Origin of the sequence: Butyricicoccus sp. AM05-1, assembly GCF_003474415.1 — a bacterium.
Taxonomy (GTDB): Bacteria; Bacillota; Clostridia; order Oscillospirales; family Butyricicoccaceae; genus Agathobaculum; species Agathobaculum butyriciproducens.
This window is the reverse complement of the sequence record NZ_QUDG01000010.1, coordinates 56,018-113,688: the sequence shown is the minus strand read 5'-3', so window position 1 is coordinate 113,688 and position 57,671 is coordinate 56,018. Positions and strand designations below refer to the sequence as shown.

Annotated in this window: 54 protein-coding genes, 5 tRNA genes and 2 pseudogenes (2 of these 61 running past the window's edge); 46 read left to right on the top strand and 15 right to left on the bottom strand. The window is 52.7% G+C overall.

Annotated elements, in window-relative coordinates; genetic code table 11:
- The 5 genes from DW088_RS12885 to DW088_RS12865 form a co-directional block, all read left to right on the top strand.
- Positions 1–536: the 3' end of a cation:proton antiporter gene (locus DW088_RS12885; RefSeq protein ID WP_118361131.1), read on the top strand. Its footprint begins 691 nt before the window's first position; the window shows 536 of its 1,227 coding nt (coding positions 692–1,227); its start codon lies off the left edge, out of view; the stop codon is at positions 534–536.
- Between the two features lie 242 nt (positions 537–778).
- Positions 779–1,618: a hypothetical protein gene (locus tag DW088_RS12880; RefSeq protein WP_118361129.1), complete on the top strand. Its 840-nt coding sequence runs from the start codon at positions 779–781 to the stop codon at positions 1,616–1,618.
- Positions 1,619–1,635: 17 nt separating this feature from the next.
- Positions 1,636–1,983 (top strand): arsenate reductase family protein, encoded by a 348-nt coding sequence (locus DW088_RS12875; RefSeq protein ID WP_117492355.1) that lies wholly within the window; start codon positions 1,636–1,638, stop codon positions 1,981–1,983.
- A gap of 79 nt (positions 1,984–2,062) precedes the next feature.
- Positions 2,063–2,151: transfer RNA gene (locus tag DW088_RS12870), tRNA-Ser, on the top strand.
- 66 nt (positions 2,152–2,217) lie between these two features.
- Positions 2,218–2,308: transfer RNA gene (locus DW088_RS12865), tRNA-Ser, on the top strand.
- A gap of 113 nt (positions 2,309–2,421) precedes the next feature.
- Here DW088_RS12865 and DW088_RS12860 read toward each other — a convergent pair.
- The 4 genes from DW088_RS12860 to DW088_RS12845 all read right to left on the bottom strand — a co-directional run bounded on the left by DW088_RS12860 (position 2,422) and on the right by DW088_RS12845 (position 5,873).
- Positions 2,422–3,600 (bottom strand): tyrosine-type recombinase/integrase, encoded by a 1,179-nt coding sequence (locus DW088_RS12860; RefSeq protein WP_158574693.1) that lies wholly within the window; start codon positions 3,598–3,600, stop codon positions 2,422–2,424.
- Positions 3,601–3,750: 150 nt separating this feature from the next.
- Positions 3,751–3,945, bottom strand: coding sequence for a helix-turn-helix domain-containing protein (locus tag DW088_RS12855; RefSeq protein WP_118361125.1), 195 nt, complete (start codon positions 3,943–3,945; stop codon positions 3,751–3,753).
- A 4-nt stretch (positions 3,946–3,949) separates the two neighbouring features.
- Positions 3,950–4,246, bottom strand: coding sequence for a hypothetical protein (locus tag DW088_RS12850; protein ID WP_118361123.1), 297 nt, complete (start codon positions 4,244–4,246; stop codon positions 3,950–3,952).
- Positions 4,247–4,259: 13 nt separating this feature from the next.
- The gene (locus DW088_RS12845) at positions 4,260–5,873 is read right to left on the bottom strand and encodes a DNA primase family protein (RefSeq protein WP_118361121.1); all 1,614 of its coding nucleotides are present in this window, start codon (positions 5,871–5,873) and stop codon (positions 4,260–4,262) included.
- A 171-nt stretch (positions 5,874–6,044) separates the two neighbouring features.
- On the opposite strand from DW088_RS12845, the gene DW088_RS12840 reads away from it, so the two are divergent.
- The 4 genes from DW088_RS12840 to DW088_RS12825 all read left to right on the top strand — a co-directional run bounded on the left by DW088_RS12840 (position 6,045) and on the right by DW088_RS12825 (position 9,644).
- Positions 6,045–6,542 carry a helix-turn-helix domain-containing protein gene (locus DW088_RS12840; RefSeq protein ID WP_118361119.1) on the top strand — a complete coding sequence of 166 codons (498 nt, stop codon included), beginning with the start codon at positions 6,045–6,047 and terminating at the stop codon, positions 6,540–6,542.
- Positions 6,543–6,822: 280 nt separating this feature from the next.
- Positions 6,823–7,914, top strand: a complete 1,092-nt coding sequence (locus DW088_RS12835; RefSeq protein WP_118361117.1) for an amidoligase family protein — start codon at positions 6,823–6,825, stop codon at positions 7,912–7,914.
- A gap of 2 nt (positions 7,915–7,916) precedes the next feature.
- Complete coding sequence (locus DW088_RS12830; protein ID WP_118361115.1) at positions 7,917–8,852, top strand: class II glutamine amidotransferase; 936 nt, start codon at positions 7,917–7,919, stop codon at positions 8,850–8,852.
- A gap of 234 nt (positions 8,853–9,086) precedes the next feature.
- Complete coding sequence (locus tag DW088_RS12825; protein WP_118361113.1) at positions 9,087–9,644, top strand: recombinase family protein; 558 nt, start codon at positions 9,087–9,089, stop codon at positions 9,642–9,644.
- Here DW088_RS12825 and DW088_RS12820 read toward each other — a convergent pair.
- The gene (locus DW088_RS12820; RefSeq protein WP_118361111.1) at positions 9,636–10,079 is read right to left on the bottom strand and encodes a helix-turn-helix transcriptional regulator; all 444 of its coding nucleotides are present in this window, start codon (positions 10,077–10,079) and stop codon (positions 9,636–9,638) included. The two genes, DW088_RS12825 and DW088_RS12820, sit on opposite strands and share 9 nt — an antisense overlap.
- A 97-nt stretch (positions 10,080–10,176) precedes the next feature.
- On the opposite strand from DW088_RS12820, the gene DW088_RS12815 reads away from it, so the two are divergent.
- Positions 10,177–11,397 carry a tyrosine-type recombinase/integrase gene (locus DW088_RS12815; RefSeq protein ID WP_118361109.1) on the top strand — a complete coding sequence of 407 codons (1,221 nt, stop codon included), beginning with the start codon at positions 10,177–10,179 and terminating at the stop codon, positions 11,395–11,397.
- Between the two features lie 51 nt (positions 11,398–11,448).
- On the opposite strand, the gene DW088_RS12810 is transcribed toward DW088_RS12815, so the two are convergent.
- On the bottom strand, positions 11,449–13,128 hold the full coding sequence (locus tag DW088_RS12810; protein ID WP_147356570.1) for a hypothetical protein: 1,680 nt from the start codon (positions 13,126–13,128) through the stop codon (positions 11,449–11,451).
- 83 nt (positions 13,129–13,211) lie between these two features.
- On the opposite strand from DW088_RS12810, the pseudogene DW088_RS12805 reads away from it, so the two are divergent.
- From DW088_RS12805 to DW088_RS16570, 6 genes and pseudogenes are all read left to right on the top strand, one after another.
- A pseudogene (locus DW088_RS12805) lies at positions 13,212–14,273 on the top strand (DinB/UmuC family translesion DNA polymerase); the annotation flags it as partial.
- 387 nt (positions 14,274–14,660) lie between these two features.
- Positions 14,661–16,064, top strand: coding sequence for a YfcC family protein (locus DW088_RS12800; RefSeq protein WP_118361104.1), 1,404 nt, complete (start codon positions 14,661–14,663; stop codon positions 16,062–16,064).
- 81 nt (positions 16,065–16,145) lie between these two features.
- A complete protein-coding gene (locus DW088_RS12795; RefSeq protein WP_158574692.1) occupies positions 16,146–17,342 on the top strand; it encodes an amidohydrolase in 1,197 nt (398 codons plus the stop codon).
- Positions 17,343–17,345: 3 nt separating this feature from the next.
- Positions 17,346–19,016: a M28 family peptidase gene (locus tag DW088_RS12790; protein ID WP_118361102.1), complete on the top strand. Its 1,671-nt coding sequence runs from the start codon at positions 17,346–17,348 to the stop codon at positions 19,014–19,016.
- A gap of 21 nt (positions 19,017–19,037) precedes the next feature.
- Positions 19,038–20,048 carry a succinylglutamate desuccinylase/aspartoacylase family protein gene (locus tag DW088_RS12785; protein ID WP_110435970.1) on the top strand — a complete coding sequence of 337 codons (1,011 nt, stop codon included), beginning with the start codon at positions 19,038–19,040 and terminating at the stop codon, positions 20,046–20,048.
- 704 nt (positions 20,049–20,752) lie between these two features.
- Positions 20,753–21,217: pseudogene (locus DW088_RS16570) on the top strand (N-terminal phage integrase SAM-like domain-containing protein); the annotation flags it as partial.
- Here DW088_RS16570 and cas9 read toward each other — a convergent pair.
- A complete protein-coding gene (gene cas9 / locus DW088_RS16400; RefSeq protein ID WP_118361100.1) occupies positions 21,217–23,139 on the bottom strand; it encodes a type II CRISPR RNA-guided endonuclease Cas9 in 1,923 nt (640 codons plus the stop codon). The pseudogene DW088_RS16570 and the gene cas9 sit on opposite strands and share 1 nt — an antisense overlap.
- A gap of 306 nt (positions 23,140–23,445) precedes the next feature.
- Positions 23,446–23,811 carry a helix-turn-helix domain-containing protein gene (locus DW088_RS12770; RefSeq protein ID WP_118361098.1) on the bottom strand — a complete coding sequence of 122 codons (366 nt, stop codon included), beginning with the start codon at positions 23,809–23,811 and terminating at the stop codon, positions 23,446–23,448.
- A 146-nt stretch (positions 23,812–23,957) separates the two neighbouring features.
- On the opposite strand from DW088_RS12770, the gene DW088_RS12765 reads away from it, so the two are divergent.
- The 8 genes from DW088_RS12765 to DW088_RS12730 all read left to right on the top strand — a co-directional run bounded on the left by DW088_RS12765 (position 23,958) and on the right by DW088_RS12730 (position 31,263).
- Complete coding sequence (locus DW088_RS12765; RefSeq protein ID WP_118361096.1) at positions 23,958–24,344, top strand: hypothetical protein; 387 nt, start codon at positions 23,958–23,960, stop codon at positions 24,342–24,344.
- Between the two features lie 48 nt (positions 24,345–24,392).
- Positions 24,393–24,647 (top strand): hypothetical protein, encoded by a 255-nt coding sequence (locus tag DW088_RS12760; RefSeq protein WP_118361094.1) that lies wholly within the window; start codon positions 24,393–24,395, stop codon positions 24,645–24,647.
- Positions 24,628–24,987, top strand: coding sequence for a DUF2085 domain-containing protein (locus tag DW088_RS16785; RefSeq protein WP_118361092.1), 360 nt, complete (start codon positions 24,628–24,630; stop codon positions 24,985–24,987). The genes DW088_RS12760 and DW088_RS16785 overlap by 20 nt, the downstream gene beginning before the upstream one ends.
- A gap of 3 nt (positions 24,988–24,990) precedes the next feature.
- Positions 24,991–26,364 carry a YARHG domain-containing protein gene (locus DW088_RS12750; RefSeq protein ID WP_118361090.1) on the top strand — a complete coding sequence of 458 codons (1,374 nt, stop codon included), beginning with the start codon at positions 24,991–24,993 and terminating at the stop codon, positions 26,362–26,364.
- Between the two features lie 501 nt (positions 26,365–26,865).
- Complete coding sequence (locus DW088_RS12745) at positions 26,866–27,900, top strand: LacI family DNA-binding transcriptional regulator (RefSeq protein WP_118361088.1); 1,035 nt, start codon at positions 26,866–26,868, stop codon at positions 27,898–27,900.
- Positions 27,901–28,118: 218 nt separating this feature from the next.
- On the top strand, positions 28,119–29,126 hold the full coding sequence (locus tag DW088_RS12740; protein WP_118361086.1) for a Gfo/Idh/MocA family protein: 1,008 nt from the start codon (positions 28,119–28,121) through the stop codon (positions 29,124–29,126).
- A 96-nt stretch (positions 29,127–29,222) separates the two neighbouring features.
- The gene (locus DW088_RS12735) at positions 29,223–30,167 is read left to right on the top strand and encodes a sugar phosphate isomerase/epimerase family protein (protein ID WP_118361084.1); all 945 of its coding nucleotides are present in this window, start codon (positions 29,223–29,225) and stop codon (positions 30,165–30,167) included.
- A 79-nt stretch (positions 30,168–30,246) separates the two neighbouring features.
- On the top strand, positions 30,247–31,263 hold the full coding sequence (locus DW088_RS12730) for a sugar ABC transporter substrate-binding protein (RefSeq protein WP_118361082.1): 1,017 nt from the start codon (positions 30,247–30,249) through the stop codon (positions 31,261–31,263).
- A gap of 280 nt (positions 31,264–31,543) precedes the next feature.
- Here the strand turns inward: DW088_RS12730 and DW088_RS12725 are convergent, their stop codons facing one another.
- Positions 31,544–32,074 (bottom strand): DUF5662 family protein, encoded by a 531-nt coding sequence (locus DW088_RS12725; protein WP_110435976.1) that lies wholly within the window; start codon positions 32,072–32,074, stop codon positions 31,544–31,546.
- A gap of 376 nt (positions 32,075–32,450) precedes the next feature.
- Here DW088_RS12725 and DW088_RS12720 point away from each other — a divergent pair, with 376 nt between their 5' ends.
- From DW088_RS12720 to trmD, 8 genes are all read left to right on the top strand, one after another.
- Positions 32,451–33,875, top strand: a complete 1,425-nt coding sequence (locus DW088_RS12720; RefSeq protein WP_118361080.1) for an extracellular solute-binding protein — start codon at positions 32,451–32,453, stop codon at positions 33,873–33,875.
- A gap of 42 nt (positions 33,876–33,917) precedes the next feature.
- Positions 33,918–36,911, top strand: coding sequence for an EAL domain-containing protein (locus DW088_RS12715; protein ID WP_118361078.1), 2,994 nt, complete (start codon positions 33,918–33,920; stop codon positions 36,909–36,911).
- Positions 36,912–37,076: 165 nt separating this feature from the next.
- The gene (gene ylxM / locus DW088_RS12710; RefSeq protein WP_110435979.1) at positions 37,077–37,448 is read left to right on the top strand and encodes a YlxM family DNA-binding protein; all 372 of its coding nucleotides are present in this window, start codon (positions 37,077–37,079) and stop codon (positions 37,446–37,448) included.
- 1 nt (position 37,449) lies between these two features.
- A complete protein-coding gene (ffh, locus tag DW088_RS12705; RefSeq protein WP_110435980.1) occupies positions 37,450–38,808 on the top strand; it encodes a signal recognition particle protein in 1,359 nt (452 codons plus the stop codon).
- A 64-nt stretch (positions 38,809–38,872) separates the two neighbouring features.
- Positions 38,873–39,115, top strand: coding sequence for a 30S ribosomal protein S16 (gene rpsP / locus DW088_RS12700; RefSeq protein ID WP_110435981.1), 243 nt, complete (start codon positions 38,873–38,875; stop codon positions 39,113–39,115).
- A 14-nt stretch (positions 39,116–39,129) separates the two neighbouring features.
- On the top strand, positions 39,130–39,360 hold the full coding sequence (locus DW088_RS12695; RefSeq protein ID WP_110435982.1) for a KH domain-containing protein: 231 nt from the start codon (positions 39,130–39,132) through the stop codon (positions 39,358–39,360).
- Positions 39,361–40,051: 691 nt separating this feature from the next.
- Positions 40,052–40,558, top strand: a complete 507-nt coding sequence (rimM, locus tag DW088_RS12690; protein ID WP_116705292.1) for a ribosome maturation factor RimM — start codon at positions 40,052–40,054, stop codon at positions 40,556–40,558.
- Positions 40,555–41,289, top strand: coding sequence for a tRNA (guanosine(37)-N1)-methyltransferase TrmD (trmD, locus tag DW088_RS12685; RefSeq protein WP_118361076.1), 735 nt, complete (start codon positions 40,555–40,557; stop codon positions 41,287–41,289). The genes rimM and trmD overlap by 4 nt, the downstream gene beginning before the upstream one ends.
- 340 nt (positions 41,290–41,629) lie before the next feature.
- Here trmD and DW088_RS12680 read toward each other — a convergent pair whose 3' ends face one another.
- The 5 genes from DW088_RS12680 to DW088_RS12660 are packed head-to-tail and all read right to left on the bottom strand — an operon-like array spanning position 41,630 to position 44,212.
- The gene (locus DW088_RS12680) at positions 41,630–42,079 is read right to left on the bottom strand and encodes a hypothetical protein (RefSeq protein WP_118361074.1); all 450 of its coding nucleotides are present in this window, start codon (positions 42,077–42,079) and stop codon (positions 41,630–41,632) included.
- 40 nt (positions 42,080–42,119) lie between these two features.
- Positions 42,120–42,329: a PspC domain-containing protein gene (locus tag DW088_RS12675; RefSeq protein ID WP_110435986.1), complete on the bottom strand. Its 210-nt coding sequence runs from the start codon at positions 42,327–42,329 to the stop codon at positions 42,120–42,122.
- A gap of 58 nt (positions 42,330–42,387) precedes the next feature.
- A complete protein-coding gene (locus DW088_RS12670) occupies positions 42,388–43,254 on the bottom strand; it encodes a hypothetical protein (protein ID WP_118361072.1) in 867 nt (288 codons plus the stop codon).
- Positions 43,251–43,898 (bottom strand): DUF1700 domain-containing protein, encoded by a 648-nt coding sequence (locus DW088_RS12665; protein ID WP_118361070.1) that lies wholly within the window; start codon positions 43,896–43,898, stop codon positions 43,251–43,253. Before DW088_RS12665 ends, DW088_RS12670 begins: the two co-directional genes overlap by 4 nt.
- Entirely contained in the window at positions 43,895–44,212 is a 318-nt protein-coding gene (locus DW088_RS12660; RefSeq protein WP_118361068.1) for a PadR family transcriptional regulator, read from the bottom strand. The genes DW088_RS12665 and DW088_RS12660 overlap by 4 nt, the downstream gene beginning before the upstream one ends.
- Positions 44,213–44,429: 217 nt before the next feature.
- Here DW088_RS12660 and DW088_RS12655 point away from each other — a divergent pair, with 217 nt between their 5' ends.
- The 13 genes from DW088_RS12655 (at position 44,430) to DW088_RS12595 (ending at position 55,473) form a co-directional block, all read left to right on the top strand.
- Positions 44,430–45,500: a D-alanine--D-alanine ligase family protein gene (locus DW088_RS12655; RefSeq protein WP_118361066.1), complete on the top strand. Its 1,071-nt coding sequence runs from the start codon at positions 44,430–44,432 to the stop codon at positions 45,498–45,500.
- A complete protein-coding gene (murI, locus tag DW088_RS12650; protein WP_118361064.1) occupies positions 45,493–46,290 on the top strand; it encodes a glutamate racemase in 798 nt (265 codons plus the stop codon). Before DW088_RS12655 ends, murI begins: the two co-directional genes overlap by 8 nt.
- Positions 46,291–46,320: 30 nt before the next feature.
- Positions 46,321–46,764, top strand: a complete 444-nt coding sequence (locus DW088_RS12645; RefSeq protein WP_118361062.1) for a DUF1934 domain-containing protein — start codon at positions 46,321–46,323, stop codon at positions 46,762–46,764.
- A 40-nt stretch (positions 46,765–46,804) separates the two neighbouring features.
- Positions 46,805–48,502, top strand: coding sequence for an arginine--tRNA ligase (argS, locus tag DW088_RS12640; protein WP_118361060.1), 1,698 nt, complete (start codon positions 46,805–46,807; stop codon positions 48,500–48,502).
- A gap of 291 nt (positions 48,503–48,793) precedes the next feature.
- Positions 48,794–50,278 carry a S41 family peptidase gene (locus tag DW088_RS12635; protein WP_118361058.1) on the top strand — a complete coding sequence of 495 codons (1,485 nt, stop codon included), beginning with the start codon at positions 48,794–48,796 and terminating at the stop codon, positions 50,276–50,278.
- Between the two features lie 54 nt (positions 50,279–50,332).
- Positions 50,333–51,364 (top strand): hypothetical protein, encoded by a 1,032-nt coding sequence (locus DW088_RS12630; RefSeq protein WP_118361056.1) that lies wholly within the window; start codon positions 50,333–50,335, stop codon positions 51,362–51,364.
- A 304-nt stretch (positions 51,365–51,668) separates the two neighbouring features.
- Entirely contained in the window at positions 51,669–52,631 is a 963-nt protein-coding gene (gene prmA, locus DW088_RS12625) for a 50S ribosomal protein L11 methyltransferase (RefSeq protein ID WP_118361054.1), read from the top strand.
- Positions 52,632–52,709: 78 nt separating this feature from the next.
- Positions 52,710–53,435 (top strand): 16S rRNA (uracil(1498)-N(3))-methyltransferase, encoded by a 726-nt coding sequence (locus tag DW088_RS12620; protein WP_118361147.1) that lies wholly within the window; start codon positions 52,710–52,712, stop codon positions 53,433–53,435.
- Positions 53,436–53,460: 25 nt separating this feature from the next.
- Entirely contained in the window at positions 53,461–54,243 is a 783-nt protein-coding gene (locus DW088_RS12615) for a hypothetical protein (protein WP_118361052.1), read from the top strand.
- A gap of 92 nt (positions 54,244–54,335) precedes the next feature.
- Positions 54,336–55,112, top strand: coding sequence for a transglutaminase domain-containing protein (locus DW088_RS12610; RefSeq protein WP_118361050.1), 777 nt, complete (start codon positions 54,336–54,338; stop codon positions 55,110–55,112).
- A gap of 121 nt (positions 55,113–55,233) precedes the next feature.
- Positions 55,234–55,310: transfer RNA gene (locus tag DW088_RS12605), tRNA-Met, on the top strand.
- 9 nt (positions 55,311–55,319) lie between these two features.
- A tRNA-Glu gene (locus DW088_RS12600) sits at positions 55,320–55,394 on the top strand.
- A 3-nt stretch (positions 55,395–55,397) separates the two neighbouring features.
- Positions 55,398–55,473, top strand: a tRNA-Val gene (locus tag DW088_RS12595).
- Between the two features lie 857 nt (positions 55,474–56,330).
- Here the strand turns inward: DW088_RS12595 and DW088_RS15930 are convergent.
- Positions 56,331–56,483 (bottom strand): hypothetical protein, encoded by a 153-nt coding sequence (locus DW088_RS15930; protein ID WP_158574691.1) that lies wholly within the window; start codon positions 56,481–56,483, stop codon positions 56,331–56,333.
- An 80-nt stretch (positions 56,484–56,563) separates the two neighbouring features.
- Between DW088_RS15930 and yfmF the strand changes: the two genes are divergently transcribed.
- Positions 56,564–57,671, top strand: the 5' portion of a protein-coding gene (gene yfmF, locus DW088_RS12590; RefSeq protein WP_118361048.1) for an EF-P 5-aminopentanol modification-associated protein YfmF. The gene runs 176 nt beyond the window's last position; only the first 1,108 of its 1,284 coding nucleotides appear in the window; its start codon is at positions 56,564–56,566; its stop codon lies off the right edge, out of view.

Here is a 57,671-nt window from a genome sequence, read left to right as displayed (position 1 = left end):
TGAGTTACGTTGCGGAGCGTTACTTCGGTATTGCAGATATTACCGGTGCATACTTCGCAGGCATCGTAATGTGCCGTCTGTCCTCTGCGCGTGACTATGTCGCAAGCAAGACCAACGTGCTCGGCTACATGCTGTTCTCTCCGCTGTTCTTCGCTTCCATCGGTATTAAGACCAACCTGGAAGGTCTGACCAGCACCATGGCGATCTTCGCAGTGGTACTGACCATCGTTGCAATCCTGACCAAGATCATCGGCTGTGGCCTCGGTGCCCGCGTCATGGGCTTCCAGACCTATGATGCATTCTCCATCGGTCTGGGTATGGTATCCCGCGGTGAGGTTGCGCTGATCGTAGCACAGAAGGGCGAGCAGGCCGGTCTGATCGACCCGCACATGTTCCCGCCGATCGTACTGGTCGTTATCGTTACTACGCTGGTAACGCCGATTCTGCTCAAGCTCGGCATGAGCAAGCAGACCCCGGCAAACACGGAGTTCAATGCACAGGAAAAGGTGCAGATGCCCAAGGTAAGCCAGCACTGATTGCTGTCGCGGAACCACGGTTTCACCGGCAAGCAGGAACGGACCGCAGGCCATTCCAAAGTCGTCCGTTTGGAATTTGTACGGCAAATTCTATTGAACACGCGCAATGTGCGAAACAACCGTCTGTTTTGAACAGGCGGTTGTTTTTATATGCAAATATCAATTATTCGCTGTATTGAAGCCTTGCGGCAAGTATGCTATAATAGTAGCGTTTAATACTATCTCTTAATGGAGGAAACAACATGAAAGCAACGAAGCTTCTGCCGATTCTGGCGGTCGTGCTGTGTGTTCCGGGGATTGCGCTGCGCGCGCTGCACCTGCTGAACGGTTTTGACGTAAGCACCGGCTTGCCGACGGCAGGCGATAAATGGATCTGGTTCGTAATCGCGCTGTTCGCTATCAGTGCAATTGTATATGCTGTGCTGGCGCTGCCGCTTAAGACGCGCAATAAGGTGCCGTTTGAGCAGCTGATCGGCACGAAAGAGACGCTGTTCCGCATGGCGGCTGTCGTTGCGGGACTGATTGTAGCGGCGGGCAGTCTGGGCTACCTGTATCTGACCATCACCACGGCAGAGCAGGACGCGGCTGCATGGGCGCGCGTTCTGGAGATCGTCTACGCGATCATGGGCGTGCTGACCGGCGGCTGCATGATCGGTCTGGCCAAGGCACAGGGCGTACAGATGACGGAAAAGAGCGCCGCAATGACGCTCGTACCGCTGTTCTGGAGCTGCCTGCATCTGCTGGTCAACTACCGCATGACCTGCACCGATCCGAAGCTGGCGTCGTTTGGCTTTGGACTGGTAGCGGATGTGATGATTGTGCTGGCGTTTTATGAACTGGCGCGTCTGCTGTTTGGCAAGCCGGCACCGGCTATGCTGGCGTTCTTTGCCGCAGTGGCGGTCACCATGTCGGTGTCGGATATCGGCGGCTACGGTCTGGCTATGCTGATGGGCATCCCGTCCATGTGGTCGATCAAAATGGTGCTGCGCGGCATTCTGGCTGCAGCAGCGTGCGTTATGCTGGCCGCTGAGCTGTTCTGCCTGTGCCGCTCGGACGCAGCGCAGACGGCAGATGAGAATTAACAGAGGAGGACAACGAAATGCTGTTTGTATGCTATCCCAAATGCTCGACCTGCCAGAAGGCGAAGGCGTGGCTGCAGGAGCGCGGTGTGGCGTTTGACGAGCGTGATATCAAGCAGGACAATCCGACCGAGCAGGAGCTGCGTGCGTGGCATGAAAAGAGCGGTCTGCCGCTTAAGCGGTTCTTTAATACGAGCGGCCTGCAGTATAAGGCGCTGGGACTCAAAGACAAGCTGCCGGCCATGACCGAGGACGAGCAGTATGCGCTGCTCGCGACCGATGGCATGCTGGTCAAGCGCCCGCTGCTCATCGGCGAGGACTTTGCTCTTCCGGGTTTTAAGGTAAAAGAATGGGAAGAGCGGCTGTAACAGTCGTTCTTCTTGTAAAAAGCTGTTGACAAGCAGGAGAAATTCCTGTATAATAAATCTTGCTTATCGGGCAAGATACGGAACGGTATCGAAGTGGTCATAACGAGGCGGTCTTGAAAACCGTTTGTCCGAAAGGGCGCGTGGGTTCGAATCCCACCCGTTCCGCCAATCACGAGATTGCGCGCGGAGGGTTCGATCGAGGATAACTCCGCGTACAACTCAATACCTTGACATGGAGACATACCCAAGCTGGTGAAGGGGCTCCCCTGCTAAGGGAGTAGGTCGAGAAATCGGCGCGAGAGTTCAAATCTCTCTGTCTCCGCCATGAAAGCTGCACTTTTTATTATGGAAAGTGCAGCTTTTCTGCGTTTATAGATAGAAAACGATAACTTTTAGAACGACTTAATTTTTCTTGACAGCAATCGTGACAGCAACGGGCTAATTTACGGCTCCTAGACTGGAGATCAGCTCCTCCATACGGGCGGCACTGCTGCGCTGCATTTGGTCACTGACATGAGCGTAGGTTTTCAGCGTAAACGAAGCCGTGCTGTGGCCTAAATTCGTCTGTACGGTCTTAATATCATCGCCGTTTTCCAGCGAAATCGTAGCGAATGAGTGGCGCAGAGAATGAAACGTATAATCCCCCATACCGCAGGAACGCAGCAGACGCTTGAGGTGCTTGTATACGGTCTGGTGGTTGAGTGCGCGGCCAAATTCATTGGTGAAAACCAGATCAAACGGATTGTTCCACAGCGGTCCGGCGGCTAAACGCTGACGCTGCTGCTTGGTGCGCTGCTTCTGAAGCGTAAGCATAGCCGTTTCCGCCAGAATAATACGCCGCTGCTTGTTCTCTTTCGGGTCAATGAGCGTATAACTGTAATCACCTTTCTTGCATTTCTGCTGGAGCTGCTTGCGTACAACAAGGCTGTTTCGGTTCCAGTCAATATCAGCCCAGCGCAAGCCGAGAATTTCGGACTGGCGCATACCGGAGAAAATATCGAGGAAGAACAGATAATAGAATTCGTCCTTGCGGATCAGATCGAGAAACTGATTCAGCTCGGCAGAGGTGATCGCTTTGGCGCGGGTTTGCGTTACACGCGGCAGAGAGCAGAAGTCAGCAACATTGCGCTGTAAGATCTCATCGCGCTGTGCGGCGGTCAACAGGGCGTGCAGCGTGCCGAATACGGTGTGTACAGTCTTGGGGGCAAGTCCTTTACCGCCTGCGCTTAAAGACGAAGCAAAGCGCTGTACCTCGCGGTGGGTGAGGTCGGTCAAACGGCGAGTACCCAGTGCGGGAAGAATATGCAGCCGAAGATTTTTCTCGTAACTGCGCTGTGTGGAATCGGTCAGCGTGGCAACATGAGTTGCCATGTATTCTGCGGCATATTCGGCTATCGTGATTTTACGCGGTTCCTGAAAGGTGCCGTTGTCAATACTGGAGGTTGCAGCACGCAGTTTCTCTGCGACCTCTTTCTGCGTTTTGCCGTAAATGGTATGACGACGCAGCTTGCCGGTTTTCGGATCATAGTCGGACACGTACTGACCCTGCCAGCGGCCGTCTTTCCGTTTGGTAATAGAGCCGCTTCCGGCTTCACGCTTTTTATTTTTTCGTGCCATAAGTAAAAGAATACTCCTTTCCGGCACATACAGTTCGATTGTATGTAAATAGTATAGCATAGGTATGCAAGTTTTGCACAAGCTGGGGATAAATGCTGTGCGTGAGATAAGCAGAGGGTAAGGTTTTAGACCTTGCCCTCTGCTGCATATTCAGGCGCTTTTCTTGGCGGCGTCCTCTTTGAGCCATTGCATCAGTGCATCGTGTGTTACAAGCAGGCGGCGGCCTATTTTGAGTGTTGGGAAATCTTCGCGGTGAAAGAGCGCATAGGCAGCGCTACGGCTTATGCCGAGCAGTTCAGCCAGATCACGGGCGGATAAGGTGATACATTTTACTTGTGCTGTCATAGAATCAGACCTCCGTATTGCCTAAGTACTGCTGCATGAGCGACCGGACCGTGATAATACGGCCAAGCGGCAGTTCGAGTGGAATAGGAAGACCGGGTGCAATCTCTCTTAGGTGGTTCAGCGCATCGTGCTGTGCGTCTAAGTAAGAGCAGTGTGAGATTTGACGTTTAGGAGAGCAGATGTACTTCCGGAAACATTCGTTTGCCTGATCCCAGTTGTAGGCGATCATAACGGCATTGCTGCCCTTGAGAACATAGTAGCGGCCATTTTTGCTTTTATAGTTATTTTTATGCTTACCCATAATTTGTTTCTCCTTATTGGTTCGATAGTTTAATTCCAATGTACCCATTGTGGGTCTTGTCACCGATCCGTATTTTTTTCGGCTCGACTTTATTCGCAAGCTGGCTGCGCAGTATGCGCGAAAAGCGTGTCCGATCGGTTATGATCGGCAAGTCGTGTTTCACGCAATAGGCGGTGCAGGCTTCATGCAGGTCTTGTGTAGAAGTAAAGCTGTTGTCACCGGTCAGGATACAGCAATCATTTAGAAATGCAGCAATATTCTGGTTCTCGGCCACAGGCGATGCGTAGGACTGGGATAACAGTTGATCGACGAGGGCCTGTCCTGCAAAGATGTACTTGTCCGCAAGCAGACGGTGATATGCGTGGATTGCGCGGAGAAAGATGCCGTCCCGCTCGGCAAGGATTTTCTGTGTGAGTAGATGATCCTGCTGTTCCGTAGGGATAGAGAACCGAAAAGGTATCACCACCATGCGGGATAACAGCGCCGTATCTTCTTCGGCCATCCGAATCGGAAAGTTCGATGCGAACACGAGATTGATCGCTGGTGCCATGGTTGCAAGCGGCTTATACTTTTCCTCCACTGTCATAAGATCGCGTCCTGTGATCTGTTTGAGCGTTGCAACGGCCTGTGCCGAGAGCGTACGATTAGGAAGATCACCGCAGATATTGAGCTTCTTTTCAATCAGGGCTGCACCGGAAAAACGGTCGCCAAGACGGTAAAGATCAAGTGTGCTCACAGCTTCGGGATTGAACATAGAGCGCAGCAACTCAAGCAGCACGCTTTTGCCGCTGTTGCTGACACCTTGCAGCAGGAAGAATACCTTACCATCGGTATCACAGGCAAAAATATAGCCGAGCATTTGCCAGATACGCATTTGCAGAGCGTAATCATTTCCGGTGATAAAACCTATGAAATTGTCAAAGTGCGGCGTACCATGGCACAGAGTAGGCAGCGATACATTCAGACAATGCGTGAAAAAGTAGGCAGGAGTATGCGGCGATATGGTGTTCGTTGTCATATCATAGATACCGTTCTGGATGCAGAGCAGCGAATGGTTGCCTGGTGGTTCAGCAAGCAGCTTGGAATTGCTGAGCAGGAAGACTTCGATGTCCTCGAAAACCCGCTTGCTGCTGTGTTTTTCAATGTCGGCAGTACAGAGAGAACGCATCAGGCGGCGCAGTTCACCGGTCTGCAGCAGATGATACCAGCCGTTCTCGTACCAGTAAACGTGCTCTTGATAGATTCGGATTTTACCGGTCGAGGCGATGCGTTTGGCGATTGCCGCTGCATTAGCCGCTTTGGGACGCTCTATTACGGGAGGGACAGGAGAATGTGTGACTTCGGTCGGAAGTACTTCGGTGCGCTTTTGACGCATTTCCGAGATTTGATGCGCTAAGTTCTGCTTTGCAAGCGTGTTCAGCGAAGATGGTTGCACAGTGATTTGGGGTATCGGTGCAACGCTGGTAAATGGAGAGTTAGGAACCGATGCGACCGGTGGAACAGTGGAAGTATTAGACGGATTCGCTATGCTTGAAGTAGCTTCTGCTGCTTCAAATATGATCGGTGTGAAGTACAGGGGGATTTGTAGTGGAAACTCCGGTGAATCCTCGGAAAGAATGGAATTCATATACTATGATCCTTTCGTGTAGATTTATTCCACTCAAGCGCTTGGTGAGAATAAACAAATGATAATGCGAATTCGTATAATAATCTATTGGCAATCCATATGAAATGGAGTATTATATAAATAATGGAATTCAAGCATGAGCAACGATAAACGAAGGGTGGAGAAGTGAAAATGCCTCCTGCAAAATTTCAAATGTCAGAAGAATTAAGAGCGGAAATTAAAGCGAAAGGAAATTTTTTCGATATTTCAAAGTATTTTGTGGATAAATGCTATGAGATAAACGGTATTGAAGAAACACATCAGGCTTATGCGGAGCGTTTGAGGCAAGCGCGAGAAGAAAAGAGTTATTTACAAAAGGGTTATTCACAAAAGGATTTGGCAAAAGCTATTGGTTGTTCAGTTGAATGTATTTCACGGATTGAACGCAAAAAGAATAAGGATATTGATGTTGAACGCTTACAAGTACTCGCCTATATATTGAATGTAACACCGCATTATTTGATTGGTGCAGTGGATAAGAAGGATCATTCTGCATTTTTTAATGAAGAACGGAATAAAATATGTGAACTGCAGAAAGCGATTGATTTCTACACTGACAAAGACTTAAAAATTGCACGAGAATATGTTGCGAAAGACCGTCTAAAACAGGTGGCTGAGATGCAAAAATAAGCATTGTGCAATTTGCCTTGCTTGAATTGAAAAAATGGTCTGTTCCGCGTTCTGCGTTCCGCATAGATACTTTTTCCACAGTGTATAATAAGAATAATAGTAATAATAAGTATAAGTGTAAAAAGTATACCGTCAGAACGCGGAACACAGAAGATTTCCCCCATTTATGTGTGCAGAAATGGGGGATTTGTACTATTTCCGTAAATAAGAGTATTTTCAATTACATATTATCTCCATGAAGTATCAACAACCCAACAAATACTGAATGGAGGAAACCAAAATGAAAGATACTCGAATTTGCGACAACTGTGGTGCAGAGCACCCGATCAGCAAGATGTTTGAGGTAGAGGGCGACTGGCTCTGTGAGGACTGTGTAGATCGTTTGACAGTAACCTGTGACCGCTGCGGCGATCGCATCTATCAGGAAAGCGCCATTGAGGACGATCATCACACGCTCTGCGAGGGCTGTTTTGACGAGCACTATGTCCGCTGCCACGACTGTGGCTGCATCCTGCGCAGCTACGATGCATACTTTGATGACGACGATCATTCCTATTGCTCGGACTGCTGGGACGAGCATGAGGGCGCGATTCACGACTACAACTATACGCCCGACCTTGTGTTCCACGGCAAGGGCCTGCGGCATTTTGGCGTAGAGCTGGAGATTGATGAGGGCGGCACGGTGAACAGCAACGCACAGAAGTTGCTCGACATTGCCAACGCAAACGCCGAAAACTTGTACATCAAAACCGATGGCAGTCTGGATGAGGGTCTTGAACTTGTTACACATCCCATGACGCTGGAATACCACCTGAACGAAATGCCGTGGGAACAGGTACTCTGTAAAGCACAGCGCATGGGGTATCTCAGCCATGCCGCCGGCACCTGCGGCCTGCACGTTCACATCTCTCGCCTGGCCTTTGGCTGTACTTACGAACAGCAGGAGGCCGCGATTGCCCGTCTGCTCTACTTCGTGGAAAAGTTCTGGGCAGAGCTGCTTCGATTCAGCCGCCGTACGCAGAGCCAGATGAACCGCTGGGCGGCTCGGTACGGTATTCGCCTTACGCCGTCCGAGCAGATGAGCCACGCGAAGAATTCCTGTGCCGGGCGTTATACGGCGGTCAATCTTACGAACTCTGACACGGTAGAAATCCGTATGTTCCGCGGAACTTTGAAATTAAACACACTGAAAGCCACTTTGCAGATGGTCAACCATCTTGTCGAGGTGGCTGTTTCTTTGTCCGATTATCAGGTACAGGACATGAGCTGGTTTGACTTCCTCGACGAAATCAAGGAGCTGGAACTTATTCAGTATCTTAAGGAACGCCGCCTGTATGTCAACGAACCTGTCACCGCAAGCGAGGAGGAATGAGTATGTGCAGTCTGTTTGGCTTAATCGACTTTACGGAGTGCCTGAGCACTCACACAAAGAACAAAATTCTGAATACCCTCGCCAGAGAGTGTCAGGTGCGCGGCACGGATGCAACCGGCATCGCCTATAACTTCAACGACCGCCTGCGTATCTACAAACGTCCGATTCCCGCTCGGAAGATGAAAATCCATATTCCGCACGGCGTGAACGTTGTCATGGGACACACCCGTAAGACCACACAGGGTAATGCACAGTTTAACCAGAATAACCACCCGTTCCTTGGTCATGTTGACAGCAGTGCTTTTGCACTCGCGCATAACGGCGTTCTCTGGAACGATAAGGAACTCCGCGCTACGGAAAATCTTCCGCTGACGAGCGTAGAAACAGGCAGCTACGTTGCCGTTCAGCTTTTAGAGAAAAACAAAACCCTCGACTTTAACAGCCTGCAATTCATGGCTGAAAAGGTCGAGGGTTCTTTTGTGTTTACGGTACTGGATAAGAACGATGCTATCTGGTTTGTGGTTGGCGATAACCCGCTGTGCTTCATGTTTTACGACGGCTACCTGCTCTACGCTTCCACACAGGAAATCCTGTGCAAGACCATCAAGAAGTTAAAGCTGAACACACCCTCTGACATTCTGGAGCCAAAGGAGGGCGAGATTTTGAAGATTGACCGAGCGGGACATATCACTACCGGCAGCTTTATGCCGAAAAACAGCTATGAGCATTGGTGGCGGCGTTATCCCTATTACTGCAGTTACTACGAGGATACGACTGCGAACTACGATGACCTGTTCAGCGTGGCGAAAGCATTCGGCATAACGGCAGATGAAATTCAGGCATTGCTCGACTACGGCTGTTCGGAGGAGATCGAAGAAATGCTTTACGATCCTACTCTGCTGCACGAAATGACCGGTGAGCTGTTATACGCATACTAAGGAGAGAGGCGAACAATATGGGCTTATTCAGCGTGATCTGGGTACTCGGTGAAGTGCTGGAAGCATTGGACGAGTTACTCGATCTGGCCGATGATGTGTAGTTTCAAAAACGCCTGACTTTCGGCACATTGATTTTGAAACGAGTTTTGGAACGAAAACTGCCCTCGGAATACCACATCCCGAGGGCAAATTTTTTTGTTTCATAAACGAAGATTTTTGCAACAGGAGGACGATATGAAGCACTATAAATTCGGATATGCCCGTGTCAGCACCGAACAGCAGAACCTTGCGCGACAGCTCGATATGCTGTCGCAGTACGGCGTGGACTACATTTTCAATGAGAAAATGACCGGCACAAAACGCGACCGTCCGGAGCTGAACAAACTGCTCGACCGTATGATGGAGGGCGACACGGTGGTGATTGAGAGCCTGTCCCGCTTGGGCCGCAGCACGAAAGACCTGATTGAGCTGGTGGAACTGTTCCGCGAACGCGGTGTGCATCTGGTCAGCCTGAAAGAGCAGATCGACACCTCCACACCGGCAGGCAAGTTGCTGTTTACGCTGATGAGTGCCGTCGCGCAGTTCGAGCGTGATGTGATTGCAGAGCGCACCAAAGAGGGTTTGGATGCCGCCAGAGCACGCGGCCATATCGGCGGCAGACCGCGCACCAATGCACAAAAAGTCAAGCAGGCTGTGAAGCTCTATCATACCAAACAGTATACCGTTCGGGAGATTGAGGAGCTGACCGGGGTGAAAAAGGCAACGCTGTATCGCAGCCTGCGCTCACTCTAACAACGGCTGGTTCTGTGCCTCCAATTTGGTATTGCACGCAATGATGCCGCATCGCTGGTACAGACACTCTATAATGACCACATCACGCGCGTTTCGCGGGTACAGCACAGCATGGCCTGCGGCTTTGAGAAGCGCCTGCGTTTCCTCTACCGTAAGCTGAAAGCCAAACGCAAGCTGTATCAGCTTGTCCCGTGTCGGTGTATAAGTACCGTCGAAAAGCTGGTAGCCATAGGTACGCGCCAAGCCTGCCGCACGGATTACTGCCGCCCTTGTCAACTGTTTACGTTCCAGCAGGTCCGCTAATAGCTCCGGTACGGTTTTATTCTGCAACTCGTCAGCGTTCTCCTGAACAAAGGCTGCTGCATCTGGCTTGCTGCGCAGAATATCCATCAATTCGCCTGTGGTCTTTTCCAACTGTATCACCGTTTCTGTCATCTATTGATTTCCATTATAGCACAGAACCATTTCACCTTAAAATCAAATTCTAACCCGATCCGAACTCATCAGTAAAACCGCATCGGAGGCATTACAGATGAACAACAATAAGAAGACTAAGAAAAAGCGTCACAACGGTGAGGGCAGTATCCGCCAGAAACCGAATGGGCGCTACGAAGTCCGTATCTCCGGCCGAGATATGGAAACCGGTAAATCGACTCGTATTTCCAAGTACGCCGATACACTTGATGAAGCTGTTGATATACAGCACGCTTTGAGTGTCGCTATGGTACAGACACCGCAGTATTTACAGAACAATACGACCGTAGGCGAATGGCTGGATAACTGGCTGACGACGTATATGCAGCACACGCTCAAGCAGTCCACCTATAAGAGCTATGAAACCTATGTCCGCAAGCATTTCAAGCCGTCGCTCGGCACTATCAAGCTGAAAGAGTTGACCCCGCGTACGCTCCAGATATTCTACAACTACAAACAGGAGCAGGAGAACTTATCTCCCAAAACCATTTCCAATCTGAATATGTGTTTGCATAAGGCTCTCGCACAGGCACAGTCCGAGGGACTGATTCTCTCCAATCCGTCCGGCAGTGTAAGCCTGCCGCCGCTCATCAAACCGCATATTGAGGTTTTGACCCGTGAACAGCAGGCCCGCTTGGTGCAGGCAAGCTATCAGTTCCGGTATGGCGTATTCGTGCGGATGACCTTGGTGACTGGCTTGCGATTGGGTGAGGTCGTCGGCCTGCGCTGGTGCGATATTGATTTCTATACGAATATGCTTCATGTCAACCAGACGCTCAATCGCTTACAGCGCTATGATGATGACGAGGCCGACAGCAAAACCGAGATCGTTACGCAGACACCGAAATCGCAGAACAGTATCCGCAGTATCCCTATGCTGCCCGAGCTAGTGATGGACCTCCAGAACTGGCGAACCGTGCAGATGCAGGATGCCGCCGCGCAAGGCACTGCCTACTTCGACAGCGATCTGATTGCTACGCAAGAGAACGGCCTCTATGTCGAGCCGCGCCTCATGCGTGAGTATTATCAGAAGATGCTGGCTGCGGCCAATCTGCCGAACTACAACTTTCATGCACTGCGGCACACCTTTGCGACCCGTGCAATGGAACAGGGAATGGATGCGAAAACGCTTTCGATCCTGCTGGGACATTATTCTGTTGGATTCACGCTGGATACCTATGCCCATGTGCTGACCGACCAGAAATGGACCGCAATGCAAACGATGGCGAATATGTATAATATGGAGCCGCCGCTGCGTCAGCCGATTCAGTTCTTTTGAGAAAGAAATAAAGCTGCCCAAGCGGACAGCTTTATTTTTTTTGCCTAAATCTTATAGTAATTTCTTCAGCAATCGATCCATCTTTTCATACTGTCCTGCAGAATCTATTCCTTCTATTAAGGGGAATATTTCTATAAATGGATAGATTTCAGTGCCTAATATTTGCTTATCATATGCTGTTTGCAGTCGTTCCTTAGACTTGCATTTACCATACATAATACAAAGACCGCATACTAATTCATTTTCCTCGATTGGACTAATTGAAAATAAATACTTAAACACCAAATCTTTTACATAATAGCGTCGTACACTACTATAATCACTAAATTTTGCATCTACGATCATATATTGGGAATCGCCATTTTCTTCAATTTTAATCAGAAAATCTGGCACATAGTAATGACCGCCTTGTCTACAGTCATCTTCATTACCCGCATACACAGATATAGAATTATTTCTATACAACCCGATACCATTTACAGAGCGCTGATCTGTATCAAAAATTACAGGCTGATAATATAAAGTAATCCTTTTCTGACCATTTTTTAATACAAATGTATTTCGTACAGAAGTATTTTTGTATTTCCATCGTTTTGATACCGGATATACGCAACGTCTAGAAGACTCCAATGAATACCCTCTATCTCTGAAATAGCAAAGGAATTTCGCCAAAAGATAACTTTCATACAAAGCTGAAATTTTAATAAAGGAGAGCATAAAATGTTCTTTAGAAAAATTATATATTCCAAAACTAAACCATTGATGAATTCTAACGAATATTCGATTATATTGTGGAACGGAGAGAAAAATTGCAGTCGGTCTAGGGGGTACTATATGTTGATCTAGGGGGATACGAAGAATATCACTATACATTCCCCATAAATATGTAAATTTTTCAGACAATTTCTCCAACTGAGTCTTTCCATCTTCTATCATTTTTTTTGTTTCAGAAAACATAAAAAATGATGAATAAATGTACTCTGAGCTATAATCTTCATCATTGGGGATTTTACTTAATAGATTACAGCAATATCCTTGCAAAGATTGTACCGAATCAATCATATTCCTTAGAAATGCTAAAATCACTCTGTTCTCATATATATCATATGAGCGTGTGTTTTGAACAGTTTCTGTTTTCTGTGGTTGATACACACGATTTCCAATAAATATACCTTGCGTACTATTTACTTGCCGCAAGTACTCTGGATGCGTTGCTGTATATGACAGCGTTCCCTGCGTCACATATTGTATTCGCTCTAGTCTCTCAATTACAGACATCTTTTCCAACTTGAATCTGCTATTAGCTTTGAAATATCCATAACTACTCTCATATATAGCTGCAATCTCTTCTGCTAACAAAATCTGTGTCGCAAGACTACGGTACCCATTCTCTTTAAGCCCAGATGGTTTTTTCGGTTTGAGTTCTCCATTTAACAAAAGCCATTCTTGATTATTATAAACAAATCTAGCCATTGCTTCTACCGAATTATTAAGTTCCTCTCGTCGCACCAAAATCGGTAAATACTCTGAATTCAGCGTACATTCTTGTCCATCTACTAATATAAGCGTAATAGACAACTCCGCAAACCCATAACAATCTAGAAAAATTCGTCTATTGCTTATCCCTCGACTAGGAAAATAAATTCGTCCATTATTGTAAACAGAGGACTCAAGCACATCATTGACATATACACGAACATCAGCAATTCGGTTCAAATCTTCACAATTCAATCGCATTTCATAACTTAAATCAGCGAAAATTTTATTGTTATTGCCCGTAGAATTCTCTATAATATGCTCTAGTCCAGCTTGGCGATTATCTATCCACCTACAAACTTACCCCCAGAGAACTTGCAATGAAAATTATCCTGGATGTGATCGAGAATACCGGAATTACAGCCACCGCAGGTATTGGTACGAATCTTTATTTATGTAAAGTCGCAATGGATATCTTGGCAAAACATATCCCTGCGGATGAGAACGGCGTGCGCATCGCAGAGCTGGATGAGATGACCTACCGTCAAACCATGTGGTCGCACCAGCCACTCACCGATTTCTGGCGGGTTGGACGTGGATACGCCAAGAAGTTAGAGGCACACGGAATGTTTACCATGGGCGATGTTGCGCGAATGTCGGTATGCAATGAGGATCTTCTTTACCAGCTCTTTGGGAAAAACGCTGAGTTGTTGATTGACCATTCGTGGGGCTGGGAACCCTGTACCATCCAAGCGGTTAAGGCATATCATCCCAGTGAAAACAGCCTTGGTTCCGGTCAGGTCCTGCATTGCCCGTATTCCGCAGAAAGGGCTCGGTTGGTGCTGAGAGAAATGGCAGAGCAACTGGCACTGGATTTGGTGAGTAAGAAGCTGATGACCGACCAGATTGTTCTGACGGTCGGCTATGACATTGAGAACCTAACTGATCCGGCACGGCGAAATCGTTATCATGGCCCAATAGTCAAGGATCACTATGGCCGCGAGGTTCCAAAGCACGCCCATGGAACCGAGCGCCTGAACGATTATACCTCCTCTACAAAGAAAATCATGGGGGCAGCTACAGCGCTCTTTGATCGTATTGTGAATACCGACCTCATGGTGCGGCGACTTAACATCGTTGCGGGTCGGGTGATTTCAGAGAGTGAGGCGATGACCAGAGAGGGCGAATTTGAGCAGATGGATCTGTTCACCGATTATGCTGCCGTTGAGGCTCGTCGAAAACAAGAGCAAGCAGAACTGGATCGGGAGCGAAAAATGCAGGAGGTTATGCTCACTATTAAGAAGATGGTGCCCATACGAACTATGAATTATCGGCGCATAGACCGCACGGTTGCAGGACATATTCGACCCATCCGTTACATCTGTACCCTCAGTCTGTGAGGGGGAACATCGTATAGGAGAAGGCGGCAGCGGGATGAATCTGCTGTGGCTGCAGATAAACTTTGCGCGCTTCCAAGCTGAGGAGTTTATACTGAATTTGGGATGGCCGCTATGCCCGTGTCAGCCTGCCCAGTGGAAACTTCAGCAGCACACACGCTTCTGTAACGGCTGTGTCGGCTGACAGAAGCGTGGAATGGGCTGGAACTTTCATCAGTTTTTGTGGATACAGTGGTCAAAACATCCATAGACTCCCTTGAGCCGCTGGCGGCTCAAGGGAGTTTTTTACGATAAATTCAGATTCCTCGATAAATCTCGATTTGCCCTTGCATAAAGAAAAAAATAAATGTATAATTATTAGACACTTGATTGTGAGGAGTGCAGAGAAGAATGTCCATTGAAACGTCGAAAAAGAAAAAAGGCATCCAGATGCCCCACACGTACATTATTCTGTTTCTGATCGTGTTGGTTGTCTGCCTGCTGACCTACGTGATTCCTGCCGGCCAGTTTGAGCGCCAGGAGGATGCCAGCGGCCGTATGCTGATTGTACCGGGTACATACACTCAGGTGGAATCGTCACCGGTTTCACCGCTGGAAATCCCCATGGCTTTTGTGAGAACTCTGGGCAGCTCCAGCGTAAACGAGATCATCTTCTTTATTTTCATCATCGGCGGCGCCTTTGAGCTGATTATGCAGACAGGGATGATTACCGCCTTTTGTGCCAAGCTGGGCAAGATGTTTGCGGGAAAAGAAAAGCTGCTCATCCCCATCTTCATTACGGTCTTTGCCGTAGGCGGCTTCACCATGGGAATGTCTGTGGAGGTTCTGGTGTTTGTGCCTATTGGGATTGCAGTGGCCAAGGCAGTGGGCTATGATACCATCACAGGTACAGCCATGATCGCCATGGGCTCCATCGTGGGCTTTACGGCGGGCATCTATAATCCCTTTAATGTGGGTGTGGCTCAGTCCATCGCGGGTGTGACTCCCATGTTCTCCGGAGCCTGGTATCGCTGGATTATCCTGGTGGCGTTTATTGTTGTGACCAGCCTGTATATTATTCATTACGCGGAGAAGGTAAAGAAGAATCCCTCCAAGAACCTGATGGGGAACGAGGATTCCAACCTGGAGGATGTGGATGTATCTGCGATTGAAGTGACCGGACGGCACAAGCTGATCCTTCTGGCCGTTGTCATCGCGCTTGCCGTTTTGATTTACGGCGTGGCCTACTTGGGATGGTTTATCACCGAAATGGCTACTTTGTTTTTTGTGCTGGGTGTGGTATGCGGTATTCTGGCCGGGTTCAGCGGCAACAAGATCTGCGATCTGTATGTGCAGGGCATGGCCAATATCACCTTCGGTGCGATGATTGTGGGAGTGGCCGGTACGATCAATACCGTTATGGTGGACGGCATGATCATTGATACCATTATCAATGCCTTGGCCAATGCGATTGTGGCACTGCCCAGCTCGGTAAAGATCATCGGTATGTTCCTGGTGCAGAACATCATCAACCTGCCCATCAACTCTGGTACGGGCCAGGCGGCAGCCACCATGCCGATCATGGCGCCTGTGGGCGATCTGGTGGGCCTGACCCGCCAGAGCACTGTGCTGGCCTTCCAGCTGGGTGACGGCCTGACCAATGCCATCTACCCCACTTCGTCCACCATGCTGGGATTTTTGGCTGCGTCCAAGATTCCCTATTCCGTGTGGCTGAAGTACGTCATTAAGCTGGTGATTTTGCTCAGCCTGGTTTCTATGGCCTTCCTGGCTTTGGCTGTGGTGATCGGTTACTGATCCGTTTAGAGCTGGCCGCCGCAACTGCATGGCGCGACGGCAGGATATTATAAATTTCAAAGATATAGGATGGGACATGCCATGGAAGAAATTCAGAAGCAAATTGCGAATATCGTTTCAGAGCTGATGCCGCAGCTGTGCGCGCTGAGCGACGAAATTTTTGATTACGCCGAGCCGGGCTATGAGGAGTACCGCTCCTCAGCTGCGCTGACAAAGTGGCTGCGAGCCCACGATTTTGAAGTAACCATTCCCTACGCCGGGCTGGATACGGCTTTTTGTGCCGTGTACCGCCACAAGGGAGGGCGGGCTGCCGGAGGGCGCGCAGTAGGATTTTTAGGGGAATATGATGCGCTGCGGGGCCAGGGACATGGCTGCGCCCACCATATGCAGACCCCTGCCATGATCGGCGCGGCAATGGCCCTGCGGGGAGTGCTGGAGTCTTCGGACCAGCCCTTTGAGATCCATGTGATCGGGACGCCCAGCGAGGAGTCGCTGGACGGAGGCAAAAACGAGATGGCCGCCCACGGCGGGTTTGACCATATTGATGTGGCCTTCATGGTGCACGGCAGCACATTGACCCAGCTGGAGACGCCCTCTCTGGCTCTGATCGAGATGGATGTGGAATTTCACGGCAAAACCGCCCACGCGGGTATTGCGCCTTATGCTGGGCGCAGCGCAGTGGATGCGGTGACCATGCTGCAGACAGGGCTTGGGCTCATGCGCAATCACCTCAAGGATTCCAGCCGGGTGAGCAATATTGTGCTGGCTGGGGGGACGGCAGTCAACTCCGTGCCCGATTTTGCCAAGGTTAAGGTAGAGATCCGCCACTCCTCCATGGCGTATCTGGAGAGCGTGGAGCAGTGGACCCGGGAGATTGCCCAGGCTGCTGCCATGGCTACCCAGACACAGGTACAAATTACCCCTGTGGCGCATATTTACAACACCACCATCAATGATGCCATGGGTGCGCTGCTGATGGAGTGTGCAGAAAAATTTGCGTGTGACGGAATTGCTCCGCCCCGGAAGGACTGCGGTTCTACCGATTTCGGCGCGGTGACCCACCGGTTGCCCAGCTGCTGCCTGCGGGTAAAGACTATCGAGACAGATGATCCTCCTCACACGGACGCATGGGTAAAGACCGGGAAAGAGGCGCGGGCTCATCAGGGCATCTATGACGGTGCTGTGTGCTGTGCACTGGCTGCCTTCCGCCTTGTGACGGATGAGGCTGCCTGGCAGGATGTGTACCAGTGTTTCCTTGCGCACCAAAAGGAGAATTGAGGAATGGAAGAACTCTCACGGGAATGCCTGATGGAGACACTGGATGTGTTTTCCGGGCTGAAGCGCATCGGCGGTTCGGAAGATGAGCACCGTGCCTGCGGCTATCTGATCAAGAAGCTGCAGGAATGGGGCATTCCATGCCGCGTGTATGAGTGTGACGGATATGTCTCCACTCCTATAGAAGCGTCAGTTACTGTAGAGGGGATGGATCAGACCTTTGAAGCCCTTCCCCGTTCCTTCTCCGCCCATTGTCCGGACGGAGTGACCGCCCCCTTGTTTTATGATGTCCATGCCCACGACCAGCTGAAGCCCAGACAGGAGCAGGATTGGTACGCGGGGGCGCGGGGCTGCATCGTGATTGGGGACAATTTTTATGAGGACTATGTTCAAAAGCTGCGGGGATACGGTGTAAAGGGCCTGATCCATCTGTGGACCAGCGAGGAGCCTGTGCTTCACTACGAGACGGTCAGCCCTGTGTGGGGCACCGCGGAGCCTGAAAACGGAAAAACCTATCCTGATTTTCCGGTGGTGGGCCTGAGAAGCTGTGACAGAGAATCCATACTGCCCTTGCTGACGCCTGGAGCCTGCAGCCGTACCGCGACGGTGCGCAGCGTACTGCAGTGTGGATGTGTGCGTCTTCAGATCCCTGTAGCCGAGCTGGCCGGTGAAACGCCGGAGTATGTGCTGGTGGGCAGCCACTATGACTCCTGGGATTATGGTGTGACGGATAATGCCACCGGGAATGCCGCTGTGTTGGAACTGGCACGGGTACTGTCCCAGAAGCAGCTGCGGAGGGGTGTCAAAATCGCGTGGTGGCCGGCCCACTCCAACGGACGGTATGCCGGGAGCACTTGGTACTGCGATGAGCAGTTTGAGGACCTGGATGCCCGTTGTGTGGCGCTGGTCAACATGGACTCTCCCGGCTGTATGGGAGCGCAGGAGATCGGGTTTTCCACGTCCGGTGTGGCAGGGGATACCCTTGGGGATATCCTGCGTCGGTGCACCGGGCAGGCTGAGGTGGTGATCCGCCCGCTGGGGCGGGGATCAGACCTGTCATTTTTCGGGCCGCGCATTCCCATCCAGGTGTCCTTTGACTTTTATCAGGCGCCGCCCAACCGTGGCCGCTGGCACTGTGCAGGCAGCGGCGGAGGCTGGTGGTGGCATTCCGTGGAGGATACCATGGATAAGGTGGACCCCCAGCTTCTGATGAGGGATACACGGGTGCTGGTGGAGCTGGTAAAAGAGTTTGCCGATGAAGCGCATCTTCCCTTTGACGCGGCAGGGTGTCTGGCGCAAATGAGAGATACTGTGGCAGACATCCGGACCCATTGCGGCGATGACTTTGATTTCGCTCCTGTAGAACGGGCACTGGAGGAGCTGGACAAGGCCTGTGCCGGGCGTATCTGCTTTTCCAGTGACAGACAGGCGAAGGAGGCAGGAGGCCGGCTGACGAGACTGCTGTGCAGTGCCTGTGATGAATATCACTTTGACAACACATTTGCAGTGGGCCTGCTGCCCGGTCTGCAGCTGGTCAGGGGCAAGCACCGCAACGACCTGCCACCTCAGGAATTTTTGTATTGGCGGACAGCCTTCCGCCGGCAGGTGAACCGCTTTGTATCTGAGTGCACAAGCATTGTCCAAGCACTGAACAACGACGCGGACAGTGTGGTATGATAGAGAAAGGGGATATGGATTATGCAGACCAATATCAAAGAGTATGACGAATCGTTTGATCTTACCCAGGCACTCCAAAAGAAGGGCACCAAGGAATATGGTTTTATTCATTTGGCCCAGCGGGCCAACGGTTCATGGGTGAATATTCCCATTATGCTGGCGGTGGGCGCCCAGGACGGTCCCACGTTGGTGGTGGATGCCTGCAACCACGGCGACGAGTATGAGGGTACTGAGGGAATTATCAAGACCTTTGAGGGGCTGGATGTATCCAAGATGAAGGGAAGCTTCATTGGAATCCCTGCCCTGAATGCAGAGGCCTTTGCCGAAATGAAGCGCTATAATACCCTGGACTTTGTGCCCCAGGATCTGAATCGCATCTATCCGGGCGGAACCGGCCCCATGACGGCTTATGTGTGCAGCTGGTACTGTGAGAACATCATCAAGAAGGCTGACGCGGTGATCTGCATCCACGGCGGCGGCAACAGCGAGTATCTGGAGCCTGTTGTGCTGTACTGCGGAGAGGAGTCTCCTGTGGCGTATAAGTCCCGTGAAATGGCCCAGTGCTTTGGCTTTAAGGTCTTGTGGAAGAACACCCGCTACGCGGAGAACAGCGGAATTGAGGATGAGTATGCCTATCAGATGGGCATTCCCTGCATTACACCCGAGATCGGCGGACAGTGCACCCGCATGTATCAGCGGGATGAGCACAAGCAGATGTTGGAGACCGGAATTCGCAATGTGATGACCCTGCTGGGGATTCTGGAGGGCAGCGTGCCCGCCAATGAGGGCGTACACCACTATGACATTGATTATATCTATAACCGCAACGGCGGGATTCATGTGCCTGTGAAGAAGGCAATGGATTCTGTGCGTAAGGGCGACACGCTTTCCATCATTACGAACCTGTTCGGAGAGGAAGTGGATCGGGTCATTGCTCCCTTTGACGGTGTGGTCATCGGGTACTGGACATATTCTGTCTGTCCTCCTCATGGCTGGGTATACATGGTTGGCAAGCCTGTGGATGGGGAGTAAAGCGCCCAGATCCATGCATCCTGCAAATCGAAGTGCCAGTTGAGTATCCTAGATACGAACAGGGCAGAAGCAGAGTGGGCTGTACATGGCCTGCAGAAATGAAAAAGGGCACCCTTTTGGATGCCCCAGTCTGTCGAAAAAGTCCAGCGAAAGCTGGGCTTTTTCGTTTGTAAACGGGAAAAATGAGTGGTGAGGGATGCTGAAACGGGGAAAAATGGGGCACAATGACCGGGTGTCTGGACATGCTGACAGCCAGCTTAGCTGGTGGTTTTGACTTGAGCTTATGCAATCAACAGCTTCTTATTGTTGGATAGACAACTTGATTTTCTGATAGGTGTTCCAATCAATGAGGTTTTGTTTGCGAAGGACCTCATTGAAGTAATCAAACCAGATTCGTTTCGTCAAAGCCTCGCGGCTTGGTTTTCTCATACGCAGGCCCCCTTTGCTACAGTATGCCTGATCTTTTGGGCGGTCATACCTGGCATGATGATAAAAAATGAATCTGCTCATTTTCCAAGGAGCAGGGCCTGTGCGAGGGTAATTGGGCCCCTTTGGGTGATCGACTGCACTGAGATTGTTCCGTAGGGTAAGGTTGTATCTCATATACCGCTCTTGTTGCTTTGTGGATGGCGATGGAACATATATTCCAGATCTGGCTCTTTTGTGGACAGGATTCCCGCTTGTAATCTCTGGTTGCTTAACATATGCCAAAGCGACGAGCAAACGGGGAGGGAAATATCCGCAAACGAAAGGACGGACGCTGGGAGGGTCGGTACACAGTCGGTCACGATCCAGAAACAGGAAAGGCCATCATTAAAAACGTCCTTGGAAAGACGCAAGCGGAAGTCAAGGAAAAGCTGAAGAAAGCCATCGAGGAAAATGTGGGCATCGACTACGGACGGGCCAAGACCTACACCGTGGGTAACTGGTTAGAAGTGTGGTATGAGAACTATGCCAAAATCAAAATGCGCCCATCCACCTACCTGACCTATCATGGCTACATCGAAAACCACATCAAGCCGCAGCTCGGCAAGATCCCGTTGAATGATCTGACGACGCTGCATCTGCAACAGTTCTACAAGAAATTGTTGGCAGAAGGGCGGGTAGAGCGAATCGAAGCACAGAAGCAGCCCAAGGGACTGAGCGCCAAAACAGTGCGCAACATCCATCAAATCATTTCCTCTGCCCTGAAGCTGGCAGTCGAGCAGCGGCTGATCGCCCACAATCCGGCAGACGGCTGTGCACTGCCGAAGGCGGAGCGCAAATCAGATTTGATCTTATCATCAATTCCGTTGATAGAATCTATATTTGTAGCTTTAGAAATCCAGCCTTTTGATTTCAGATATTCATAGATTTTCTTTTTAGTGACTTTGCCTTTTTGCTTGGAAACAGGGTGTATGAACATATCTTTAATCAACTGCTTTTTATGCTCTGTAGAAAGCGGTTGACCATCAATTTTTAATGGATTTAATTCGTTGAGCAACATATACTCGCTATATAGTAAAGAATCCTTAGGCAGAACAGGGTCACCTGTGTAAGTACAGCGACCGATTAAATTAACGAGAAATGCTTCAGCTGAACATTCGAGATCAATTAGCCGATTAAAATTCCAAGGATAAATTTTTTCTTTGCTACCAGTCTCAGAACGAACAGCCCAGTGATGTGCTGCTTTATCATTTAGTGGACCGACAAAATACGGAACACGGAATTCAAATGTTTTTCTAATCTTTTCAGCGGGAGTGTAACCATCACTTTGCTGTTGCACCAGAAAAGGTAGATATGAAGAAGCATTTTTCAATATTGCATCTAATTCGCGCAGTTGAAGCTGATAGGGGATAACTCCATTTTCAGAGCTTCGCAAACGCGGCAGAAAAGAACCATCAACGATTTTTTGATATATAGTTGCAATGACAGGAGATTTGGATTCCGCCATTTCAGGCAAAGACTTTTTTAGGAATTTGCAAAAAGCCTCCTGTGAGCAAGTGTAATCGCCGCTTTTATGATGATATTGGCTATAGGCAGCATAATTATCAAGCTTGTCCTCTTTGTCACAAAAAATAGAGTTATATCGTTCAATGCAGTGCGCCTTAATATAATCTTTAAGTGCTCTTAAGTCAATGTTATTTTGCTTATATACAGCAATTTTGGCATCGCAAAGGTATCTGTGCGTACCGATAATTTCCGCAAAGCGTGCGGCATCGTATACATCTTTGGCAGCAGTAACTACGGATATATGATCATCTAATACCTCACAAAGTTCATTGTAATTTGCGTCAAGATCATTTTGCAGCGTAATTTTCTTGGCATCTTTAAATCGGTCATCACCGAACAGATTGGAGAGTGCAACAGACCTTCCTGCCAGCAATTCAGAAATGTAAAAGGGAGAAATTCCGGCTTCATTTTTGCTGGGCTTCTTTAGACCTTCGGTAAGTAAAGCTGCCTTTTCCGTAACTCGCATATTAGGAGTTTTCAAAATGTTTAGATAATTATCCATATTGTGCGGAACAAAATCCAATCCGTATGCATCTGATAAAAGAGTACAAAAATCATCGAACTTATCCCTTAAAGATGAGTCATTGTCCGATGTTTCCGATATTTCGTAGAGGAAATGTCCCCGTGATTTCATCAAATGATGTAGTGCAAGATAGACAAGACGGACATCATGCGAATCTGTGGAATGTGCTAATTCACTGCGAAGATGATATGTGGTTGGATACTGGGCGTGATAATCGCAGTCATTAAAATTGGAATCGGAGAATAGAGAATATTTAGAATTTATACTTTTATCTTCCTGCCATAAATCACTCTCATGCATACGGGCTAAAAATTGAGGATCCTTTTCATTTAATGCAGGAGCAAAGAGCATTTCTAAAATATCAAGACGTTGTTTTCTGCGCTGCAAGCGACGCCTTGCAGCACGATGAGTACGGCGCTCTGCAGCAGTTGATGCATCGGGGAACAGACGAACACCCCACATGGCTTTTCCTTTAGTTTTTAGAACATGATACATTGTATCCGTGACGGCCCAGCCGACAGAACTGCTGCCGGCATCTATTCCGAGATAATAAGGAATCTGTGTTTTTTCTTTCATTTTCTTTATCTCCCTGATTGACAAATTGATGATTGGGGTGGATAATAATAGTGTACCAATGATTTACTACCATTAGGTATTACACTACAAGTTCAAATAAGCTTTTAGCGCAAGCGCCGTGTATGCGGCTCCACAGTGTGTGGAACAAGAGATCTCTTAGGAGATCTCTTTGTATTTTGTCCAATTATTTTGCGACAATTTAACTTTTATTGGTTTAATATTACCACAATGGGCATCGAATAGCAATGTTTTACAATGTGTATAAACTACAAAATATAAAAGACTGACTGATACCACATAAGTATATCAGTCAGTCTTTTTGTTTTCTTCATCAAAACGGCGGCGGAATATGCGAATGATGCGCAGTATGTCCTTCTGCTCGTCCAAAGTCATGGAGGACAACTGTGCGTCGATTTTCCGTTTGATCTCATTGGTTTCCGGTTGTTTCTGCGGGACTTCCTCGACCGAGCCGATCAGTTCATAAAACGATATGTCCAACGCAGTGGCGATACGGTTCAGCGTTTCAATCGTCGGATTGCGCAGACCGCGTTCGATTTGTCCCAAGTGTGCAGCGTTCAGACCTGCTTTGAAAGATAATTCTTCCAAGCTGATGCCCTGTGCGTTGCGGAAAGTCCGGATTCGTTTGCCGATTGCAGCCGAAATATCAGTCATTGGCAACACCTCTCATACCATCATAGAGGTAGTTGTTCCAATCGGCAAATTGATATATACACTTGTAAATAGTGATTGTTATATCATTTACAAATGAGGCTGGAAATGATATACTGTGCATAAGAAAGCAAAGGGGAGGGGATCGCGTGAAGTGTCCAAAGTGCGGTTCGGAAAATACACAGTATGTGGCTGTCCATCATTCAGGCAGCAACGGATCATTTACCGATGCCTGCTGTGGCATGATGATTTTCGGACCAATCGGTATATTATGTGGTCTGTGCGGAGCAAGTCCGGGATTTACTGATGATTACTGGGTATGCCATTCCTGCGGTAAAAAGTTTCAAGCGGGGACTGCACAAGCAGCAGAAAAGGCTCGGCAGGAGAAAATTCAGCAGGAACTTAATGCGAAAGCAAAACGAAAAGCACTGCTGTCAGCGGCGAATCCTGCCATACTCCAGAATATCGACAACGAAATGATAGAAGCAGAAAACCGCTATAAGGCTTTGAAAGCTCGCCTGAAAGCGGATAAGTAGGCATTTTTGCAGGAGCATCCGGCTTGTAAGGTACAGAATACATTCCGGATGATTGGGAGAGGAATCATCATTGCATTGATGGGCTTTATAGCATTTCTGGCTATTGATATGGACGAACTGATTACGATAATTATCTGGTTTCTTGCTGCAATGGTGATTGGAGTAATGTGCATGATGCCGCCGTATTACATAAAGCTATCACCAGCCTTAACCGAGTTAAACGAAGCAGTCGAAAATGCAAAGAAATATAAAGAGTATTTAGATAGACTGAAAAAGGCTCGTGATGAAGAAAACGGTGTATGAATGGCTGATGGCAGTCGGCCATCGAGCAGGCTGTCATCAACGCGCAGACAGGAGCTTTTACTGGAAAGGCAGGAAGTTTCCGCTGTGTGCCCGCTGTACAGGTGTTCTGGTTGGATATATTCTCGCTGTGCCAGCGTATACGGTTTGTAGAAAGAACGTGAGCGTGTATGCCGTTTGCTGTATCCCACTGGTGATAGACGGTTTAACTCAGCTATGGGAGTGGCAGATGTCTACCAATCGAAGAAGATTTGCAACAGGCGCTTTAGCGGGATATGGTATCTGCTCTATGGCGATAACGTTGCTGTTATTCGTAAAAAATTTAATACTAAGGAGTTGGTAAAAGATGTTCTGTCCAAATTGCGGTACGGAAATTAAGGAGAAGAAAACATTTTGTCCGAAATGCGGCTCTCCGCTGGGCGTAGAGGCAGTTCAAGAGGACACAAAGACGGTGGAAGCTGCTGCAAGCACAGAAAACGTTCATGAGAATGTAATACCACCACAGGGAGCGCCGGTACCATCGAAAAAGGGCGGTAAAAAGAAGTTTATCATCGGCGGTATTATGGCGGTTGTACTGATTTTGATTGCAGTGATGATTGGTACGTCTGGTGGTAATACAGGCTCGACCAGCACGGACACTTATATCGAAACCGTACAAAATGGCTATCTCGGCGAATTTACCGATATGACGGTGCAGGAATTGCTCAGCAGCTACTATGAAGATCTGCTGGGTTGCACAGCCGAGTGGGACGGCGGAGAGAACGATGATGGTCAGCAGATTGTTGAAGTAAAATATACAGATGAAACTGTGGGCGACACAACGATTCAGTTCAAAATGCTGGACGAGCAGGTGTTCAAAATTTCTGCTTTTCATGATCCCAATACAGAGATTGAAAAGGCAAGCGACCTTGCGGCAGAGTTAAACAGTCTATACTTTATGGCTTACACCACAAAGCATGAAACAGAACTCGACAGCGCAGAGAAGATGAAAGTCTTTATTGATCAGCTGGATCAGATCTCTGGTTCTGCAGTGTTGTATGGTGCGGCAGCAAACTATACGGGTGATCGCGCACAGCTTTGCACGCTGTTTGGTGAGGACGCATTGGAAACCTCGGTTCCGTGGGTACTGGATGCGTATGGCTATCTGGATATGAACGACTATGCACAGCAGGACACTGCTGATACGACAGCAGTAGAACCGGCATCGACTGCGGATGCTTCGTCGGCTGATTACATTTTTCCGAGTGATCGGCAGTACATCACCGAGGACGATATGGCAGGCTGGAATCAAAAGACGGCGCTGCTGGCCCGCAATGAGATTTATGCTCGACATGGTTATGTGTTCAAGACGCAGGAAATCCAGAATTACTTTGCGGCTAAATCGTGGTATACGCCAAATTCGTCCTATGATGGAAGCGATTTGAGTGATGTAGAAAAGGCGAATGTCGATACTATTTCTGCATATGAGCAGAAGATGGGCTGGACAGAGCAGGATGTTGCTCCTGCAAAGTTGGCACAAGGCGCAGTCAGCAGCTATGTGGAGAGCCAAGGCGATTACTGTACGGGTTTTGATTATGTTGAACCGTATGCAGAGAACGAATATCTGGTCTGTGCAAAGATTGGTGAGTATGAATGGGAAGCCGAATATATTGTAGAGGTCAACGGATCCAACGCATGGGTGATCGGCCGTCTGGACGGCGGTGTGTTTAGACCGGTATAAAAGTCAAAAGCCCGAGCGGGAAACCGCTCGGGATGACAGCAACGTGACAGCAATCACGATAAAAACAACCGAAACTGTATGTGCTATATGTACTCAAAAAACGGGATGATGAACTGAATAAGACGGAATAACACAGAAAAAGATGCAAAAAATCAAAACTTTGCTTTTCAAATCTCTCTGTCTCCGCCATGAAAGCTGCACTTTTTGCTATGAAAGTGCAGCTTTTTTGTATTTATAGATGGAAAATGATAACTTTTAGAACGACTTAATTTTCCTTGACAGCAATCGTGACAGCATTTGTTGTAAAACACCAAAAACATAGCATAGCTTTTATGAAAAAGATGAAACTTCAAAAACTTCGAAAAAAACAGTTGACAGCTGCGTGTTTATCGCGCTACAATAACATTGTAAGATAACGAGGACGTACTCGTGAAATAACGAGGACGTACACGTTAACCAATAAAGCACTGTTATGCCGATGAAAGTGAGGTGTCGTTCGGCATGGGAGTTACCATGAAGGAAATCGCCGAGCGTGCTGGCGTTCATCCGTCAACGGTCGATAAGGTCGTACATCACCGTGTAGGTGTCAGCGATGAGGTCCGCGCAAGAGTGCAGGCCATTATTAACGAGTTGGGCTATACGCCCAATCCGAGCGGCCGTGTGCTGCAGCGTCAAGGCAAGGTGTACCGCATTTCTGCCATTCTGGTGCAGGTGGATGCACTGCCGTACCTGAAAAAAGGTATCGAACGCGGTGTAAAAGAGCAGACTGGTTTCGATATTGAAGTCAGCTATGCAGTTACCGGGTTCCAGGAAGCCAAGAGGCAGAGCGAGTATATCGACAAGGCCATCAACGAGCAGTCCGACGGCATCATCCTCAGTCCGATCAACGCAGATTGTGTGCGTCGAGCGATTAACCGGGCGGCTGATGCAGGTATTCCTGTTATCACCACCGATTCGGATATCGCCGGTTCGCGCCGTACCTGCTGTGTCAGCATTGACAGCGCAAGAGCCAGCCGCATTGCCGGTCGGCTGATGGGGCAGTTTCTGAACGGAAACGGCAAGATTGCCATCATTTCGAGTGCGATTGAGACAGAAAACAACAACTACTATGTGCAGATGCGTGAACAGGGATTTGCGGATTTTCTGAAAGTGGAGTATCCGCAGATTGAGATCGTATCGCGCGTGGAGAGCTTCGAAAATCCGCAGATCACCTATGAAAAAACGGTGCAGCTGTTAGCAGAACAGCCGAATCTGCGCGGAATTTACATTACCTGCGGCGGCGTAGCACAGGTCGGCAGGGCGCTGATCGAAACCGGTCGTGCGAACGATGTTCGTGTGCTTTGTTACGAGGATTATCCTGAAATCGTAGAGCTGATGCGACAGGGCGTTGTAGATTGGACACTCGGCGGTGAAAAAGACGAGCAGGGTGCGCTTCCGGTCAAGCTGATCATGGATCAGCTCGTATTCGGTAGAAAACCCGTGATCGACCGTATTTTTACCGACATCCGTATTCTGGTCAAGGAATGTTTTTCATAAAAATATTTGCGAATCCCGCAGATATTTTTTTATAGAGATTTACGAGTACGTCCTCGTAAATCGAAAAATCGGCTGATACAGCGATAAAAACATAAAATCCCGTCAAAAGATATTTGCTAAATAACAGCAGATATTTTTTATAGAGAATTACGAGTACGTACTCGTAAAGAAAAAATTGCATAAATGAGAAGAAATGACATACTTGAGGAGGAAATATCATGGAAGAACTGAAAATCGGTCTGGTAGGCACGGGCGCAATCGGCCGCACGCACATTGAGCGCATCAACAACACCCTGCAGGGTGCAAAGGTAGTCGGCTGCGCGGACGCAAATGTTGATTTCTGCAAGTCGGTTGCCGAGAAGTACGCCATCAAGGCTTGGGAGAGCGGCGAGGAGATGATCGCTTCGGACGAAATCGACGCCGTTGTTGTTACCACGCTCGATCCGTTCCACGAGCAGTACGTCATGGTGGCAATCAAGGCCGGCAAGTATGTATTCTGCGAAAAGCCGCTCGCACCCGAGGCAGATGCCTGCAAGCGCATCGTAGAGGCCGAGATGGCCGCCGGCAAGCAGCTGGTTCAGGTCGGCTTCATGCGCCGCTATGACCCGGGCTACAATCAGCTCAAGAAAGCTATCGATTCCGGCAAGTACGGCCTGCCGCTCATGCTGCACTGCGTACACCGCAACTATGACGCACCGGGCTTTACCACCTCTATGCCGGTTGAGAACTCCATGATCCACGAAATCGACGTTCTGCGCTGGCTGCTCGGTGAAAACTACAAGACTGCCGAGGTCGTATTCCCCAAGACCACCCGCAACGCGGATGGCGAGCTGCGCGACCCGCAGATCATGTATCTGACCACCGAATCCGGCGTGCGCATTGATGTAGAATCCTTCGTAAACTGCCGCTACGGCTATGACGTCCGCTGCGAGGTCGTCTGCGAGGAAGGCTGTCTGAATCTGCCGGAACCGGCAAACGCAATGATCCGTACCAATGATTCCCGCGTAACGCCCATCTGCCATGACTGGTCCGAGCGCTTCCCGGAAGCGTACAATATCGAATTTCAGTCCTGGATCAACGCCTGCAAGGAAGGCCGCGTGGACGGTCCGTCCGCGTGGGACGGATATACCGCACAGGTAACTGCAAAGGCCGCTTCCAAGGCGCGTGACACCCAGTCCGTTGTTGAAATCAAGTATGACGTAATGCCGGACTTCTATAAGAAATAACTTATCTTCTCTTTTTATTTTCTACTTCTCTTTCGCGTGCCGCGGTGCATCGGACGCCGCGGCACGAGCGAAGAACACTCTGAAAGGATATGCAAAATGAGATTCTGCTTAAATACCGACTGTCTCGGCTACATGCCGTTTGAAGAAATGCTTGATACCGTTGCGGAACTCGGCTACGAGTCCATCGAAATCGCCTGCGGAAACTGGTCCAAAGCGCCGCATATTGACCTCGATGCCATGCTTGAGAGCGAGCAAACCCGCAAAAGCTTTATGGACGCTATCGCAAAGCGCGGACTGGTGCTCGAAGTGCTCAACTGCTCGGGTAACCAGCTTGCACCGAACGAGGAGGGCAAGCTGCATCAGGAGGTAGTCGAAAAGACCTTTAAGCTGGCAGGTCTGCTCGGCGTCAAGAAAATCGTTATGATGAGCGGCTGCCCAGGCGGTTCGGCGGAGGATCACACCCCGAACTGGATCGTAACGAGCTGGCCGCCGATCACCACCAAGATTCTCAACTGGCAGTGGGAAGAGGTGCTCATTCCGTACTGGAAGAAAACCGTCGAGTTGGCAAAGACCAACGGCATCGAGAAGATCGCACTGGAGAACCACGGCTGCCAGATGGTCTACAATCCGGAAACGCTCATTCGTCTGCGTGACGCAGTCGGCCCGATGGTCGGCATGAACCTCGATCCGAGCCATCTGATGTGGATGGGCGGCGATCCGGTCGCCGCAGTACACAAGCTGGGCGCGGACCGCATTTACCATGTACACGCCAAGGACGTCCGCATCGAACGCAACTATATCGGTCCGGACGGCGTACTCGACACCAAGACCATCGACCAGTTTGCAAAGCGCACATGGAACTATGTTGCACTCGGTCACGGCCATGATGTCAGCTGGTGGAAGGAATTCCTGTCCTGCCTGAGCATGGAGGGCTATGACGGCCCGATCAGCCAGGAGATGGAGGATCTGACCATGCCGGCACTGACCGGACTGAAAAAGTCCACCACCGTACTCAAGGAAGCAATGCCCTGCGATCTGTAAAAAATAACGCTTCGGCGCTATTGAATAAAAAAGAGAGACCCCTGAAGAGAAAAACGAGAGGAAAGAAAGGACAATTATCATGAAAAAGAGACTGTTAGCGATGACTCTGGCAAGCGCACTGTGTGCAGGTATGCTGGCGGGCTGCGGCGGCGGCACCTCTGCGAGCGACAACGGCGGCTCCTCCGCAGACAGCGGCAGCAGCGGTAACGCTTACAACATCTCGGTTATCGTAAAGCTGACCGACGGCCACTTCAACAAGGTTATGGCAGGTGCAAAAGCATACGCCGATGAGCACGACAACGTAAACGTAGATATCCAGTCTCCGACGTCGGCAACGTCCTACGATGAGCAGGTCAACATGATTGAGACCTCGCTCGGCAACCCGAGCATTGACGCGCTGGTACTGGCTCCGCTGCAGTCGAATTCTGCTTCCACGCTGGTTGCGAACACCGATAAGGTTGTAATCGCACTCGATACCGACTTTACCTCGGACAAGAAGCTCGCGTTTGTCGGCACCGGCAACAAGGACGCTGCCAAGAGCGGCGGCACGGCAGCCGTAGAAGCCGCCAAGGCGAACGGTGCTGACAAGCCGACTGTCCTTATCGTTACCGGCGTACAGGGCGACGAGACGCACGAAGCACGTCTGGCCGGCTACAAGGAAGGCGTTGAGGAAGCCGGCGGCGAGGTCATTGAGGTGCAGTACTGCGACGGTCTGGCTGAGAAGGCTGCAACCGCAATGGAATCCGTTATGCAGATGTATCCGGACGGCATTGATGTTGTTCTTTCCTCCAACGATGACATGGCAATGAGCGTTGTTAAGATCATCAAGGACTCCGGCAACGCCAAGTATGCTGACACCATCGTCTGCGGCTTTGACGGCAATACCTCCGCTATCTCCGCCATCAAGGACGGTACGCTTGGCATGGATATCGCCCAGCTCGGCTACGACATGGGCTATAAGGCAGTGGAAGCTGCGGTAAAGGCGCTGGAAGGCGAACAGGTTGATTCCTTTATTGATTCCGGTTCCAAGGTCGTTGACTCCACCAACTGCGATGAGTACATCGACGACATGAAGGCTAAGGGTCTGTGGGAGTAATTCGCAGACCGGCTGCACGCTGTTAAATCTCTTTTTCCTTTGGAAAAACGGTCGGGTCTGACGCTCCAACGTTCCCAATCGTACCGCCTCGGGACGGCGGTATTGCCCAAGGAAGATAATGCTGAAATGTACAGCGCACAGGACGAAGGTCCTGTGTGCTGTTTCGGTTCTTTGCTTGCAATGTGGACATCAACAAAAAGTATCCACAGCCTGTGGATACTTTTGCGGCTGCACATCATATTATAAAAAGGAATCAGCCGACCGGCTGATTCCTTTTTGCTCAATATCCCGTTTTAAGCAGTTTTCGTGCAGCCGCAAACGCCCTTTCCTCGCCCTCGTCGCGCAGAATACGCAGCAGGGATTCCAGTGCGGCGGCGGTATCCGGATGGATGATATAGTGATCGACTGAGTGTGCATAGTAATCATACGGATCGCTGTCGCGGTAGGCAGCACCGCGATAGGTCTTGCTGGCGGCTACGCGGTCGCAGAACATCTCTATTACATATTGAATGGGCATTTTCATGCCGCACATACCGGAGCCGTCGGCGGCGTAGTCGATCCAGTACTCCAGATGATGCTTATTCCGGCCCTTATGATGCAGCCATGCTGCGCTGTAGCCCTTTTCGCGGCGTTCAATCTCGTTCGGGCTGCGGTTGCCCTGATAATATTTTGCACCGGCGGAAAACTCCACCGGACTGAACTTGCTCAAATCGTGCGTCAGTCCCTGCCAGTATAATCCAACGCGCCAGCAGTGCCGGAGAACCAGAAAACGATGGTGCTGCACCGTGCGCAGATGTGAAAGCCATTTCATGGCATGCGCCCTCCTTTTTTCGGACTGATAGTATTCTACCATGCTGTGCGGAAAAAGAAAAGCAAAAAACAAGGTGCAATGTGTGTCACAGGGAACTCGCGCTTTACGTTTTTTGCGCATTGTGATAAACTATAGCAGTTCAGACAGATACTGCAGCGGGTGCATGCATACAGCACACAAATACCATTATCAATTTCATTTGCCATGCGGCAGCATGCCCGCGTAAAATTTCCGCGCTCTTTACGCGCGGTGCACGCTGCTTTAATTGTGCGGTGCTGCCTTATATGAATGGAAAAAGAAAAATTCCGTGCATATGGGAAAATACATAGAATCGGATGAATTTGTTTACATACTATTATGAGGAAAAGAGGAAACTATGAAGGTATACAAGCGGCTGATCGCCGGAACGGCGGCTGCGGTCATGCTGGCGCTGACATGCGGCGGCTGCGGTGCGGAAAAGGAGCCGGTGACGATCACAATCTGGAACTACTATAACGGTGAGCAGCTCGAAGCATTCAACCGGATGGTGCAGAATTTCAACGATACGGTCGGCAAAGAGCAGGGGATCACGGTGGAAAGCGCCAGTCAGGGCAGTGTAAATGATCTGGAGACTAACGTGCTGAACGCCGCGGAAGGCAAGGTCGGTGCGGAAGAACTGCCGAATATCTTCTCCGGCTATGCGGATACCGCCTATGCGCTCGATCAGCAGGGCATGGTCGTGGATCTGAACGACTACCTGACCGAAAGCGAGAAAAGCGAGTACATCGAAGGCTATCTCACCGAGGGTGACTTTGACGGTGATGGCAGTATCAAGATTTTCCTGACCGCAAAGGCCACCGAGGTGCTTTATCTGAACGATACCGACTGGCAGGCGTTTTCGCAGGCGACCGGCACGACTTATGACGATCTTGCGACGGTTGAGGGATTGACCGCAGCAGCCGAGAAATACTATAACTGGACGGACGCGCAGACCGAAGCGCCGGATGACGGCCGTGCTCTGTTTGGCAGAGATGCGATGGCAAACTATCTGCTTATCGGTGCAAAGGAGCTTGGCTGCACGATTTTTGACGTGCAGAACGGCAAAATGACGCTTGATTTTGATAAAAATGTTATCCGTAAGCTGTGGGACAACTACTACGTGCCGTTTATCAAGGGCTATTTTGAGGCAAACGGCCATTTCCGCAGCGATGACATCAAAACCGGTACGATCCTGTCCTATGTCGGCTCCAGCTCGAGCGCGACCTTCTTTCCGGACAGCGTAATGACCAGTGATGACGACAGCCATTCGATCGAGCTGAAAGTGCTGCCGAATCCGCATTTTGCGGGCTGTGAACCGGTTTCAGTGCAGCAGGGAGCGGGCATGGTTGTTACCAAGGGTGATGAGGCGGAGATCAAGGCGAGCGTAACCTTCCTCAAGTATTTCACCGCACCGGAGAACAACATTCAGTTCTCGATCAGCTCGGGTTATCTGCCGGTCACCCGGGAAGCGAATAAAGAAGAAACGCTGGCTGACAGCGAGGTTGCTATGACACCCGAGGTCAAGTCCGTTCTGCAGATGGCGGTCAAGACGGTAAACGAGAATAAGCTGTACACTACCCGCGCCTTCGAGGGCGGCAAGAACGCGCGCAAGGTGCTGGAATACGCGATGAGTGATCTTGCTGTGGCAGACCGCGACACGGTGGAGCAGCGCATTGCAGCCGGGCAGAGCGCGGAGCAGGCCGAGGCGGAATTTCTGACAGATGCATATTTTGACAGCTGGTATCGGGATACGCTGGCGCAGCTTCAGGCATACGAAGGATAAGAGAAACAGCTCGAGAGATTAGGTTTGAACAGGCGGTGCGGTATGAAGGCTTGCAGTAAGCCAACAGAAAAACGGGAAAGATCGGTCTTTTCCACTATATTTATATCGGTACTGGTCATTCTGGCGGTCGAGGTCGCACTGCTGGTCGCCTCCATCGCGGTAAGCCGCGTGCCACAGCAGCTGGACCGGAACGCGGAGGATATTTTAGCCAAACAGGTTGAGAACCGCAGCAGTTATCTGGAGGATTTTCTCGTGCAGGCGCAGAATCTCGGCGACATGCCGAATCGGATCAACGAGAAAACCGAAGCGCTGCTGGCCTCCGGTCAAATCTCAAAGGATACGCTGGGACAGAGCAGTGCTTCAAGCGAGCCGCTGCTTGAAGCGATTGCAGATGATTTGGTGATGCAGCTGCGCAGCTCGTCGGTGACGGGTGTATTCGTTGTGCTCAATACATGCGATCTGGATGCCCACAAGACCAATGGGCGTCTGCCGGGCATTTATCTGCGCGATCTGGACCCGGATGCGGCGGCTTCCGAGCGCAACGAGGATCTGATGCTGTCGTTTGCACCGGCAGGAATCGTGAAGTCCATGCGTATTTCGACAGACTCCTGCTGGCAGCCCACGCTGGACTATGAAGAGCTTGGTGATTTTGTGTATCAGCCGTTCAGGACCGCCTATCAGGACGGCGGCAAGCTGATGATGGCGCAGTACGGCCGCTGGACGACCTCGCCGTATGTTCTGCCGGGAGACAAGCGGGAGGCAATCGCGTACGCGCAGCCGCTCATCCTGCCGGACGGCACGGTGTACGGCGTTGTCGGCGTGGAGCTGCTGTGCAGCTATCTGGAGGAGCAGCTGCCGCTGACCGAACTGCAGAATGACGGCACCGGCGCATACCTGCTCGCCGTAACGACTGATGAAAAGCAGGCAGGCGGCATCCCGCTGCAGCCGGTGACGTTTTCTACGCAGGATCGTTCGCTGAAAAGCGCGCAGAGCATTGTCATGCAGGACAGCGGTGCTGCCGGCACCATTGTCATCAATAAGACAAAATACTTCGCTTGTGCGGAACCGCTGACGCTGTACGACCGCAACGCACCATTTTCGAATGAGCACTGGCTGCTGCTCGGCATAGTGCCCAACAGCACGCTGTATAAAATATCCAACGATATGCAGAGTCTGCTGCTGGTGGCAGTCGTGCTGACGCTGGCCGTCGGTCTGGTATGCAGTTATTTGGTCAGCCGCGGACTGGCGCATCCGATCCGGCAGCTGTCCGACGAGATAGCCGCTATACAGGATAAGAGAACGGAGATCCCAAAGCTCTCGCGCACCGGCATCCGCGAGTTAGACGGCTTTTCCACCGCAATCACCCAACTCAGTCAGGATATTCTGGATACCTCCACGAAATTCCTGCGTATTATGGACATGGCAAGTATTGAACTCGGCGGCTATGAAATCCGTGAGGACAGCGATAAAGTATTCGTGACCGACAACTTTTTCTCCATGCTTGGCATGCAGAACACCGACCCGAATGATGTGACACGGGAGCAGTTTGAGATGCTGATGGAGAATCTGGTGCTGCAGAAGGAGAGCTTCAGTCTGCAGGACGGCGGCTGTGTGTTCACCATTCCGCAAAAGGACGGCAGTGAGCGGTTTGTCATGCTGCGCATCACCGGCGAGGATGAGGTGCAGGTCGGTCTGGTCGAGGATGTGACTGCGACAACACTTGAGCGCCGCCGTATCGAGCATGAGCGCGATTACGATGTGCTGACCGATCTGTACAACCGCCGGGCCTTTGATGCACGGGCGAAAAAACTGTTCCGTATGCCGGAAAAACTGGGGCATGCTGCACTGCTGATGATGGATATGGATAACCTCAAGCATATCAACGACACGTTCGGCCATGACTGGGGCGACCGATATATCAATCTGGCGGGTCAGTGCATTGCACAGACGCTGCCCCAGAATACCATTTGCGCCCGTATGTCGGGAGATGAATTCATTGTGCTGTTCTATGGCTACGACAGACGGGACGAAATCCGTCAGGTGCTGAACAGGCTTTCCGAAGCAATAAAGGAGCGCACGGCGCTTCTGCCGAACGGCGACACCATGCGCATCAGCATTTCCGGTGGTATCGCGTGGTATCCGGAGAACGGCAGGGATCTGGCTACGCTCAAAAAGCATGCGGATTTTGCCATGTATCAGGTGAAGCATGAGTCCAAGGGCGAAATGGGTGAATTTGATATCGGCGCCTATAATCAGGAGGTCTACGCAGCACAGCTGCGCAGGGAATTCCTGCAGATGCTGCGTGAGAGCAGTGCAGGCTACCATTTTCAGCCGATTTTCTCAGCGCATACCGGCAGGGTAGAGGCGTATGAGGCGCTGCTGCGTGTGAAAATGCCGCTTCTGAGTTCGCCGCTGACCGTGATGAAGCTGGCGCGCGAGATGGACAAGCTGTACGAGATTGAGCGGCTGACCGCCTTCAAGGCGGCATCCACGTTTGTGATGATGCAGAAAAGGGGGCGGCTGCATAGGAACACCAAGCTGTTTCTCAACTCGATTGCCAGCAGCAGCCTGACGGATGAGGATGTTGCGGAATTCAAGACGCAGTTTGCCGAGCTGCTGAATAATCTGGTCATCGAGATCACCGAGGAAGAGGAGATCGACCGCGAGGCGCTGGAGCGCAAGCGCAGGGCACTGGGCGATCAGGGCGCGTTCGCGCTGGATGACTGGGGCAGCGGTTACAGCAACAGCAATAGTCTGCTCGAGCTGTCGCCGGACTATATCAAGGTGGATATCAACATCATCTGCGATATCGACACCGATGCGGATAAGCAGCAGCTGGTCAAGGATATTGTGGAATACGCACACGGACGCGGCATGAAGATCGTTGCCGAGGGCATCGAGACCGAAGCTGAGCTGCGCAAGGTTATTGAGTTGGGCGTTGATCTGCTGCAGGGATATTTTCTGGCGAAGCCGGCGGCGTCTCCGAGTGAGATCGCGCCGCAGGCGCTGAGCGTGATTCGGTGGATGAATCGGTGAGCGGGAGAAGCTGCGGTTTCCATCCGCAATTCCCGATGGTTCAACCGGAACGAAAAAAACTTTACAATATGAAAAGTTCCCTCTTGACAAAAGAGCTGATATAGGATAGAATAAACACGTTCGATGTAAAGGCAAAACACTTTACACTTCAGAGGGAGGATCACCATGAAGGCAACACCGCTTGAAATGAGCCTGCTGTTTGACTTCTACGGCGAAACCCTCACCGAGAAGCAGCGCGAGTTGTTTGATCTGTATTACAATGAAGATCTTTCGCTTTCCGAGATCGCCGAGCACGCCGGCATCACCCGTCAGGGTGTGCGCGACAGCATCAAGCGAGCGGAGCACGCCCTTCATGAGATGGAGGACAAGCTCGGTCTGGTGGCCCGATACGGCGACACCGAGCGGTGCGCAGAGGAACTTCAGCACGAGGTTGAGCAGCTGCATGAATTGAACGCCGCACAACTGCACAGTGCCGAGGCGGACGAGATCGTTTCCCGCATGACGGCACTGCTCGAACAGCTCAGGCAGGAGGCTTAACATGGCATTTGAAGGGCTTACCGAAAAAATTTCATCTGCTTTTAAGCACCTGCGCAGCAAGGGAAGGCTGACCGAGTCCGATATCAAGGACGCAATGAAGGAAATCCGCATGGCACTGCTCGAGGCGGACGTCAACTTCAAGGTCGCAAAGGACTTCATCAAGACCGTTACCGAAAAGGCAACGGACGCGGAGATCCTCGAAAGCCTGTCTCCGACCCAGCAGGTCATCAAGATCGTAAACGAGGAGCTGGTTTCGCTCTTGGGCGGCCAGACCACTCGTTTGACCATATCGCCGAACCCGCCCACCATCGTGATGATGGCCGGTCTGCAGGGCGCCGGCAAAACCACCAACTGCGCAAAGCTGGCCGCTCTGCTTCGCAAGCAGCAGCAGCGCCGACCGCTGCTCGTAGCCTGTGACGTTTACCGTCCGGCGGCTATCGAACAGTTAAAGGTAGTTGGCAAGCAGCTTAACATCCCCGTTTTTGACGAAGGTCAGGGCGATCCGGTCGAGATCGCAAAGCACGGCATCGACTTTGCCCGCAAGAACGGCTATGATCTGGTTTTCCTCGATACCGCAGGTCGCCTGCACATCGACGAAAAGCTGATGGACGAGCTGAAGAACATCAAAGCAACGGTCAAGCCCACCGAGATCATCCTTGTGGTGGACGCAATGACCGGTCAGGACGCTGTAACGGTCGCACAGACCTTTGACGAGGCTCTCGGCATCGACGGTGTGCTCATGAGCAAGATGGACGGCGACGCACGCGGCGGTGCAGCGCTTTCGGTCAAGGCCGTTACCGGCAAGCCGATCAAGTTCATCGGCACGGGCGAGAAGCTCGGCGATATCGAGCCGTTCCACCCGGACCGTATGGCAAGCCGCATCCTCGGCATGGGCGATGTGCTGACGTTGATCGAAAAGGCGCAGGAGTCCTTTGATCAGAAGCAGGCAGCCGAAACCGCCAAGAAGATGATGGCCGGCAAGCTGACGCTGACCGATTTTTACGATCAGCTGCAGAAAATGAAAAACATGGGCTCGATGGAGGAAATGCTCGGCATGCTGCCGGGTGTGGACGCAAAAGCCCTCGCCGGTGCAAAGATCGACGAAAAGCAGATGGCGCATACCGAAGCCATCATCCAGTCTATGACCCCGAAGGAGAGAGATAATCCCTCCATCATCAACTACTCCCGCAAGAAGCGCATTGCAAACGGCTGCGGACTGTCGGTCGAGCAGGTCAACAAGCTGCTCAAGCAGTTTGAGGCCATGCAGAAGATGACCAAGCAGCTTACCAGCATGGCACGCAGCAAGGGCAAAAAACGCCGCGGCTTCCCGGGACTGGGCAACTTCAAGCTGCCGTTTTAATCGCTATTCGTTTGTAAAGTAAATTTACAATAGATAAATTTCTATAACAGGAGGTGAAATTTCAATGGTAAAGATCAGACTGCGTCGCATGGGCGCTAAGAAGACTCCGTTCTACCGCATCGTTGTCGCTGATTCCCGTTACCCGCGTGACGGTCGTTTCATCGAGGAGATCGGCACTTACAATCCGCTGGCAGAGCCGGCTGTTGTCAACGTAAACGCTGACCGTGCTCAGGAGTGGATCAAGAACGGCGCTCAGCCGACCGATACCGTTCGCGGTATTCTGAAGAAGGCCGGTGTGCTGAATTGAGTGAGGTCGTCGAAATGAAAGAGTTACTGACTTATATAGTCGAAAATCTGGTTTCCGATCCGGCTGCGATTGCCATTACTGAGGAGATCGACGGCGATAACATCACCTACTCGCTGCGTGTAGCACCGGGAGATATGGGTCGCGTTATCGGTCGCCACGGCCGCATCGCAAAGGAAATCCGCACACTCATGAAAGCGGCAGGCAATCGCGAGAACAAGCGCGTCACAGTTGATATTCTCGACTGAGCCTGCGCGGATCGCGCCGAAGTGTTAATCACTTCAACTTGAATGAAGAGCCGGTGCCGTCAGGCGCTGGCTTTTTCCGAAAATCGCCGCAGCGCGGCGATTTTTTGTTTTATCTGCACCGATCCAGCGGGGTGTACGAACTGCGTAAGCGTGTTCGTCCCTAACGGGCGGGGTGTTTTTCGCTGAACCTCAGCGGGGATTTGCCTACCCGGCAGGGGCACAAGAGGGTAGACACCAAGGTTTCCACCCTCTTGTGAATCACCCCTTTCCTAAGAGGGCACGGCGGCAATCAGAGAGCTGAGACTATAGAGGAACGGCAGAGGATTTTTGCTTCCGTGTCTTTCCCAACCTATTCGCAGTGTCAGATACATTTCTGCTACACAGGTCGGCTGCTCGACGCTGGGTGCGGCACAAGGTGAATTGCCCGAAGGGCAAGAGAAGGTCCCCTGGGGGATAACAGTGCCGCACAAATCGTGAGTCTGGAGACAGCGGACGGCACCTAGGGTAACCCATATGTGCAGCAGCAGGTTATCTGTGAACTGCGAATGTCTCGCGAAACAAACGCAAGAGTAACCCGACTGCCGTTCCCTGATTTCGAAGCAGACGGTGAAATCCCCGACAGATAAACGAATCACCATCAATCAAACATCGCAGGAATAAAAACGCTCACAGGCAGGAGGAAAGAACGAATATGCCGAAGAAATTTTTAGAGGCCGGCAAGATCGTCGGCACGCACGGCGTGCGCGGCGACCTGAAGGTGCAGAGCTGGTGCGACAGCCCTGAGGTGCTGTGTGACTTTGACACGCTCTATCTGGACGAAAAAACGCCTGTGACCGTCGAAAAGGCGCAGGTTCACAAGAATGTTGTGCTTATGCATATCAAGGGCATTGACACGGTCGAGGCCGCCGAGGCGATGCGCAACAAGGTGCTCCACCTCGACCGCGAGGACGTAGAGCTGCCCGAGGATCTCGTGTTCATTCAGGATATTCTGGGCTTCAAGGTGTTCGATCTGCGCGTTGACCGCGTAATCGGCCGCATCCGTGACGTACTGACCAGTAATCCAGCGCATGATATGTACGAAATCGCCGGTGAGGACGGACGTCTGATCTACATTCCGGCCATCAAGCCGTTCCTCAAGGAGATCGACATGGAAGCCGGCGTGATCTACGTTGAGAGCATCGAGGGTCTGATCGAATGAAAATCGACATTATGACGCTGTTTCCGGAGATGATCAACGCGGTTATGCGCGAAAGCATTATCGGACGCGCCCAGGACAAGGGTGTTGTCGAGGTCAAGGCAACCAACATCCGCGATTATGCGCTCGACAAGCACCACAAGGCGGATGACGCGCCCTACGGCGGTGGACGCGGACAGGTCATGCTGGCTGAGCCGCTGTATCTGTGCCATCAGGCGCTGAGTGCCGGCGAACATGTGCACACGGTGTTCCTCTCTGCACAGGGACAGCCGTTTAACCAGCAGAAAGCGCGTGAGCTGCTCACAAAGGAGCACTTTATTCTGGTCTGCGGCCATTATGAGGGCATTGACCAACGCTTTATTGACGAGTGCGTGGACGAGGAGATCTCCATCGGCGACTTTGTGCTCACCGGCGGGGAGATTCCTGCGATGGCTGTCGCGGACGCGGTATGCCGCATGGTGCCGGGCGTTCTGCCGGACGAGGAAGCGTTCACGGCGGAAAGCCACTGGGACGGTCTGCTCGAGCATCCGCAGTACACCCGCCCGGAAAACTGGCGCGGCAGGGAAGTGCCGGAGGTGCTGCTCTCCGGGCACCATGCCAATATTGAAGCATGGAGACGCGAAATGAGCCTGCGCCGCACGAAAAAGGATCGGCCCGACCTGTTTGCACAGTTTCAGCCGCAGGATAAGCGGGATAAGAAGATTCTCGATAAAATTAACAGCGATGAGCGGTAAAAAGAACCCTTCGGGGTTCTTTTCAGTCTGTCAAAAAAGTATTATTTTAATTTTTACGCTTCGTGCGGCAGCACGCATAAAATAGGATTTGCGAAGCAAATTCATAAATTCCGGGAGCATGTATCTCGGAATTTATACAAGGGAAGAAAAAATGTGGCCGTAGGGCGCGGTTTTTCTTCAGTATTCGCTCGAAAGCGTGGTTTCGAGCGAGAGGCTGCTCGGAAAACGATAGTTTTTCGACAGCCTCAAAAGAACCCTTCGGGGTTCTTTTTTGTTGCGCAAACGCGAAAAGAGAGCCTGCTTACACAGACTCTCTTTCCGGACAGCTCCAAAAGGAAAATTATGCGTTTGTATCATTGGACTGCTCGAGTGCGGCCTGTTCGTCCGCAAGAGCAGCTTCGCGCTTTTTCTCCAGACGCGAGCCGATAAAATAGCCGACAGCGGCCACAACGACCGCCCAGACGGTTGTGCTCGGCGATTTCGCCAGAATATCGCCCAGACCGGTACCCTGCATCTTCTCACCGAGAATACCGACCAGTCCGCACAGGATATAGCCGACAGCGGCGCCCAGACAGGTCAGCTGGAACACATGGCGCTTCATGCCGAAGATCTTCACATCGGCAGGATCAATATCTTCTTCTTCCTCTTCTGGTTCCGCGTCGAGGATGGCGGGTGCATTTTCATCCTGCGCAGCGGGCGGGGTATCTTCGGCTGCGGCAGGCAGGGTTTCCTGCTCCTGCACATCGGAAACCGCCTGTTCTTCGTCCAGCGGCTGCTGGTTTTCGCTCATAGCGAGCACTTCCTCTCTTTTCCGGAGAAACGGCGATGGGTCACATCATATTGTTATTGCGCGTGCTCTCGGACGGAATGATGATCGCGGCGATAATATACGCCAGGATACCCGAACCGCCGAGGAAGCATACAAGCGCCCATGCCAGACGGATCAAAGTCGGGTCGAGATCAAAATATTCCGCGATGCCGGCACAGACACCGCACAGCATGCGGTTGGATTCACTGCGATACAATTTCTTGCCATTCATCGTAAAGTCTCCTTTTCTTTTATCATACGTTGTTTTGTGGATTTCGTCAAGTTACAGTTCAGACAGGGGCATCGGCGTTAGCGAGTGTGACTTGGGAAAGCAGGCTGATCTGGCCGGAGCCGGACACTCTGGCTTGCAGATCGTGTGGAACGTGCTCGGCGCGGTTATCGTATTGTGCAGTGCCGTTTCCGAGTTCGTCCATCTGAACCAGCGGTGTGCCGTTCATTATGACTGTACCCCAGTTGGTAGTGGCCTGTATATGATACTGGTCTGCCGACTCGGGCAGGGTTGCGGATAAGCGGCCGTCGGTTGCATCCAGCGTGATTCTGTATCCATACAGTTTATCGGCGATGAGCGTACCATTTCCGGCAGACAGCTCGATATTCTGCGCGGATAGACGGTCGCGGATAGTCACATTTGCCTGCTGTCCACAGGAAATGCGGATTTGCAGATAGTTTCCGTCACGGGGCAGGGTAATCGTTGCCGGTTCATCGTTTGCCCAGAGCGAAGCAGCCCAGTGCGTACCGCTTATCTGCGTATCTGCGAAATTAGCGCTTGCGCTGACGGCGAAGTCCGAACCGTTCTCGATAGTAAATTCTCCGCCATTAAGCGTCAAGTCGATGTAATCGATTTGATCGACCGACTGGATAGGCATATCGCCGTGCTCGATGGCATTCCGGCGGGTTTCGAGGTAATCCTGCACCCAGCCGGTGTCGAAATCGCTGTCGATCTCATCGTCCGGGGAAACATAAGAATCGCTGACGTCCTCGAGCTTATCGGAAAAGTGGCGGGCGGTCTCGCTGAACGGATGCAGCGCGCCGTGATAGTACACGCTGTAAAGCTGTCCGCCGAGGAGATGTCCGGCGGCGGTGAGCCCTAAGCCGAGCACAAGCACGGCCGAGCACGCAATAATGAGCTTTTTCATACATTTCCACCTCCTGTACGGCGGCATCTGTTGCGAATCCAGTTAAACGGTGCACGCAGCACGGTGACAAAGGCGCGGAACACCGGCGGCACAAACAGAATGCTCAGCTTGATAACGAGCAGTCCGAGCAGGATGCCCGCCGCCAGACAGGCCAGCCCGGTGCCGAGCGTGACGAGTGCGTTCGCCGGTGTCATCCACAGGCCGAGGGAAAACACGCCGAGCACCGCGCCGCCGCACACGAGCGCGAGCGGGATGCCGTACAGCACGAGCAGCACGGCGAAGATGACCGCGATAACGGCGATAAAAACACCGAACACCGTCGCGAACGCGCCGACGAGCAGCGGCCCGCCGATGGGGATGGCCAGCAGCACGAGCACGAGCAGCAGCCACGGGTTGATGCCGCGCCAGCGGCGTTTCTCCCTGATGGGCCGGATGGGCGGTACGGCGGTCAGCTCGCGGTAGTCCGCGAGGATCTGTGCGGCTACCTTGGCCGGGTCGCCCAGCTCCTCGATGGCCTTGGCCTCGTTCTCCGGGCCTGCATCATCAAAATATTCCTCGTAGTAAGACAGGGCACTGGCGCGTTCCTCCTCCGGCAGAACCGAAAGCGCACGCCGCAGTGCGGCCAGATATTCTGCTCTGTTCATTGGTTCACCCCTCCAAAAAAGATCGTGTCGATCCCGCTGCGGTAGTTCTGCCAGTCGATGCGGTGCTGCCGCAGAGCGGCTCTGCCGTGCTCGGTGATCTGGTAGTAGCGGCGGTTGCGGCCCGCATAGGCCTGATCGTAGGTGGTCAGGCAGCCGTCCTTCATCAGCCGCCGAAGTACCGGATACAGCGTAGATTCGGAAATATCCAGTACCTTTTGCACGTCCTGCGTGATACGGTAGCCGTAGGTGCTTTCTCGCTCGACTACGGCAAGCACGATGCCGTCCAGCAGGGAGGACGAGATGGGATAGGACATATGGAATCCTCCTCTCCTGTGTTTCTAATAATATTATATGAAATATAATATAGTCCGTCAACAGGTATATCAAAAATAACTATGAAGGAATTGTAAATTTTGTGGGATCAGTGCAGGAAAAACACTGTTTTCGCATTGTATTCGCGGAAAAGATAGCGTATAATGGTATCTGTATAAGTATGGGCAGAGGAAACGAACGAAAGGGCGAATCTGATAAATGAAACTGGCTGTATTATTCGGCGGTATTTCGAGTGAGCACGACATCTCGTGCCTGTCTGCCGCTTCTATTTTGCGAAACCTGAATAAAGATAAATATGAAATCTATCCGGTCGGCATCACCCGCAGCGGCGAGTGGTTCTACTGCCCGGACTGTGATCCGGACCGTGTAGAGAGCGGTGCGTGGGAGCGCATGACCGGCAAGGTAAAGGCCGTTCTCGCACCCGACCGCGGCATGCACGGCATGGTGCTGCTCCGTGAGGGAGAGATCGAGATTGTCCGTCTGGACTGCGTATTCCCGGTGCTGCACGGCGTCGGCGGCGAGGACGGCACGATGCAGGGTCTGCTCGAGCTGGCCGGCATTCCGTACGTCGGCTGCGGCGTAGCCGCAAGCGCGAACACGATGGATAAGGCGCTGACCAAAAAGGTCGTTGAGGGCACCGGCGTCCGTCAGGCGCGGTACTATCTGGCGCTGAGATATGACTTTGAGCGCAATGCCGAGGCAGTAATCGCCGCGGCTGCGGAAACGCTGGGCGCGTTCCCGGTATTCGTCAAGCCGTGCTCGCAGGGCTCGTCCGTGGGCGTTGCCAAGGCGAACAATCTGCTCGAGCTGGCCGAGGGCCTGGCCGAAGCCTTTAAGCTGGATACCAAGGTGCTCGTCGAGGAGTTCATCGACGGTCACGAGGTCGAGTGCGCTGTGCTCGGCAACCTCGAGCCGCAGGCCTCTACGGTCGGCGAGATCGCTCCGACGCAGGAGTTCTACACCTTTGACGCCAAGTACAAGGACGAAAGCTCGCGTCTGTACATTCCGGCACATATCACCGAGGAGCAGCTTGCGGCCGTCCGTCAGGACGCTGTCCGCGTTTACACCGCACTCGGCTGCCGCGGCCTGTCGCGCGTAGACTTCTTTGTCACCCACGACAGCGGTGAGGTCGTTTTCAACGAGCTGAATGCGATTCCGGGCTTTACCTCGATCAGCATGTACCCCAAGCTGTTTGACTACGAGGGCATCGGCTATGCCGAACTGCTCGACCGCCTGATCTCTCTGGCACTGGAGGAGCATCATGGATAAGCGCGCCATCGGCGTATTTGACTCCGGCTTGGGCGGTCTGACCGCCGTGCGCCGTCTGCACGCCCTGATGCCGCAGGAGAATATCATCTATTTCGGCGATACCGGCCGTGTGCCGTACGGTACGCGCGGCCGCGATATCATTACCAAGTATGCGAGGCAGGATGTGGCGTTTCTGCGCCAGTATGACCTGAAATCCATCATCATTGCCTGCAACACCGTGTCCGCAATCGCGCTTGACCTGCTTTCCGAGGAGAACGACATCCCAATCATCGGCACGGTCGAGCCTGCCTGCCGCCGCGCCATGACCATGACGCAGACCGGCAGAGTCGGCGTGATCGGCACGGCGGCCACCATCCGTTCGGGTGCATACGAGAAGTATCTGCACAAAAAGGACGGCACGCTCGACCTGTTCACGCAGGCGTGTCCGCTGTTCGTGCCGCTGGTCGAGAACGGCCGCGTGCACCGCGGCGATGTGGTCATCGAGACTGTGGTGAAGGAATATCTCACGCCGCTGAAGGACGCAGGTGTGGATACGCTCATCCTCGGCTGTACGCACTATCCGCTGCTCGAGGAGGTCATCGGCGACTTTATGGGTCCGGATGTGACGCTCATAGACTCGGGCGCCGAGGCGGCAAACCTCGCTTCCACGCAGTTTGACCCGAACGAGGGCACGGGTACGACGCAGTATTTCGTTTCGGACGATCCGCAGGGCTTTGACCAGCTCGCCGAGCTGTTCCTGCAGGAAAAGGTCGATGTCGGTGCGGAGCTTGTGGATATTTCCCGTTATTAAAGCTGTTTTACGGCTAAGGAGCATAGAAATATGAAGAAGGACGTTTGGCTGACGATTTCCTCTCAGCAGCAGTTTGCGGGCTGTGACGAGGAGAACATCGACCTGCAAACCGCTGCCACGCTGTACGAGCGCGGCGGAAAATATTACATCGCATACGAGGAAAGTGAGCTGACCGGACTCGAAGGCACCAAGACCACCGTCAAACTGGACGGCAAAACGGTTGCCCTCATCCGCACGGGTACGTTTCCCTCGCACATGCTGTTCGCCGAGGACGAGCGCCATGTCGGTCTGTATCAGACGCCGGTCGGCAGCGAAATGGCTATCGCCACCCACACCTCGCGGGTGCACAACACCATCGGCGAGAACGGCGGACACCTCATCATCGACTACACGGTCGAGGTGGACAACTCTCTCATGGGAGAACACCACTTTGAGATGACGGTATCGACCAAACCGAACATTCAGGTCGTTTAACAAAGTAAAAATAAGAGATTTTAGATATAGGAGTGTACACATGAACGCATATGAGATCGCACGCGCCGAAGCAACCCGCGTTGTAGAAGCGGCGTACCGCAAGGCTGTAGCCGCAGGCGAGCTGCCTGAAGGCACCATTCCTCCGGTTGCAGTAGAGACCCCGAAGGATTCTTCCAACGGCGACTGGGCATCCACCTTTGCCATGCAGTGTGCAAAGCCGCTGCACATGGCGCCGCGCAAGATCGCGGAGAGCATCGTGGCAAACCTCGACCTCGAGGGCAGCTGCTTTGACACCGTGACCATTGCAGGCCCGGGCTTTATGAACTTCACGCTGAATCAGGGCTGGTACGAGCAGGCTGTCCGCGGTGTATTCACCATGGGCGAGAATTACGGCCGTACCGAGAGCAAAAAGCCGGAAAAGGTCATGGTAGAGTTCGTTTCCGCCAACCCGACCGGCCCGATGCACATGGGCAACGCGCGCGGCGGTGTTTTGGGCGACTGCCTGTCCTCTGTTCTGGACTGGTCCGGCAACGACGTTACCCGTGAGTTCTACATCAACGATGCAGGCAATCAGGTAGACAAGTTCGCGCACTCTGTTGAGGGCCGCTATATCCAGGAGATCAAGGGCGAGGATGCGATTGAGTTCGACGCTTCCTGGTATCAGGGCGACGACATTAAGGCGCTGGCGCATGATCTGGTAGAGCAGTACGGCGACAGCCTGCTCGAAAAGACCCCGGAGGAGCGCTTTGCCGTTATTGAGGGCTACGGTCTGCCGACCAACATTGCCCGCATGGAGCGCGACCTCAAGCGTTACAAGATCAACTACGACGTATGGTTCCGTGAGTCCACTCTGCATGAGAGCGGTTACGTCAAGGAGACCATCGACATGCTGACCGCCAAGGGCGCAACCTACGAGACCGAGGACGGCGCACTGTGGCTCCGTTCGACTGACTTCGGCTGCGACAAGGACGACGTTCTGCGCCGTGCAAACGGTTTTTATACCTACTTTGCGGCGGATATTGCCTACCATCGCAACAAGTTCGAGAAGCGCGGATTCGACCGTGTTATCAACATTTGGGGTGCTGACCATCACGGTCATGTAAAGCGTCTGCAGTGCGCTCTGGATGCACTCGGACTGGACGGCTCGCACCGTCTGGAGATCGTGCTCATGCAGCTTGTCCGCATGATGCAGGGCGGCGAGGTTGTCCGCATGTCTAAGCGTACCGGCAAGAGCCTGACGCTGACCGACCTGCTCGACGAGATTCCGGTAGATGCAGCGCGTTTCTTCTTCAACTCCCGCGCGGCGGAGACCCAGATGGAGTTCGACCTTGACCTTGCTATCAAGCAGGATTCCGACAACCCGCTGTACTATGTGCAGTACGCACACGCGCGTATCTGCTCCGTGCTCAAGAACGCACAGGAGAGCGGCATTGCGCTGCCGGATACCGGCAAGACCGATCTTTCCGTGCTGACCGGCGCAGATGAGCGTCAGCTCATCAAGCAGGTTGCTCTGCTGCCCGAGGAGATCGTGCAGTCCGCTGTCAGCCGCGATCCGTCGCGTCTCAACAAGTACGCCGTTGCACTGGCGCAGCAGTTCCATCACTTCTACAACGCCTGCCGCATCAAGGATGCCGAGCCGGCTGTCCGTGATGCGCGTCTGACCCTGTGTCTGGCGGCAAAGCAGACCATTGAGAACGTGCTGAAGCTCATCGGCGTAGATGCACCGGAGTCCATGTGACAACGTATAGGGGACTTCAAAAGTCCCCTATATACGAAGTATGGTTCCGGAGAAACCATACTTCGATACCCGAATGACGCGCTCCAAGAGCGCTGGGTCGGGGTAACAAAACCCACGCACATGTCGCGGGTTTTGTTGCGGCGCATGCGCCGCTGATTGAAAGCCGCCGTGTAACGGCGGCCGTCTGCGGACGGGACCAATGGCTCGGTTTTTCGGTAAAAAACCTGCCATGCGGTTACGTTTTGCAAGCAAAACGGATTTTTTGCCGCGCTGAGCGCGGAGGAGAACCACATGAAAAAATTAGCGAAAAGAATAGCGGCACTGGCGATGACGGCGGCAATGATGACCGCCTCCGCCGGTGCGATCACGCAGGACGGACAGAGCGAAACGTGGTTTGACGGCGTTTGGGCGCTCATTGATGCTTTCGGCCTCAAGGCGGAGCATGATCCGTACGTTCTGCAGAACTATATCAATAAATATCTGGAAAAGCATCCGGATGAGATGTATGACGTGCTCAACGACATTCTCTCGCTGCTCGATACGCATTCCATGTATCTGTCGAGCGAGGAATATTCGCAGGGCTTTTCGACGCTTGAGGGCTTTGTCGGCATCGGTGTCGGCCTGCAGGAGACAGAAAACGGCGTACAGATTGCTGAGGTCATGCGCTATTCAGCGGCGGAGGAAGCCGGTCTGCAGATTGGCGATCTTATCGTGAAAATCAACGGTGAGGACGCAACCAAGCTGAAAAATGCCGATGTAGCATCTAAGCTGCGCGGCGAGGAAGGCACGTCGGTCAAGCTGACCGTGCGCCGCTACGGACGGGACATTACCGTTACCTGTGAGCGCCGTCAGGTCAACCGCGTGTATGTTTCCAACAAGACGATGGCGGACGGTGTGGAGTATATCAAGGTCAGCGCCATCGGCTCGCAGAACGACTGGTCGGCGTTTTCGGAGATTTGGGACAGCCTGCCGTCCAAGAACACCCGTGCGGTCATTCTCGACCTGCGCGGCAACGGCGGCGGCCTGATCGACGCGGCGCTCAAAATGGCGAATGCTATGACACCGGTCAAGGATGCAGAGCTTGCCGGCGTCCGCTACCGCGACGATATGGGCGGTCTGGAGCAGACCTATTCGACCGGCAATGCGCTGCCGCTTAACAAGATTGTCGTTCTGGTGGACGGCGGCACGGCTTCCGCGGCGGAGCTGCTGGCAGGCAGCCTGCAGGACACCGGCTCGGCGACACTCATCGGCAGCAAGACCTACGGCAAGGGACAGGGTCAGTTCCACATTGATCTGGTAAACGGCGACAAGCTGGTCATCACCACGCTGGAACTCGAGCTGCCCAAGCAGGGCTGCTGGGAAGGCGTCGGCCTGACGCCGGATATCCAGCTGGAAAACCGCAAGGTTACGGTCAATACCAAGGATCTCAAACCGCTCGATACGAGCACAACCCTGCGTTTTGGCGACAGCTCGGACGCGGTTTACGCCATGACCGAGCGCCTGTCGCTGCTGGGACTGCTCACCGAAGCAACCGGCAGGTATGACGGCGACGTAGCGGACGCGGTAGCGTCCTTCCGGGCGGCTTACGATCTGCCTGCGGCACTGTATGCGTCTCCGGAGATGCTGAGCGCACTGGACGAAGCGGTTACTGCGCTGAACGGCCAGACCTATCTGGTGGACGATCAGCTGCAGAGCGCACTTGAAATGTGCAGGCTGGCGGCGGCAAAACCGCAGAAGTATATCGTTAAGAGTGACGGCAGCTGGACGAAAAAGTAAACTTTATCAACTGAAATATGAATATTTTTCATCTTCTTAGGAGGAAGAACAACCTTGGATATTCCTTTATGTCAATCCGAGCATAAACCGCAGCTTTTGCTGAACGATCCGGCGGCAATTCCGCTGTATCATACTGCGCCTGAGCGGTTTGCAGGCGCGCTTGCACCGAATGCCGAATTGTGTGATGCATGGTCTGAAGAACTGGCGCCGCTGCCGGTCGGCCTGGCGCTCGAGTGCCCGCCCGAACCCGATGCGGAGCACTGCGAACGCCCGATCACCATGCACTATATTGAGCAGTGCAAGGATGCCTTTCGTCCGCTGCTGCACGACGATGCGGCGTTCTATTATCTGCATGGCGCGCCGACGTTTCCGGCACTGCGTGCCGCTGTGCTGGCTCTGGGCGATCTGTGCGGCCGAACGGTAATTGCGGAGCTGCAGGTGGAGGACGATGAAGGCAATCTGCCGGACGGCACGGATGTGCGGGCGGCTATCGGTGTGCTGCAGCGCATTGGCGTTACGACTGTGCTGATCAGCGCACACGATCCCGAATCGCTGACGCAGGCGCTCGAAATCGCGGCGCCGTATGCGCGGCTGTCGCTCGGCGTGTGCATGCACGCGGACTGGCTGTCTCAAACCACACTGTACAACACCGAGGTCATTGTGCCCGACAGTACGGAAGCATTTGTCGCAGCGCTGCGCGGCAATCAGGTGGCGTGCAAAACGCTGCCGCGCGATCACGATGATTTTATCTGTGCGCCGGACGGCAAGCACGCGCATTTTATCGCTCCGACCATCGACATTTCGGATGAGATCGAGTGCGGTCCGCATCTGGATGAGGATCTCATCGAAGCCGAGGATGATTCGGGTGCGTTCAAGCTGCTGCTCGAAACCGAAGAGGATGTTGTCACACTGGAGGAATCCCGCTATATGATCTCGCGTCCGCTGTGCCTGTGCGCGGAATCTGCCGACCTGCTGGAGCAGGGTCTGCGGGTTTTTCCGGGACTTGCACTGTATGACGGCACATGGGAGCAGGAAGACGCGGTCATTTCGTACTTTGAGACGAAATACGGCATGATCCGCTTATAGGGGACTTCAAAAGTCCCCTATATACGAAAGACGGTTCCGGAGAAACCGCCTTTCGATACCCGAATGACGTGCCCCAGGGGCACTGGGGCGGGGAAACAAAACCCACGCACATGTCGCGGGTTTTGTTGCGGCGCAATGCGCCGCGGATTGAATGCTGCCGCAGAGCGGCAGTCGCCTGCGGGCGGGACCAAAGACTCGGTTTTCTGGACGAAAACCGGTCTTGTAGTTGCAATTATGCAAGCAAATTGTTATTGAATACCGCGCGGAGCGCGGTTATCTGGATAGGAAAGGCAGGGTGGAACCTATGGACTGGAGAGAAGTTACGATCTACACGACGACCGAGGGCATCGGTCCGGTCGAGGCACTGCTCGAGGACAACGGCGTAGAAGGCTATGTGCTTGAGGATGCGGCGGATTTTGAAGAATTTCTCAAGGACACCGAAATATACTGGGACTATGTAGACGAGGATCTGGTGCGCGAGAAGCGCGCGCAGGAAACCTGTCTCAAAATCTATCTGCCGGACAGCGACGAGGGTGCAAAGCAGTACGCGGATATCCGTGCCGCGCTGGAAAACCTCAAGGCGCGCGATGAGGAGCACGCCTGGGGCCGACTGTGTACCGAAACCGAGCTGACCCGTCAGGAGGACTGGGAGTGGGGATGGAAGCAGTATTTCAAGCCGTTCCCGGTGGGACGCGGCTTTATGATCAAGCCCTCGTGGGAGACGGTTGAGGACCCGCAGGGCCGCCGTATTCTTGAGATCGATCCGGCGTCGTCCTTCGGCACCGGCAGCCACGACACGACCCAGCTGTGCATGATGGCGCTCGAGGATGCGGTAAAGCCGGGTGACAAGCTGCTCGATATGGGCACCGGCTCGGGTATTCTGGCCATTGCGGCGGCTATGCTCGGTGCGGATGTGCAGACTATCGTCGATATCGACGAGAACTGCCTGAAAACTGCACACGAAAATGCGGAAAAGAACCATGTTGAGATCGGCAGAGGTCTGTGCGGCGATGCGCTGCGCGACCCGAAGCTCGCCGAGGACATCGGCGACGGCTACGACGTGATCGTGGCGAACATCGTGGCTGATGTCATCATCGGCATGTCGCCCATGTTTGCGGATAAGCTGGTCAAGGGCGGTACGCTGATCTGCTCCGGCATCCTCAACGAGCGTGCCGAGGAGGTGCGCACGGCGCTGGAAAAGAGCGGATTTACGATTCTTTCGCACGAGAAGAGCGATGACTGGAGTGCTTTTGCTGCGAAAAAGTGATTTATTTCAGGATTCACGGAATGTTCACTTGCCAAACGGCTGTTTTTTTGCTAAAATAGGAAAGGTTATTTGATTATTATGCCTCGATTTTTTGTCGATCAGCAGCCGCAGGACGGCGTGCTGACCCTTACCGGAGAAAACGCGCATCATGCGGGACGTGTTCTGCGTCTGCGTGTCGGCGAAGGTGTTACCCTGTGTGACGGTGCCGGAATGGATTTTGACTGCACGGTGGAAGCCGTGGAGAAGGAAGCCGTGACCTGCCGGGTCGTAAGCTGCCACGCGGCGGATACCGAACCGAAGCAGTCTATCACGCTGTTTATGGCGCTGCCCAAGGGCGACAAAATGGAATTTATTGTGCAGAAGGCGGTGGAGCTCGGTGTCAGCCGTATCGTGCCGTATCTGTCCAAGAATTGCGTTTCCCGACCGGATAAGACCGAAAAGAAGGTGGAACGCTGGCGTAAGATTGCTGCCGAGGCAGCAAAGCAGTGCGGCAGAGGACGTCTGCCGGAGGTGGCAGCCGTTGTACCGGTCGCTCACGCAATCGCGCAGGCGGCGGAAAGCGAAACGGCACTGTTTTTCTACGAAAACGAGAAGCGGACCGGTCTGCACGATGCGCTTGCAGGCGGTGTCAGGGACACGGTTTCGCTGATGGTCGGGCCGGAGGGCGGCTTCGATCCGGCTGAAGCAAAGGCAGCCGTGGACGCGGGACTGCAGAGCGTTTCGCTCGGTACACGCATCCTGCGGTGTGAGACTGCGCCGATTGCGGCGCTTGCGGCCGTGCTCTATGCCGGCGGCAACATGTGAGAAGAAATAAAGGGAGTGTTAAACATTGGCAAAAAACAATGTGGGTAAAAAGCCAATTTCTCAGGAAGAGTATACCACCAACAAGGTGCTCGCAGTATTCAGCGTGTGCCTGCTCGGCGTGCTGGTACTGATGATCCTCGAGCGCCTGCTGTGCTACAGCAACACCTGGAAGACCGGCGTGCTGGTAACGCGGGTGCTGCTCGGTGTGGGCATTGTCGGCGCGGCAGCCGGCATCATCATGCTGGGACAGGAGCATGCAGGCAAGCGCAGCAGCGTGCGCCGCATCGTGTGCGGACGCAATATGCTGATTGCAAGCATTGTTGCCATCGTATTCCTGACCGCAATCAACTACTACGGCACCATGCCGATCAAGGCGATGTATGTTGTCCTGCCGGTTCTGGCAGTGTATTATCTGGTGTATCATTCTTATGCGCCGGAATTTTTCCTGATTGCAGTAGATACCGGTGTGGGTGTTGCGGCAATGCTGGTGATTCACCGCGCGCTGGTTTCGGCTAACCATACATGGATGTCCACCGTGGCGGCAGCAGGTACCGCGGTGCTGGCGCTGATCCAGATCGGTGTTACGGCTTCTCTGCGCCGCAAGAAGGGCAAGTTCACCTTCCGCGGCAGCAAGATCAACACCCGGTTCAGCAAGAACGCATACCTGATGCTCACCATTACGCCGATCGTGATGGTAGCGCTGACGGCGGTCGTTGTACTTGCGGCAAGCCATGTCATGATCGCACTGGGTGCGGCAGCGGCATATCTGTTCATCACTGCGGTATACTACACCGTGAAGCTGATGTGATAATTGCATTTTTGTCGAAGCGCGGCGCGTTTTGACGGTTAGACAGCGGGCGGCGCAGCCGCCCGCTTTGTCATACCCGAAGGAGGGGACGTATGAGACGATTTTTCGGCTTTCTGCTGACCATGACTCTGCTTGGCGGCGGTGCATTCTGGCTGCCGTATCTGCAGGCGAAGCCGGTGGATAATGTCTATCAGGCAGCAGATCTGCTCCGGCAGGACGCGGAGAACGACGGAAACGGCGTTGCCTTCCGCGAGGACAACGTGGACGCGGACGAGGTGTACCGGGCACTGGAGGCGCAGTATCCATACGCATTCGCGCTGCACGCGGTAACACGGCCGAACAAGACCATTGAGCTGAACACTGAGGTTTCTCGGCAGGCGCGGCAGGAGCAGGCGTGGGAGTACGCCAGGGTTCTGGCGGCAGGCTCGGTTTCGCAGACCATGACGGCAGAGGAGAAGCTGCGTGCGCTGCACGATACCCTCATCCGTCAGTGTGAGTACGATGTGGATACGGCAGAGGAGGACGCTCCGGACGGCTCGGCACCCGCTTTCGCGGCAGACGGCGCGCTGCTCGATCATAAGGCTGTGTGCGCCGGTTACGGCCGCGCGTATGAGATGCTGTGCAAGGCGGCAGGCATTCAGGTCATCTATGTCGCATCTGAGGAAATGAACCACGGCTGGAATGCTGTGCGGCTGGGCGGCACAACATATTACATCGACTGCACGTTTGACGATCCGATTCCGGACAGAGGCGAATATGCATCCGATCAGTATTTTATGCTCACCGGAGAAGAATTGGCGCAGACGCATACCTGGAATGAGGCGTTCTACGAGCAGCTTCTGGACAGTCTGGAACAGGGCGGGAAATAGCGGGAAAATCGGCTCCGAAACTTTTTCAAAATTTTTTGAAAAAAGGTGTTGACATTTACTCGATTATGGACTATACTAAACAAGTCGTCAGCGAGCGGGCGATAACAACGGAAAAGGATATGGCGGTATAGCTTAGTTGGCTAGAGCGTCCGGTTCATACCCGGAAGGTCATTGGTTCAAGTCCAATTACCGCTACCATTTTCCCTTGGCCCGTTGGTCAAGCGGTCAAGACACCGCCCTTTCACGGCGGTAACGGGGGTTCGATTCCCCCACGGGTCACCACTTGGAAGTTTAGCTCAGCTGGGAGAGCATCTGCCTTACAAGCAGAGGGTCAGCGGTTCGAGCCCGTTAACTTCCACCACGAAAACCACTCACGAAAGTGAGTGGTTTTTCTTTTTGTCTTTAGAAACCGTCGGCTTTCCGGGGCATACGAGGCGCGCAGCGCTACGTTCTGTCCGGGCGGCACCTTTTCCTGCACGGATTGACCGGGGTACCTGAACCGCGCAGGCATGTTCGTCCCTTTCCGGGCGGGAGGTTTTTCGCTTGAAATCAAGCGAGGGGTTGCGCTCTGCGGAGCGCGGGGATTCGCCGCGCCCCGCGGCGGGGCAAGAGGGTAGACACCAAGGTTTCTACCCTCTTACCTCCCACTTCCTTTTGGGAGGGTCTGGCGCAGATTGCCGACATGTGACCGCTGCGAAATAGGGGAACGGCAGTCGTGTTACTCTTGCGTTTGTTTCGCAAAATATTCGCAGTTCACAGACAGCGTACTGCTACACATACGGTTTACTCTACGCAGGCGCGACATCCCCGTGTCGCGCAAATCCTTGGCACGTTGTAACGCACGGCATCTGCGAATTTAGATGTCTGGTATAATTTATCCTCGTAGGTGCCGTGCGGTATAACGTGTTAAAGAGTTGCGCGGCACTGTCATGCCGCGCCTGCGGTGACTTTCCGGTCTGTGTAGCAGTACGTTATCTAACACTGCGAATCGGTTGCGAAAGATACGGAAGAAAAAATCCTCTGCCGTACTCCTTTTCGTAGCGGTCACATATAGGAAATCTGTGCCAGATTAGGAAGCAAGGGAAAGGTAGGAGTTCAAAGAGGAAGGAAAACCGTAGGTTGTCCTTCCTTTTTGGCCCCGTCGCGGGGCGCGGCACGTTCCCGCCGTCCGCAGACGGCGAATCCCCCGCTGAGGTTCAGCGAAAAACTCTCCGTCCGTTAGGGACGAACACGCTTGCGCAGTTCGAGTACCCCGCTCAGCCGGTGCTGAGAAATGCCGCCCGGATAGGGCGAACCGCCTGCGCGGTTCGTGCATCCCAGCGGGTCGGCGCCGGAATAGCCTGCGTTGCGGTTAAACCACCGTAACTTCACATAAACTACGTTTGCGTTACTCCCACATATACGGTATAATATAACCCGTTAGACAAACTTTTCCGGAATCGAGGGGAATTATGCAACAAGTGACCCGAAAAACGCTGGGTGCGGGAATCAATCTCACCTGCGTGACCACACCGAAGTTTAAGCGGGCAGTGCTGCGTGCGATGCTGGTGCTGCCGCTCGGCGGCGAGGATGCCGCGCTGCGCGCGTGTCTGCCGCAGGTTTTGCGCCGCGGCACGGCCAGGCTGAACGATATGCAGGCGTTCGGCACCGCGCTCGATGAGCTGTACGGTGCGCGTATTGAAGCCGCAGTGCGCAAGGAGGGCGAGAACCTGTGCATCGGCTTTCTGTCCGACTGTATTGATGAGGCTTATGCACCGGGAGCCGACGGTCTGACCGCCGGTGTGATCGGTCTGCTGTGCGATCTGCTGTACAACCCGTATCTGCAGGACGGCCTGTTCTGCGCCGCCTATGCAGAGGGAGAGCGCGGCAACCTGATCGACCGCATTGCTGCACTTAAAAACGATCCACGTTCGTGGGCGCCGCGCCGGCTGAATGAGATCATGTGCGAAAACGAGGACTACGGCAAGTCCGCGCTCGGTACGATCGAGCAGGCGGAGCGCATTACATCGGAAACGCTGTATGCGGCCTATCGCCGCGCGCTGAGTGAGGCGCAGGTGGAGCTGTTCTACTGCGGTACGATGATGCCAGATGAGGTGGAAGCGCGCTTCATGGCAACGCCGCTGGCCCAGCCGCGCGAGGGCACGCTGTATCAGCCGCACACGGTCGTGCAGGCGCGACCTGTTGGTGACGTTCGTGAGGTCGTTGAGGATGCCGAGGTAACCCAGGGCAAGCTGTCGCTCGGCTTCCGTACCGGCGGTGCATCACTGACCGGCGGAGAACCGGCGGCGTACTGGATGTTCCAGACCATCTACGGCGGTTCGACAAGCGCGAAACTGTTCCTCAACGTGCGAGAGAAAAAGTCGCTGTGCTACTATGCAAGCGCACAGTTTGTGGCATCTAAGGGACTGATGATCGTGGGCTCCGGCATTGAGAACAGAAATTTCGAGGTCGCACGCGATGAAATCCTGCACCAGCTGGATTTGTGCCGTGCAGGCGAAATTACGGATGCAGAACTCGAAAGCGCACGCAAAACGCTGGTCAACGGCTGGCGCACTATGC

Bases quoted from the DNA above. Each gene is read 5' to 3' on its own strand.
- DW088_RS12880 (WP_118361129.1), top strand. From the start codon at position 779: ATGAAAGCAACGAAGCTTCTGCCGATTCTGGCGGTCGTGCTGTGTGTT.
- DW088_RS12875 (WP_117492355.1), top strand. From the start codon at position 1,636: ATGCTGTTTGTATGCTATCCCAAATGCTCGACCTGCCAGAAGGCGAAG.
- DW088_RS12860 (WP_158574693.1), bottom strand. From the start codon at position 3,600: ATGGCACGAAAAAATAAAAAGCGTGAAGCCGGAAGCGGCTCTATTACC.
- DW088_RS12855 (WP_118361125.1), bottom strand. From the start codon at position 3,945: ATGACAGCACAAGTAAAATGTATCACCTTATCCGCCCGTGATCTGGCT.
- DW088_RS12850 (WP_118361123.1), bottom strand. From the start codon at position 4,246: ATGGGTAAGCATAAAAATAACTATAAAAGCAAAAATGGCCGCTACTAT.
- DW088_RS12845 (WP_118361121.1), bottom strand. From the start codon at position 5,873: ATGAATTCCATTCTTTCCGAGGATTCACCGGAGTTTCCACTACAAATC.
- DW088_RS12840 (WP_118361119.1), top strand. From the start codon at position 6,045: ATGCCTCCTGCAAAATTTCAAATGTCAGAAGAATTAAGAGCGGAAATT.
- DW088_RS12835 (WP_118361117.1), top strand. From the start codon at position 6,823: ATGAAAGATACTCGAATTTGCGACAACTGTGGTGCAGAGCACCCGATC.
- DW088_RS12830 (WP_118361115.1), top strand. From the start codon at position 7,917: ATGTGCAGTCTGTTTGGCTTAATCGACTTTACGGAGTGCCTGAGCACT.
- DW088_RS12825 (WP_118361113.1), top strand. From the start codon at position 9,087: ATGAAGCACTATAAATTCGGATATGCCCGTGTCAGCACCGAACAGCAG.
- DW088_RS12820 (WP_118361111.1), bottom strand. From the start codon at position 10,079: ATGACAGAAACGGTGATACAGTTGGAAAAGACCACAGGCGAATTGATG.
- DW088_RS12815 (WP_118361109.1), top strand. From the start codon at position 10,177: ATGAACAACAATAAGAAGACTAAGAAAAAGCGTCACAACGGTGAGGGC.
- DW088_RS12800 (WP_118361104.1), top strand. From the start codon at position 14,661: ATGTCCATTGAAACGTCGAAAAAGAAAAAAGGCATCCAGATGCCCCAC.
- DW088_RS12795 (WP_158574692.1), top strand. From the start codon at position 16,146: ATGGAAGAAATTCAGAAGCAAATTGCGAATATCGTTTCAGAGCTGATG.
- DW088_RS12790 (WP_118361102.1), top strand. From the start codon at position 17,346: ATGGAAGAACTCTCACGGGAATGCCTGATGGAGACACTGGATGTGTTT.
- DW088_RS12785 (WP_110435970.1), top strand. From the start codon at position 19,038: ATGCAGACCAATATCAAAGAGTATGACGAATCGTTTGATCTTACCCAG.
- cas9 (WP_118361100.1), bottom strand. From the start codon at position 23,139: ATGAAAGAAAAAACACAGATTCCTTATTATCTCGGAATAGATGCCGGC.
- DW088_RS12770 (WP_118361098.1), bottom strand. From the start codon at position 23,811: ATGACTGATATTTCGGCTGCAATCGGCAAACGAATCCGGACTTTCCGC.
- DW088_RS12760 (WP_118361094.1), top strand. From the start codon at position 24,393: ATGATTGGGAGAGGAATCATCATTGCATTGATGGGCTTTATAGCATTT.
- DW088_RS16785 (WP_118361092.1), top strand. From the start codon at position 24,628: ATGAAGAAAACGGTGTATGAATGGCTGATGGCAGTCGGCCATCGAGCA.
- DW088_RS12750 (WP_118361090.1), top strand. From the start codon at position 24,991: ATGTTCTGTCCAAATTGCGGTACGGAAATTAAGGAGAAGAAAACATTT.
- DW088_RS12745 (WP_118361088.1), top strand. From the start codon at position 26,866: ATGGGAGTTACCATGAAGGAAATCGCCGAGCGTGCTGGCGTTCATCCG.
- DW088_RS12740 (WP_118361086.1), top strand. From the start codon at position 28,119: ATGGAAGAACTGAAAATCGGTCTGGTAGGCACGGGCGCAATCGGCCGC.
- DW088_RS12735 (WP_118361084.1), top strand. From the start codon at position 29,223: ATGAGATTCTGCTTAAATACCGACTGTCTCGGCTACATGCCGTTTGAA.
- DW088_RS12730 (WP_118361082.1), top strand. From the start codon at position 30,247: ATGAAAAAGAGACTGTTAGCGATGACTCTGGCAAGCGCACTGTGTGCA.
- DW088_RS12725 (WP_110435976.1), bottom strand. From the start codon at position 32,074: ATGAAATGGCTTTCACATCTGCGCACGGTGCAGCACCATCGTTTTCTG.
- DW088_RS12720 (WP_118361080.1), top strand. From the start codon at position 32,451: ATGAAGGTATACAAGCGGCTGATCGCCGGAACGGCGGCTGCGGTCATG.
- DW088_RS12715 (WP_118361078.1), top strand. From the start codon at position 33,918: ATGAAGGCTTGCAGTAAGCCAACAGAAAAACGGGAAAGATCGGTCTTT.
- ylxM (WP_110435979.1), top strand. From the start codon at position 37,077: ATGAAGGCAACACCGCTTGAAATGAGCCTGCTGTTTGACTTCTACGGC.
- ffh (WP_110435980.1), top strand. From the start codon at position 37,450: ATGGCATTTGAAGGGCTTACCGAAAAAATTTCATCTGCTTTTAAGCAC.
- rpsP (WP_110435981.1), top strand. From the start codon at position 38,873: ATGGTAAAGATCAGACTGCGTCGCATGGGCGCTAAGAAGACTCCGTTC.
- DW088_RS12695 (WP_110435982.1), top strand. From the start codon at position 39,130: ATGAAAGAGTTACTGACTTATATAGTCGAAAATCTGGTTTCCGATCCG.
- rimM (WP_116705292.1), top strand. From the start codon at position 40,052: ATGCCGAAGAAATTTTTAGAGGCCGGCAAGATCGTCGGCACGCACGGC.
- trmD (WP_118361076.1), top strand. From the start codon at position 40,555: ATGAAAATCGACATTATGACGCTGTTTCCGGAGATGATCAACGCGGTT.
- DW088_RS12680 (WP_118361074.1), bottom strand. From the start codon at position 42,079: ATGAGCGAAAACCAGCAGCCGCTGGACGAAGAACAGGCGGTTTCCGAT.
- DW088_RS12675 (WP_110435986.1), bottom strand. From the start codon at position 42,329: ATGAATGGCAAGAAATTGTATCGCAGTGAATCCAACCGCATGCTGTGC.
- DW088_RS12670 (WP_118361072.1), bottom strand. From the start codon at position 43,254: ATGAAAAAGCTCATTATTGCGTGCTCGGCCGTGCTTGTGCTCGGCTTA.
- DW088_RS12665 (WP_118361070.1), bottom strand. From the start codon at position 43,898: ATGAACAGAGCAGAATATCTGGCCGCACTGCGGCGTGCGCTTTCGGTT.
- DW088_RS12660 (WP_118361068.1), bottom strand. From the start codon at position 44,212: ATGTCCTATCCCATCTCGTCCTCCCTGCTGGACGGCATCGTGCTTGCC.
- DW088_RS12655 (WP_118361066.1), top strand. From the start codon at position 44,430: ATGAAACTGGCTGTATTATTCGGCGGTATTTCGAGTGAGCACGACATC.
- murI (WP_118361064.1), top strand. From the start codon at position 45,493: ATGGATAAGCGCGCCATCGGCGTATTTGACTCCGGCTTGGGCGGTCTG.
- DW088_RS12645 (WP_118361062.1), top strand. From the start codon at position 46,321: ATGAAGAAGGACGTTTGGCTGACGATTTCCTCTCAGCAGCAGTTTGCG.
- argS (WP_118361060.1), top strand. From the start codon at position 46,805: ATGAACGCATATGAGATCGCACGCGCCGAAGCAACCCGCGTTGTAGAA.
- DW088_RS12635 (WP_118361058.1), top strand. From the start codon at position 48,794: ATGAAAAAATTAGCGAAAAGAATAGCGGCACTGGCGATGACGGCGGCA.
- prmA (WP_118361054.1), top strand. From the start codon at position 51,669: ATGGACTGGAGAGAAGTTACGATCTACACGACGACCGAGGGCATCGGT.
- DW088_RS12620 (WP_118361147.1), top strand. From the start codon at position 52,710: ATGCCTCGATTTTTTGTCGATCAGCAGCCGCAGGACGGCGTGCTGACC.
- DW088_RS12610 (WP_118361050.1), top strand. From the start codon at position 54,336: ATGAGACGATTTTTCGGCTTTCTGCTGACCATGACTCTGCTTGGCGGC.